The sequence below is a fragment of the Lysobacter antibioticus genome (genome assembly GCF_000731095.1).
GTDB lineage: Bacteria > Pseudomonadota > Gammaproteobacteria > Xanthomonadales > Xanthomonadaceae > Lysobacter > Lysobacter antibioticus_B.
Window position 1 is genome coordinate 1 of the sequence record NZ_JMTZ01000022.1, and the last position, 56,956, is coordinate 56,956.

The window sequence follows — 56,956 nt, forward strand, 5'->3', positions numbered from 1 at the left end:
CCTGTCCCGATGAAAAACGGCGCGCATCCTTGCGCGCCGCCCTCCGGGTCTTCTATCGCCTTCGCTAGTGCGAAGCTGCGCACAGCAACAGCAACAGCAACAGCAACAGCGACAGCGACAGCCAAGGCCGTGGCATCGAAATAGACTGTGCCGACTTGGAGCCCCGCGGTCGCGGCTCACGCCGCTCTACAGGGGCATTGGCGCTTATTGCTGCTGCGGCCGCACCCCGGGCGCATTCGGATTCGGGCAACGCGGCACGCCCGAGCCCACCACGCACTGCACGCAACAGCCCTGCGGGGTCGGCGCCGGCGGCGCCATCTGCGGGGCATACAAGGGAATCGCAGGCGCGAGCTGGGCCAGCGAGGCCTCGGGTTTGAGCTTCAGCAGCGCCGCCCAGTCCAACTTGTTCATGTCGCAGGCCGAAGCCGTGTCGGGCGAACACTCGACCTGGGTCTCGCTGCGACGCGGCAAGGGCCAGAATTCGCCGTTGCGGTTGACCGCCATGATCCGCATCGTCGCGCCCTGCTGGACGTTGCCGCCGATCAGATAGGCCTTGCCGTCGTTGTTGGGATTGACCGCGACGACGATGTCGCAATGCATGTTGAGCGCGCCGCTCGCGCCATCGAGCGCGGCGACCAGGCCTTCGTAACCGTAGACGCGACTGCCCGAACGCACCGCGCACAGCAGGTCGCCCGCCGCCGGACGCGCGGTGCTCGGGTCAAGGTATTGGAACGGGCTCTGGTCGGGCGTGCGGTAGGCATCGCGGACATAGTCGTAATGGCTGGCCGACGGCCGGAACCCAGGGACCGCGGCTTTCATCATCACGTAGGACACGAACGCCGCCGACCAGGGGTTGTCGACCAGGAAGGCGCGGCAGGCGACGGCCGGATAGCTGCCGCCGTAGGGATCGCTGCATTGGTTGGCGCCGGCGAAACCGGCCATGCGCTGCAGCAGGCCGGTGTCGCGCCAGTAACTGACGGTGCGGCGCCAAGTCTCGGTGGCGCCGTCCTCGAGCCGGCTGGTCTCGGCTTCGCTGAGGGTCGCGCTGGCCAGGCGCCCCTGCACGTCGATGAAGGGGCGAAACCACTGCAGGTTCTCGGTGCAGGCGGCCGCGGCGATGCGGGTCGCCGCATCCGGCGCCGTGGTCTGCCCACGCAACGCCGGACAGGCATCGGCGGCGACGGCGGCGCCCGCCGACAGCCACAGACAGGCGAACACGAGCGAACGGAACATCGGCACTTCTCCAAGGCGGTGCCGTGCGGCACGGCGAAACGACGGTACGGTCCGTCGAACGACGACGCCGCGTGGGGTGGCGGCATGATCGATCAATCGGCCGCCCTTGCCCAGCCTATGGATCGTCTGTGCAAGTCGTGTGATAGCGGCAGCGCTGGCGAGAAACCGACGCCGCGGGTTATCGTCGCCCGGATCGCACCGCGCGCGCGCAATCCAACGCCCGCGCTCCCTTGCCCGCCTTGGAAGGCCCCGCATCGATGGCTCGTAATCCGCGTCTGCTCCCATCCGTCACCATGCTCGCCGGCGTCGCCGCGGCCGGTTATCTCAGCGTCTGCGGCTGGCTCTACTTCAAGCAGCGCGATTTGCTGTATTTCCCGCAGAACACCCGTCTGGGCGTGGCGATGACCGACTACACGGTCAAGCACGGCAGCGTCGTCCTGCGCGGTTGGCGGCTCAATTCCGGCCAGGGCAAGGCACTGATCTATTTCGGCGGCAACGCCGAACGCATCGAGAACATGCGCGAGTCCCTGGCGCAGTGGTTTCCCGACCGCACCATTTACCTCATCTCGTACCGCGGTTTCGGCGCCAGCGACGGCCGTCCTGAGGAATCGGCGCTGTTCGCCGATGCCCTGGCAGTGTTCGACCAGGTCGCGCGCGAACACCCGGGGCAGCCGGTCGCCATCGTCGGCCGCAGCCTCGGCAGCGGCGTCGCCAGCTACGTGGCCGGCCATCGCCCGGTCGAACGGCTGGCGCTGGTGACGCCGTTCGACAGTCTGCGCGAGACCGCGCAGGCGCACTACCGCTGGCTGCCGACGCGTTGGCTGGTCAAGGACCGCTACGACTCGGTGACCCATCTGCGCAGCTATTTCGGCCCGGTCCTGGTGGTGCGCGCGACCGCCGACGACGTCATCCCGGCGCCGAACACCCAACGCCTGATCCACTCGCTGCAGACCCGGCCGCAAGGCGTCGACGTGGTGCAGCTGGAAGGCGCCGATCACCACAACATCGGCACCTACCCGGCCTACGGCGACTCGCTGCGCGAGTTCATGGACTGAGGACGCGGCCATGCAGCGACGCGCCATTCACCCGACCGCGGTCTCGTACGCGCAGGCGCACGAGATCGGCGACTTCAAGCGGATGCTGTTCGTCAGCGGCCAGATTCCGCAAAGCGACGACGGCGCGCTCGCCGACGATTTCGACGGCCAATGCCGCCAGGCCTGGGCCAATGTCGCGCGCCAATTGGCGGCCGCCGGCATGGATTACAGCCATCTGGTCAAGGTCACGACCTTTCTGACCGATCGCCGCCATCGCCAACGCAACTACGAGATTCGTCACGAGCTGCTCGGCGAACATTCGCCGGCGCTGACCGTGATCATCACCGGCCTGTACGAAGAAGGCTGGCTGGTCGAGATCGAGGCGATCGCAGCCGACTGAGCCTTACGGCATCCGGCACAGATCGCCGAAGGCCCGTACCAGCGCGGTGCGGTGCAAGGCATCCAGGCGATGACGCCGCGCCGCCAGCCGTTGCGCACGCTCGGCGTGCACCACACAGCCCTCGCCTTGCGCTTCGCGCACGGCCGGTGCGAGCGTATCCAACAGTTCGACGTTGATACGGTCCAGGCGCTCGCGCACCGGTCCCAGGTCGACCGCGGCGGACGCTCGACGCACGAAACGGGGCTCGGCCAGCAAGCGGTACTGGATCAGTTTGTTGGCTTCCATCTGCGCCTTGAAGAACGCCGTGGCCTGGGCCTGGGTCAGGCCATGCGCGGCGGCTTGCGCGCCCAGGCGTTCGAGTTGCTCGCTCTCGCGTGCGGCGTCCTCGACCGGCTTGCCGGACTGGCGCTTGCTCGCCGCCACCGTGTCGGCGAGCAGCAGGCGTTGGGCGCTGAGCTCGGCCAAGCGGGTCAAGGCCGGCAGGGTCGGCTGCTTCGCGCCGACCGCGCCCGAACACGCCGCCAGGACCAGGGCGATCGCGGCGACCTCAATGCGCACTGCAAAACGCCTGATAGTCGATGTAACCCGGGAACTCGCGACCCGCCGCGCACACCGGGCAATCCGGGTCGGGCGCCAGCCGGGTTTCGCGGAAGCGCATGCCCAGGGCGTCGAAATGCAGCAGACGGCCGGCCAGGGATTCGCCCAGCCCGAGGATCAACTTGATGACTTCGGTCGCCTGGACCAGCCCCACCACGCCCGGCAACACACCGAGCACGCCGGCCTCGGCGCAGTTCGGCGCCGCTTCCGGCGGCGGCGGCTCGGGGAACAAGCAGCGATAACAGGGACGCACGCCGCGCTGACGGCCGGCGTCGAACACGCTGACCTGCCCTTCGAAGCGATGGATCGCGCCGTAGACCAGAGGCTTGGCCAGTTTCACGCAGGCATCGTTGAGCAGATAGCGCACCGGAAAATTGTCGGCGCCGTCGAAGACCACGTCGGCCCCCTCGATCAGTCGCTCGACGTTGTCGGCGCCGATGCGCTCGGCAAAAGTTTCCACGCGCACACGCGGGTTCAAGGCCGCCAGCGCGATCCGCGCCGATTCGACCTTGGACACGCCGATGCGCTCCTCGGTGTGCAGGATCTGCCGCTGCAGGTTGCTGCGATCGACCACGTCGTCGTCGGCGAGCACCAAGGTGCCGATGCCGGCCGCGGCGAGATAGAACGCGGCCGGCGAGCCGAGGCCGCCGGCGCCGACCATCGCCACGCGCGCGGCCTGCAGCTTACGCTGCCCGGCCTCGCCGACTTCGGGCAAGCGCAGATGGCGCGAATAGCGGTCGTAGAAATCGCGTTCTTCGTCGGACTGCTCCAGCACCGCAAGCGGCAAGCGCTCGGCGATCCATCGCGAAGTGCCGCCCTCGACCGAGGCCACGCGCGCATAGCCGGCTTCGACCAAGGTTTGCGCGGCGCGCAGCGAACGCGCGCCGGATTGGCAGATCAGCAGGATCTCGGTGTCGCGGTCGGGCAAGAACGCGGCGGGGTCGGATTCGAGCGCGTCCTTGGCGATGCCGCGCGCGTGTTCGGCCTGACCGCCGGCACGTTCGTGGGCCTCGCGCACGTCGATCAGGACCGCGCCGGCCTGTTGCCGCCGACGCGCCTGCGCCGGGGAAATCTGTTCGATGCTCATGCGCGGATTATCCGCTTTCGGATGCTCATGCGCAGGTGGATCGGTCGCGCCTGCGGCGATGCTGTGTTGCGCCGGCCGTCAGTACGGCAGGACCTCCATCACCGCCCCCTCAGCCAGCGCCTGCGGCCCTTCGGCCACCACCATCAGGGCATCGGAATCGGCTGCGGCGCGCAAGCGGTGCGAACCGGTGGCCGGGTTCGGATCGACCCGCAGCACGCCCTCGTCGTCGCTGAACAACCGCGCGCGGATGAATTCGCGGCGCGGATGGGTCTTGTCGATCGAGCCGACCAGGCGCGCGCGGAAACGCGGGCGCGCCTCGCTGCGGCCTTGCAGGCCGTCGATGAGGGCGCGGCCGAAGGTCATGTAGGTCGCCATCACCGAGACCGGGTTGCCCGGCAGACCGAGCATGCGCGCCTGGTCCATGCTGCCGAATAGCAGCGGCATGCCCGGGCGCATCTTCACCTTCCACAGGTGGATGCGGCCGAACTCGCGCAGCACCGCCGGGATATGGTCTTTTTCGCCGGCCGACACCGCGCCGCAGGTGAACACCAGGTCGAAGGCGCAGGCGGCGTCGCGCAGGGCGATCTCGACCTGTTTCGGGTCGTCGGGCAGGCGCGGCCACGCAGTCGGCTCCAGGCCGTCGGCGCGCAACAGCCCCATCAACAGATCGCGGTTGCTGTCGTAGATCTGCCCCGGCTGCAGGCTCATGCCGGGCTCGACCAGCTCATCGCCGCTGGTGAACACCGCCACGGTCGGCTTGCGCCGCACCCGTAACGAGGACAGGCCGAGCGAGGCCGCCAGCGACACCCGCGCCGGGGTCAGCCACTGTCCAGCGTGCAGGACGCGTTCGCCTTCGCGCACGTCTTCGCCGGCGTAGCGCACGTTCTGGCCGAGTGCGGTACGCGGCACACTCACCCGCTCGCCGTCGACGGCGACGTTCTCCTTGATCGCCACGGTGTCGGCGCCGGCCGGCAGCGGCGCGCCGGTGGTGATGCGCACGCACTCGCCGGCAGCGAGCGACCAGCCGCCATCGAGGCCGGCGAACTGCTCGCCGATCAAGGTCAGTACGGTCTGCTCGCCGGTCAGATCGGCATGGCGAAAGGCGAAGCCGTCCATCGCGCTGTTGTCGAACGGCGGCAAGGACAGCGGCGCATCGACGTCGCTGGCGAGCACGCGTCCGTGGCAACGCGACAAGGCCACGGTTTCGGCTTCGAGCCGGTGCGCGGCGGCAACTTCGGCGACGATCGCCATCGCCTCGTCGAACAACAGGCCGCTCGGGAAATCGCTCATGGGGGCATCGCTCGCAGAGGTGGCGGATCAGCGGCCCGGCGCGTCGTCGGCGACGAAACCGTGGGCAAGCAGATCCTCGGGGCTGTTGAGGTTGCCGAAGCGTAGGCCATCCAGGCGCAGCGCCGCCATGCCGAGTCCGGCCTGCAACTCGCGCACCGCCAGGCGCCGTTGCGCCAAGGCCTGGGCCAAGGCCGTGCGCAGGGCCGCTACAGGCCACAAGGCGAACAAGGGCTGCACGCCTTCGTCGTCGACCGCATAGGCGCCCTGCCCGTCCTGCGCGTCGATCAGCGCCGACAACACTCGACCGTCGGGCGCGACCGCATCGACCGGCAGAGTGAACAACCAGGGCGTGGTACAGGCCGCAGCCAGGGCCGCGAGGCCACCGAGCGGCCCGAGGTCGGGCGTGGAATCACTCACCGCCCGCAGGCCATGGCGCCGGTAGCGCGCGAGGTCGCGATTGGCGCTGACCCACACCTGCACGACCTGCTCTCGATACACACGCGCCAGGCGCAGCACCTGCGCTTCGCCGTCGCGGCGTAGCCAGGCTTTGTCGAGGCCGCCCAGGCGCGAGGCGCGGCCGCCGGCGAGGATGCCCAGGCTGAGGTCGGCGCGTATGCACTGCATGGCCTCTCCTCGCGTGTCCTGGGCGCTCTCGCCGGCTGTGGACTTACTTGCCGCGCTTGACGTGGCGGATCAGGCGCTTCTTCTTCGCCACCTGGCGTTCGGTCAGCACGTTCTTCTTGCCTTCGTAAGGATTGCTGCTGTCCTTGAAGACGAAGCGGATCGGCGTGCCGACCAGCTTGAAGCGCTTGCGGAAGAAGTTTTCCAGATAGCGCTTGTAGGTATCGCCGAGCGTGCGCAGGCGCGTGCCGTGGACGACGAAGGTCGGCGGATTGAGGCCGGCCGGATGGGCGAAGCGCAGCTTGGCCACGTGCCCGCGCACCACCGGCGGCGGGTTGGTTTCGTAGGCCACTTCCATGGCCTTGGTGACTTCGCTGGTGCCGATTTCGGTGGTCGCCGAGGCGTGCGCGCGATGGATCGCGCTGAACAACTCGCGCAGGCCGGAACCGTGCTTGGCGCTGATCCGCACCTTCTCGGCCCATTCCACGAACGCCAGCTTGCGCATCAGCAGGTTTTCGGTCTGCTGACGCTGGTATTCGGTTTGCCCGTCCCACTTGTTGACCGCGACCACGAGGGCGCGGCCGGAGTCGAGCGCATAACCCAGCACGCTGGCGTCCTGGTCGGTGACGCCTTCGCCGGCGTCGAGCATGACCACCGCGACCTGGCAGTTCTCGATCGCCTGCAGGGTCTTGATGATCGAGAACTTCTCGACCGCTTCCTCGACCTTGGACTTGCGGCGCACGCCGGCAGTGTCGACCAGGCGATACAGACGGCCGTCGCGCTCCATGTCGACGGCGACCGAGTCGCGCGTGGTGCCCGGCACTTCCGAGGCGATCATGCGTTCTTCGCCGAGCAGGCGATTGACCAGGGTCGACTTGCCGACGTTCGGGCGGCCGATGAAGGCCACGCGCACGCGCGAGGGGTCGTTGTCGAGTTCGCTGGTGGTGCCCTCTTCCGGCAAGCGCGCGAACACTTCGGCGAGCAACTCGTCGATGCCCTGGCGGTGCGCCGAGGACACGGCGACCGCATCGCGGATGCCGTAGCGGGCGAAGTCGTTGACCGCGGCGCGCGCGTCGAGGCCGTCGGTCTTGTTGACCACCAGCAAGGTCGGGCGCGCGGTCTTGCGCAGCCAGGCCAGGATTTCGTCGTCGAGCGCCGAGGCGCCTTCGCGGCCGTCGACCAGGAACAGCACCAGATCGGCTTCCTCGGCGGCGGCGCGCGCCTGGCGCGCGGTCGCGCCGGCCAGGCCCTCGTCTTCGCCGGCGATGCCGCCGGTGTCCACGACCGCGAACGGGCGCTGGCCCTCGGGCCGGCACACACCGTAGTGACGATCGCGGGTGACGCCGGGCTCGTCGTGGACGAGCGCGTCGCGGCTGCGCGTGAGCGCATTGAAGAGGGTGGATTTTCCGACGTTGGGGCGGCCAACGAGGGCGACTAAGGGAAGCATGTGTTTGAAGCCGGGAATGGAGAATGGGGATTCGGGAATCGCAGGCAACGCAGCCGCCTGGTGCAGCGCCGGCCTGGAAACCCATCGGCGCGAGGCTGCCGAAACAGGCGCCATAGTGCCAGAGCGGGCGCGAAGACGCTTTCGCACGGCCGCCAACCGATGCCGCGAGGACGTCGCACGCAGGCATCTGAGGCCTGAATTCGGGCACCGTTCAAACAAACGGCCCGGGACGGCTGATCGCCACCCGGGCCGCGATAACTCAAGAAACGAGGGCCGGGAATCTAGCCGGAGGCACGGCAGCGGCAAACCGCGCGGAACCACCGATTCCCTGTTCCCGACTCCCTATTCCCGGTCTTATTGCAGCTTGAACGCGGTCAGCTCGCCTTCGACGTTCTGCACGATCAGCACGCCGTCGGCGACCACCGGAGCGGCGCGCAGCAGCTTGCCGCCGACGCGCGCACGCGCGGCGAACTCGCCGTTGTCGAGCTTAAGCCAGTGCACGTAGCCGTCGAAATCGCCGACCACCGCGTAATCGCCCTGCACCGCCGCGCCGGTCAGGCTGCGACGCGCCAGGCCGGGCTGCTGCCACAGCGCGCTGCCGCCCGACTTGTCGAGGCCGAACACCAGGCCGGTCGGGTCGCTGACGACCAGGCGGTCGCTGGCGACGCCGAGACGGCCCACGCTGCCGTGTTCGCTGACCCACATCGGCCGGCCGCTCGGGGCGTCGATGGCGATGGTCTGCTTCTTGAAGCTGCTGGCGTACAGGGTGGTGCCTTCCAGGATCGGCGTGCCGTCGACGTCGGCCATGCGGTCGAGTTCGCTGCGGCCTTCCGGCTGCGCGACCGGCAGGTCCCAGGTCGGGCGGCCGTCGGTCGCCGACAGGGCGCTGACGGTGCCGTCGTCGTTGCCGACGAAGACGAAGCCCGGGCCGAGGGTCGGCGAACCGTTGCCGCGCACCGTCAGCATCGGCACTTCATGCACCCAGAACCAGCGGCGCTCGCCGCTGGCGGCGTCGAAAGCGGTGACGCGGCCGTCGTTGGAACGCACGAACACCATGCCCAGGCCGATGGTCGGCGCGGCGATGACTTCGTTGGAGACCTTGGCGGTCCACTTCTGCGCGCCGGTGGCCGCGTCGAGCGCGATCACTTCGCCGTCCAGCCCGCCGACCACGACCAGGCCATCGCCCGCGCCCGGACCGCCGGACAGACGAATGTCTTTGTCCTTCTTGTCCTTGTCGGTGCGCATGGGCTGGAAGTGCCAGACCTGCTTGCCGGTCTGCAGGTCGTAGGCATGCACGCCGCCTTTGACTGCCGCGGCATAGACGCGGCCGTCGGCCACAGCCGGGCCCTGGCGAATGCCGATGCGCTCCTCGCCCTTGCCGGCGTTGGCCGACCAGATCTTGTCGACCTTGACGCTCGGGGTGATGTCGGTGAGCTCGGTCGGCTCGTTGGGCTTGCCGTCGTCCTTCTTGCCGCCGCCGAACCAACCCTTGATGGTCGTGCAACCGCTGAGCGCGAACGCGCACAGCACGATCGCGGCGGTGTTGCGGACGGCGGGGCGGCCGGAGAACCTGTTTTCAGCGGACTTCATCAAGACTTGGCCTCGGGCTTGGCCGGCGTGCCGCCGGCTTCGGTGAGCTTGAGTTCGAGCAGGCGACGACGCGGCGAGGCCTCGTCGAGCTTGGCGAGCGCGGTGCCGTAATCGGCCCGGGCGAGATCGGCCTTGCCGAGCGCGAGCTGAGCGTCGCCGCGCACTTCGATCGCCATCGGCGAGATCGACTTGTCGAGCAACTTGATCGCTTCGGCCGGCTGCTTGGCGTCGATCAGCAAGCGCGCCAGGCGCTGCTTGACGATCTCGGCGATGGCCGCGTCCTCGGTCTTGATCCCACGCAGGGTGGCGATCGCGGCGTCGCGCTGGTCGGCGTCGACCTGCGACTTGGCCAGATCGAGCGAGGCCAGGGTCTGGTACATGCCCGGGGGCAGCGCCTTGACCTTGGCCGCGGCGGCCTTGTCCTTCGCCTGGACCGCATCGACCGCGGCCTGGAACTCGGTGGCGGCCTTGCCGTGGGTTTCGAGCTGGTGGTTGCCCCACCACTTCCAGCCGCCGATCGCGGCCAGACCGAGGGCGATGCCGCCGATCAGGCCGGCACCGTTGGCGCGCAACCAGGCCAGTACCCGTTCGCTTTGTTCGTGTTCGTCGAGCAGATCGTCTATCGCCATGAGTACGCCGTAGGCCGCCGTGCTAGGTCCTCGCCCGCGAGGGCGAAGCCGAAGTCAATGAGGACCGGCCCGCAACGCGGGCCGGTGATGGTCGCGAACCCGCAGCGCGGATCAATTAGACGCTGGCGCGAGGGAACCGTCAGAGGATAGCGTAAAGCGGGCCACGCTTCCGCGGCTGAACGGCGCCAGATCGACCGACTCGCCGGTCTTGCGGACTTCCACGCCGGAGGCGTTGCCGAGCTTGACGTAGCCGACTTCGCCGAGGTTGTAGCTGCGCGTCTGGCCGGCCTGGACGGTGCCCTCGTCGAGCACCTGGCCGCCGGTTCCGCGTACTTGCATCCAGCTTTCGCCGGTGAAATTCAGGGTCAGGGTCTTGCTGGCCTGGATATGCGACAACGCCGGCGCCATCGAGGCGACCAGGGGCGTGCGCTGCGGCGGCGTGGCCGCGGCCGTGGCCGATCGCGCGGCGACCTGCGCCACAGCATGCTCGGCGCCGGCCAGATTGGCGGGCATTTCCAGCGATTGCACGTTGCCACTGTTGCTCAGGTGCGGCCGCGTCGCCAGGATCACCGGCACCGCGATCGCCGCGGTCATCACGATGTAGATGGCGCGGCGGGTGGTCTGTTCGAACACGCGGCGATAGCGCGGCGTGTGGGTATGGCTGATGAGTTCCGACGGTGCGGTCGATGCGAGCGGCGTGCCGCTGAGCTGATCTTCCAGGTCGATGCCGACCAGGCGCGCGTAGCTGCGCAATTGGCCGCGCACGAAGACCGGCGCACCGGCGCTGCCGGTGTCGTCGTTTTCCAGCGACAGCACAACCCGCGACGGCATTTTCAGCCGTGCCGCGACGTCTTCGATGGACAGCCCCGCTGCCTCGCGGGCCTGTTTCAGACGCGCGCCACAGCTTCCGCCGCCTTCAGGCGCGAATTCGTTCGACTGCATCTTCACCTACCGCCATCCCCCGTTCCGGAGCCCTGCGCGTCAGGGAACTCCGCCCTCATTCGCTGAACGTATCTTGCGGCGGCAGCCGTGTCGCCGAGTTTTTGTTCGATCTGTGACGCAATCATCAGCGCTTCAGCTGTGATTGGCTCAACGGCCAGCCGGCGTTCAGAAAAGGCCCTCGCCTCGAAGGCATTGCCCAAACGCAACTGCCGCTTGGCCATCGCGCCGAGCGCCATGGCATTGGTCGGATCGAGCGAGATCGCCAGACGCAGGTCGCGATCGGCGCGATCGCCCTGCCCCAGCGTGTCGGCGCAGGCGCCGCTGTTGGCCAGCACCACCGCCGGAGTCCCGTAGCGCGGATCCGCTAGGGCTTTGTCGAACCAGGTCAGGCCCTCGCTGGCGCGGTTGTTCGCGCACAGCCAGACCCCGTAGTTGTTGAGCGCGGCGCCGCGGTCGGGCGCCAGCTCGGCGGCCTTACGGTAATGGGCGCCGGCCTGGGCGTTGTTGCCGTCCTGCTCGGCCATCACCGCCAGCAGGCTGTAGGCCTCGGCCGATTTCGAATCGAACTGCAGGGCCTGCTTGATCTCGGAGCGGGCCTTGTCGCGGTCGCCGGCCATCAGATGGCTCTGCGCGGACTGGACGCGGCCCAGCGCGCTGGCTTCGCCGCCCGAACGGCCGCCGCGCTTGTCGCCGATGTCGTATTCCACCGCCGTCTGCTTGAAGCCTTTGCGCTCCATGTTCGGACGGATGAAGCTGAGCCGGTTGCAAGCGCTGGCCGCCAGGACGACGACGGTCAGCAGGGCGATGGTGCGTACGGCGCGGACGCGCAGCGCAGCGGGACGACGGTTCGATGCGGTGGAGCGCGGAAACTCAGGCAGCAGCATCGCCGACATCCTGGTCGAGGCCTTGGGCTTGCAGTTGTTTGCGGAACTCGGCCTGGCGCCGGGTCCGGTCCATGACCTGGCCCTTGAGCTGGCCGCAAGCCGCGTCGATGTCGTCGCCGCGGGTGCGGCGCACCGGCGCGATCATGCCGGCGTCGTTGAGCAGTTTCTGAAAGGCGCGGATCGCGGTCTCGTCCGGGCGTTCGAAGCGGGTGCCCGGGAACGGGTTGAACGGAATCAGGTTGACCTTGGCGGCGTCCTTCATCTGCACCGCGTTGTCGAACTGGCGCAGCAGGCGGACCAACTGGCGCGCATGCGTCGGCTGATCGTTGACGCCCTTCATCAGGGTGTACTCGAAGGTCACCGAGGTGCCGCGCTTGCGCAGCGCGTAGCGCACGCAGGCGTCCATCAGTTGCTCGATCGGGTATTTCTTGTTGAGCGGCACCAGCTCGGTGCGCAGCTCGTCGTTGGGCGCATGCAGCGACACCGCCAGCGAGACGTCGCTGACTTCGCCGAGCTTGTCGATCATCGGCACCATGCCGGCGGTCGACAGCGTCACCCGCTTGTTGGCCAGGCCGTAGCCGAGGTCGTCGCGCATGATGCTCATGGCGCGCACGACGTTGTCGAAATTCATCAGCGGCTCGCCCATGCCCATCATCACCACGTTGGTGAGCTTGCGCTGCTGGTGCGGGACGTTGCCGAGGTGACGCGCCGCCACCCAGACCTGGCCGATGATCTCGGCGGTCGACAGGTTGCGGTTGAAGCCCTGGGTCGCGGTGGAGCAGAACTGGCAGTTCAGCGCGCAGCCGACCTGCGAGGACACGCACAGCGTGCCGCGGCCCTTGTCGGGGATGTAGACCGCCTCGATGGCGTTCTTCGCGTCCATGCCGAGCAGCCACTTGTGGGTGCCGTCGGTGGAGGGCTTGTCGAAGATGACCATCGGCGCGCGCACTTGCGCATGCGCCTCGAGCTTGCCGCGCAGGGCCTTGCCCAGGTCGGTCATGTCGTTGAAGTCGGTGACGTAGCGGTGGTGGATCCACTTCATCACCTGGTGCGCGCGGTAGCGCTTTTCGCCCAGCGTCTGCTCGAAGAAATCCTCGAGTTGCACGCGGTCGAAATCGAACAGGTTGGTCTTGCCGTTGTCGGGAACGGCGGTGCCGGCCGAAGCCGGCGCCGCCGCGTTACCGATCAGCACGCTCGGGATCGCGCCCGGGGTGCCGCCGACATCCGCGCGCGCGGCCGCGGTTTCCGTCGCCTGCGCGGTGCCGGCAAGAGGAAGATCGTTGGCGTTGTCGCGAATGTCGTTCACTGTCGTGCTCTAAGGTTTCGCTTAGCGCGCGTAGACGTCGGTGGCCGGGAAGAAGTACGCGATTTCGATCGCGGCGTTCTCCAGGCTGTCCGAACCGTGCACGGCGTTGGCGTCGATGCTGTCGGCGAAGTCGGCGCGGATCGTGCCCGGCGCTGCGTCCTTCGGATTGGTGGCGCCCATCAGCTCGCGGTTCTTGAGCACGGCATTGTCGCCCTGCAGCGCCTGGATCATCACCGGACCGCTGATCATGAATTCGACCAGGGCGGCGAAGAACGGACGCTCGCGATGCACGGCGTAGAAACCTTCGGCTTCCTGCTTCGAGAGGTGCTTCATCTTGGCGGCGACGACCTTCAGGCCGGCCTTCTCGAAACGGGTGTAGATCTCGCCGACCACGTTCTTGGCAACGGCGTCGGGCTTGATGATGGACAGGGTGCGCTCCAGCGCCATGGAAAGTCTCCGGGTAGGCGGGCCGCTTTACGGTCGGCCCGAGAATAACAGAAAACCCGCGACGGGACGCGGGTTTAGCCGATATGGCTGCGGTAATTCTAACGGAATAATCACTTGGTTTACATCCTCCCGCCGGCCAGCCGACGGGTCTCGGCGGCGCCGAGATTGACGATTCCGGGGACCCGGACTAGCATCAAACAAGCGTTTGATTCAGGCCGTCGCAACGGTCGTCCAGGAGTAGCCCGCGCCCCATGACCACGACCGCCCATTTTTCGACCAAGGACCGCATCCTCGGCGCCGCCGAAGAGCTGTTCGCCCAGTTCGGCTTCACCGGCACCTCGTTGCGCCAGGTCACCAGCCGCGCCGACGTGAATATCGCCGCGGTCAATTACCACTTCGGCAGCAAGGAAAACCTCGTCAACGAGGTATTCCGCCGGCGCATGGACGAGATGACCGAGCAACGCATGGGCGCGCTCAAGACCGCGGTCGAACAGCACCCCGGCGAGCTCGAACCGATCCTGGCCGCCTTCGTCGAGCCCGCGCTGGCGCTGGCCCAGGACCGCAACGGCGGCGGCGCCTTCGTGCGGGTGATCGCCCGCGCCTACGCCGAGAAGAACGACAGCCTGCGCAAGTTCCTGTCCGACCACTACGGCCATGTCCTGCGCGAATTCGCCAAGGCCATCGCCGGCGCGGTGCCGAACCTGAGCAAGGAAGAGCTGTACTGGCGCCTCGACTTCCTGGCCGGTTCGCTGACCTATGCCATGGCCGATTTCGGCCTGATCAAGCGACCCGCCGGTGTCACCGAAGCAGCGCACCGTGAACGTGCCGCCCGCGAACTGATCCGTTTCGCCGCCGCCGGCTTCAAGAGCTGAGCGGCGCCAGATGCCGGTCCCGGCGGGGACCGGCATCGCCGGACGGCCCGCGCCGCCGGTCGTTCCTGGATTCCCCAGGATTTCCCTCTGGACCCCCGCCCTCTCCCTCGCTCACATCCAAGATTCTCGTTTTTCTTCAAGGAGTTGTAGACGATGTCTAAGCAATTGCTTGTCCGCCGTGCCGCGGTCCTCGGGGCCGGCGTCATGGGCGCCCAGATCGCCGCGCACCTCACCAATGCCGGTGTCGACACGGTGTTGTTCGACCTGGCCGCGAAGGAAGGCGACCCCAACGGTATCGTCAACAAGGCCATCGCCAACCTGGCCAAGCTGAGCCCGGCGCCGCTGGCCAGCAAGGCCCTGGCCGAGCGCCTGACCGCCGCCAACTACGACACCGGCCTGGAACAGCTGCGCGGTTGCGACCTGGTCATCGAGGCCATCGCCGAACGCATGGACTGGAAGCAGGACCTGTACAAGAAGATCGCCGACTACGTGCCCGATCACGCCGTGCTGGCCTCCAACACCTCCGGCCTGGGCATCAACAAGCTCGCCGAAGTGCTGCCAGAGCAATTGCGCCACCGCTTCCTCGGCGTGCATTTCTTCAACCCGCCGCGCTACATGCACCTGGCCGAGCTGATCCCGGCCAAGACCACCGACGCGGCGGTGCTGGAAGGTCTGGAAACCTTCCTGACCACCACCCTCGGCAAGGGCGTGGTGATCGCCAAGGACACCCCGAACTTCATCGGCAACCGCATCGGCGTGTTCTCGATGCTGGCCGCCATGCACCACACCGAGCAGTTCGGCTTGGGCTTCGACACCGTCGACGCGCTGACCGGCCCGGCCATCGGCCGGCCGAAGTCGGCGACCTTCCGCACCGCCGACGTGGTCGGCCTGGACACGATGGCCCACGTCATCAAGACCATGGCCGACACCCTGCCCGACGACCCGTGGCACTCGTACTTCCAGGCGCCGAAGTGGCTGTCGGCGCTGATCGGCAAGGGTGCGCTCGGCCAGAAGACCGGCGCCGGCGTCTACACCAAGCGCGGCAAGGACATCCTGGTGCTCGACCTGAAGGCGCAGGATTACCGCGCCTCGGCCGGCGAGCTCGATGCCGACATCGCCGCCCTGCTCAAGGAAAAGGACCCGGCCAAGAAGTTCGCCGCGCTGCGCTCCAGCGAGCATCCGCAGGCGCAGTTCCTGTGGGCGGTGTTCCGCGACAGCTTCCACTACAGCGCCTTCCACCTGGAAACCATCGCCGACACCGCGCGCGACGTCGATTTCGCCATGCGCTGGGGCTACGGCTGGTCGCTCGGCCCGTTCGAGACCTGGCAGGCCGCCGGCTGGAAGCAGGTCGCCGACTGGATCGCCGAGGACATCATCAAAGGCAAGGCCATGGCCAGCGCGCCGCTGCCGAACTGGGTGTTCGACGGCCGCGACGGCGTGCACGGCAAGGACGGCAGCTACAGCCCGGGCCGCAACGCCCAGGTGCCGCGCTCGTCCAACCCGGTGTACGCGCGCCAGCGCTTCCCCGACGCGCTGCTCGGCGAGCGTTTCTCGCAGGGCCAGACCGTGTTCGAGAACGACGGCATCCGCCTGTGGGCCGACGACGGCGACGACATCGCCGTGATCAGCTTCAAGACCAAGATGCACACGGTCAACGACCACGTGCTCAACGGCATCCAGGAAGCCATCGCCATCGCCGAGAAGAAGTTCAAGGGCGTGGTGATCTGGCAGCCGAAGGAGCCGTTCTCGGCCGGCGCCGACCTGTCCGGCGCGCTGGGCTTGCTGCAGGCCGGCGACCTCAAGGGCTTCGAGGCGATGGTCGCCAACTTCCAGGCCACCAGCCAGCGCATCAAGTACTCGCTGGTGCCGGTGGTCGCGGCGGTGCGCGGTCTCGCGCTCGGCGGCGGTTGCGAGTTCCAGATGCATTCCGCGCGTACGGTGTTCGCGCTGGAAAGCTACATCGGCCTGGTCGAGGCCGGCGTCGGCCTGCTGCCGGCCGGCGGCGGCCTGAAGGAGTTCGCGGTGCGCGCTTCCGACGCGGCCGGTCCGGGCGGCGATGTGTTCGCCGAACTCAAGACCGCGTTCGAGAGCGTGGCGATGGGCAAGGTCTCGGCCTCGGCCTTCGAAGCGCGCGAACTCAAGCTCGCCCGCGAAGGCGACCGCGTCGTCTTCAACGCCTTCGAGCTGCTGCACGTGGCCAAGGCGCAGGCGCGCGCGCTGGCCGAAAGCGGCTACCGCCCGCCCCTGCCCGGCCGCCGCATCCAGGTCGCCGGCGACGTCGGCATCGCCACCTTCAAGATGCTGCTGGTCAACATGCTCGAAGGCCGCTTCATCTCGCCGCACGACTACGAAATCGCCAGCCGCATCGCCACGGTGATCTGCGGCGGCGAAGTCGACCGCGGCGCCCTGGTCGACGAGGAATGGCTGCTCAAGCTCGAACGCGAGCATTTCGTCGCCCTGGCGCAGATGCCGAAGACGCAAGAGCGCATCGCGCACATGCTCAAGACCGGCAAGCCGCTGCGGAACTGAGAATCGGGAATGGGGAATCGGGAATCGAAGAAGCTCGGCTTCTTCTCCCGCCTCCCCTCTCCTGTCCCCATATTGAAAAAACCGGGAGCAAGAATCGAATCGGAATGCCGCCGGGCCTTTGCCTCGACGATTCCCGATTTTCGATTCCCGATTCCCGGCTTTCGGAGAAAGCCATGAAACAGATCCAGGAAGCCTACATCGTCGCCGCCACCCGTACTCCGGTCGGCAAGGCCCCGCGCGGCGTGTTCCGCAATACCCGTCCCGACGACATGCTCGCCCACGTGCTCCGGTCCGTGGTCGCGCAGGCGCCGGGCATCGACGTCAACCGCATCGACGATGCGATCATCGGCTGCGCCATGCCCGAGGGCGAGCAAGGCATGAACGTGGCGCGCATCGGCGTGCTGCTGGCCGGCCTGCCGAACACCATCGCCGCGCAGACCATCAACCGCTTCTGCTCGTCCGGCCTGCAGGCCGTGGCGCTGGCGGCCAACGAAATCCGCCTGGGCAACGCCGACCTGATGCTGGCCGGCGGCACCGAGTCGATGTCGATGGTGCCGATGATGGGCAACAAGGTCGCCCTGAGCCCCTCGGTGTTCAACGACGACCACGTCGCCATCGCCTACGGCATGGGCATCACCGCCGAGAAGGTCGCCGAGGAGTGGAAGATCTCGCGCGAAGACCAGGACGCGTTCGCGCTGGCCTCGCACCAGAAGGCCATCGCCGCGATCCAGGCCGGCGAGTTCAAGAACGAGATCAGCCCGCTCGAAGTCGTCTCGCACGTGCCCGACCTGTCGGGCAATACCATCAAACTGCGCAAGAGCCTGATCGAACTCGACGAGGGCCCGCGTCCGGACGCGTCGCTGGAGGCGTTGGCCAAGCTCAAGCCGGTGTTCCGCAACGGCCAGTTCGGCGGCAGCGTCACGGCCGGCACCAGCTCGCAGATGAGCGACGGCGCCGCCGCGGTGTTGCTCGCCTCCGGGCAGGCAGTCAAGGACTATGGCCTGACTCCGCTCGCCCGCTTCGTCAGCTTCTCGGTCGCCGGCGTGCGTCCGGAAGTGATGGGCATCGGCCCGATCGCCGCGATTCCGAAGGCGCTCAAGCAGGCCGGCCTGACCAAGGACCAGATCGACTGGATCGAACTCAACGAAGCCTTCGCCGCGCAGGCGTTGGCGGTGATCCGCGACAGCGATCTCGACCCGTCCAAGGTCAACCCGCTCGGCGGCGCGATCGCGCTCGGCCACCCGCTCGGCGCGACCGGTGCGGTGCGCACCGCGACCATCGTGCATGGCCTGCAGCGCCGTAAGCAGAAGTACGGCCTGGTGACGATGTGCATCGGCACCGGCATGGGCGCGGCCGGCGTGTTCGAAGCGCTGTAAGCGGCTGCGGCCCGCACGCGGGTCCTAGGCAAGAAGAACCCCGGAGCGATCCGGGGTTTTTCGTTTTAGATGCCGCACCTTTGCTTGAAGCCGGATTACTACGTGAGAACGCCGGCGTTTAAGCCAGCCGCGTACCGTTCGGCACCGGCCGCTCGAGGGCGGTGATGACCACGCCTTGCTCGGTCGGGAAACCGGTCAGCAGGAACTCGGACACGAACGGCCCGATCTGCTTCGGCGGGAAATTGATCACCCCGACGATCTGCCGCCCGACCAGTTCCTCGGCCGAATACAGGTCGCGGATCTGCGCGCTGGTCTTGCGCAGGCCGTGCGGGCCGAAATCGACCCACAGCTTCCAGGCCGGCTTGCGCGCCTGCGGAAATTCCTCGACCTGGGTGACGGTGCCGGCGCAGATCACGACTTTCTCGAAGTCGCTCCACGCGATCAGGCCCGTCTCGTTGCTGTTCGTATCGCTCATCCTGCCCTTCCTTCGCTGCGTTCTTTGTAGGCGTCCTTGAGTTGCGCCCAGGTATAGCTCAACTGCGCCGCCAACAGGCCGGCGGGCTTCATCGCCGAGACCAGGCCGTAGTCGGACAGCTCGCGCCAACGCTCGTCGCCTTGGGCGATCGCCGCGGCGACGGTTTCGCCGGCGAAGGTCGTCGGCGCAACGCCGTGACCGCCGAACGCCTGGGCCAGCCACAGGCCCTCGCCGATGCGGCCGATCTGCGGCATCTGATGGCGCGCATAACTCATCAGGCCCGACCAGGCGTAGTCGATCCGGGTCCCGGCCAATTGCGGAAATACCTTGAGCAGGTCGCGGTAGAGCAAGCGCTTGACCGCTTCAGGCGAGCGATCCAGCACCGAGATGCGCCCGCCCCAGAGCAGGCGTGTGTCCGGCAGCGGCCGATAGTAGTCGAAGGCGAAACGCGTGTCGTAGACCGCGGCACGCGTATGTAAAGCGCTATCGAGCCGATCGCCGAGCGGCTCGGTCACCATCACATAGGTCGCGATCGGCATCACCGCGGCATCGACCTCGCGGCGCAGACCGGCCAGGTAACCGCCGCAGGCCAACACGACTTGCTCGGCCTCGATCTCGCCGTGTTCGGTCTTGATCCGCCAGGTCGACCCGTGACGCTCCAACGCGAGCGCCGGACTGCGTTCGTGCACGGCGACACCGAGAACTTCGGCCAAGGCCGCCAAGCCGTGGGCGTACTTGAGCGGATGAAAATGCAAAGCCTGCGGTTCGAACAAGGCCTCGTGATAGCGCTCGCTGCGCACCTGCTCGCGCAGGCGTTCGCGCGACCACCATTGCCAGTCGACGCCGTAGTGGTCGGCCAATAAGGCCCGGCGCGAGCGCAGCACTTCAGTATCTCGAAACCAGTTGGCCCAGATCACCCCGGCCTCGGTGGCATCGCAGGCGATGCCGTGGCGATGGATGCGCGAACGGATCAGCTCGACCGCGTCGGTGGTGCCGGCGTACAGCGCGCGGGCGCGCTGCGGACCGAGCTCGCGCAACAAGGCATCCTCGCCGCGCGAGAAGCCGCCGAACACGAAGCCGCCGTTACGGCCCGAGGCCCCGTGGCCGATCTCCTGCGCTTCGATCAGGGTCACTTCGCTCAGGCCGCGCTCGGCCAAGCCCAAGGCGGTGTTGAGCCCGGCGAAACCGCCGCCGATCACGCACACCCGCGTTTGCCGCTTTTCTTCGAACACAGGCCACGAAGGCTGGCGTTCGAGACTGGCGCGGTAATAGCTTTCGGCGGGTATGGACATGAGCGGGCCGCAACGGGTTTGATGATGCCGGTCGGCCGTCGCGGCGACCGGTGCCTGACCGCGCCGCCACACCGAACGCCGAGACGCAGACGATGGACATCCACCGCGCCGACCTAGCCTACCGCAGACGCAGCCTGTGGCTGCTGGCCGCGCTCCTGGGCGTTTGCGCGATCGGGCTGTGGCTGTTGCACGGCTGGCTGCAGACGGTGCAGGCGCATGCGCTGGCGAGCGCGCCACAGGAAGCGCGGCGCTGGCTGCGCGGCGCGATCGCCGCGATGCTGATCATGCCGGCCTTGCCTAGTGCCCTGTGGGGGCACAGCCTGCGCCGGCTCGGCCGGGCCGCACGCGAGGAAGGCCGGTTTCCGCCGCGCGCCTGGAAGACTTACCGCGACGTGCGGGTGCTGCGCGAACAGGCCGCATTGCGATGGTCGCGGCGCAGCGAGCGCCTGGGCCGTATCGCGCAAGGCGCCGCCGGAGCATTCGCGGCGGCGGCCGTAGCGGCCTGGATCTGGCTCAGTTGATCCCAGCAATCCCATCCAGAAACGAACACGGGCCGCATTCGCGGCCCATGAATCGCACGGCTATGCCCTGCCCCGCTAATTACTCGAGGTCTTCGACACCGAGTTCGTTGAGCGCGTTCTGCATCAGTTGGCGCGCCGAGTCGCTGAGCTTTTCGTGGTCGAGGGCGTAACGGATCGTGGCCTCGATCAGGCCGAGGTGGGTACCGCAGTCGAAGCGCGTGCCCTGGAAACGGTAGGCGTTGACGGTCTCGCGTTCGAGCAGGGTCGCGATAGCGTCGGTGAGCTGGATCTCGCCGCCGGCGCCAGGCGTGGTGGTTTCGAGCAGTTCGAAGATGCCCGGATTGAGCACGTAACGGCCGACCACGGCGAGCGTGCTCGGCGCCACGTCCGGCTCGGGTTTCTCGACGATGGCGCGAATCCGGCCCTGTCGGGCCTGGAAGGCGTCGGTGGCGACGATGCCGTAGCTGGCGGTCTGTTCGCGAGGCACGTCCTGCACGGCGATGACGCTGGCGCCGCTGCTCTGCGCGGCGTCGGCCATCTGCTTGAGCGCGCCGGGGCCGCGGTTCCAGATCACGTCGTCGGGCAGCAGCACCGCGAAGGGTTCGTTGCCGATCACTTCCTTGGCGCACAGCACCGCATGGCCCAGGCCCAGCGCTTCGGCCTGGGTCACGAACACCGCACGCACGCCCTCGGGCAGCACGTTGCGGATCAGTTCGAGTTGTTCGGTCTTGCCGGAGCGTTCGAGCTTGTGTTCGAGCTCGTAGGCCTTGTCGAAGTAGTCGGCAACCGCGTGCTTGTAGCGGTTGGTGATGAATACCAGGGTGTCGCAACCGGCTTCGATCGCCTCATCCACGGCGTACTGGATCAGCGGCCGGTCGATGATCGGCAGCATCTCCTTCGGCACGGTCTTGGTCGCGGGGAGAAAACGGGTGCCGAGGCCGGCGACCGGAAAAACAGCCTTGCGAATACGTGTTTCCATTAAATCTTCCTGGCGTTGCGGGCGGGGAACGCCACCACCGTAGCCGACTCCTTGTAATCGGGATGTTCACCTACCGGGCGGAATTCCGGTACCGCGATGCGCAACAGCGTGCTGAGCGCCTCGCGGTCGTAGCGGATCGAAGCCTCGCGCAGTTGCTGCAAGGAGTTCTCCAGCGCCCCGGCCGACACGTCGCGCGGCTCGGCCTGGAGAATCTTCGGGTGCACCGTCGGGCGATAACGCTCGTCGGCGTGGAACAAGGTCTCGTGCAGCTTCTCGCCCGGACGCAGGCCGGTGTAGACGATGGCGACATCGCGGCCCGGCGTCTTGCCGGCCAGGCGGATCATCTGCTCGGCCAGCAGGCGGATCGGCACCGGTTCGCCCATGTCGAGGGTGTAGATCGCCTCGTGGGTGCCGATCGCCGAAGCCTGCAGGATCAACTGGCAGGCTTCCGGAATGGTCATGAAGAAACGCGTGACTTCCGGATCGGTGACAGTGACCGGACCGCCGCTGCGGATCTGTTCGCGGAACAGCGGCACCACGCTGCCGGCCGAGTCGAGCACGTTGCCGAAGCGCACGGTGACGAAACGGGTGGCGCGCTGATCGGCCAGCGACTGGCAGGTCATCTCGGCCAGGCGCTTGGTCGCGCCGAGCACGTTGACCGGGTCGACCGCCTTGTCCGTGGAGATCAGCACGAAGGTGCCGACGCCGGCCGCGCGGCAGGCGCGTGCCACCGTCTCGGTGGTCAGTACGTTGTTGCGCACCGCCTCGCGCAACTGCGCTTCCAGCAACGGCACCTGCTTGTAGGCGGCGGCGTGGAAGGCGGCGTCCGGCGCGGCGAGCTTGAGCGCGTACTCGATGAGCGCCTTGTCGCCGCAGTCGCCGAGGATCGGAATGAATTCGACGTCGGGGAAGTCGCGGCGCAGCGCGGTCTCGGTGGTGACCAGGGCCAGCTCGTCGATCTCGATCAGGGCGATGCGCCCGGCACCGTGGCGCGCGCACTGGCGGCACAACTCAGAACCGATCGAACCGCCAGCACCGGTCACCAGAACCGAACGCGCACCGAGCCAGGCGCGGATCGCCTTCCAGTCCGGCAGCACCGGCTTGCGGCCGAGCAAGTCCTCGATCGCGACTTCCTTGAGCTCGCCGGGCAGCGAGCGCCCTTCAAGCACGTCCTGCAGGCGCGGCACCATGCGGAACGGCACGCCGGTGCGTTCGCAGGCCATGACCACGCGCTGCATCGCATTGGCATCGGCCGAGGGCATGGCGATGACCAGCAGCTTGGCCGCGGTCTCGCGCGCGATCTCGGCGACGTCGTCGACGTTGCCGAGCACCGGCACGCCCTGGACCTTACTGCCGCGCAGGCGCGCGGCGTCGTCGAGGAAACCGACCGGGTGATAGGTGCCGAATCGGCGCAGGTCGCGGACCAGGGCCTCGCCGGCGCGGCCGGCGCCGAGGATCAAAATCCTCACCGAGACCGCATTGGCGCTATCGATGCGGCTATCCTTCCAGGCCCGGTACAGCAGGCGCGGCGCGCCCAGCATGCCCATCAGCACCAGCGGGTACAGCACCAGCACGGTGCGCGGCACGGCATCGACGCGGTTATAGAGGAACAGGCCCAGGACGATCGCGAACAGGCCCAGCATGCAGGCCTTGAAGATGTTCCACAGGTCGGGCACGCCGGCGAAACGCCACAGGCCGCGGTACAGGCCGACCTGCCAGAAGACCAGGCCTTGCGCGGCCAGAACCAGGGCGATCTCGGTCGACCACAGCGGCAGGGTCGGAGGGGTCGCGGTGATGCCGAAGCGCAACTTGTGCAGCGCCTGCCAGACCAGCCAAACCATCGCGAGATCGTGCGCAACCACCGCCAACCGGGGCAGGCCGCTTTTCAGACGATCGCGCAATGAACTCATTCCCTGCCCCTACTGAAGAAAATCAATCGGTTCGGCCCGCTCGGCCGCTCGGTTCGTCCTAGCTGATCGGGTCGCCGGTTTCGCGTCCGGTCTTCTGGATCAGCCACCAAAAAAAAGCGCCGGACATATACCACGCGGCTGCCATACATAAGATGAAACCGGTTCGGACTTCGGTCACATAGCGCACGCAGACTACGGACAGCAGCGTGAAAACCGCATAGGCGAGGGTCACCCGGGTGTGGCCGATGCGCCTGGCCCAGACCTGGTAAGCGTGCTGAGTATGCGGTGTCCACCAGCGTTCGCCGCGCCGGACCCGCCGTAGCAGGGTCAGGCCGGAGTCGACCATGAATGCGGCCAGCGGCAACAGCAACAGGCCTGAACGCAGGCCGAGCCCGCTCGCGGCGAGCACACATAATGCGGCGACGGCGTAGCCGATTGCGCCGCTGCCGACGTCGCCCATGAAGATGCGCGCGCGCGGGAAATTGAACGGCAGAAACCCGACGCAGGCCGCCAGCAAGGCCAGCGCCAGCCAGCTCCAGACCGGCCCTCCGAGCCAGACCAGGGCCAGCGCGACCAACGCCGCCTGCGAAGCGGCCATGCCGTTGATGCCGTCCATGAAATTCCAGACGTTGGTCAGTCCGACCGCCAGGGCGAACGCCGCCAGCGCCAGCCAGACATTGCCCAGGACGTACCAGACTGCGAACGCCAGCAAGGCCGCAGCGAAGGCATGCACCCCCAGGCGCAGCCACGGCGACAGCGGGCGATGGTCGTCGACCCAGCCGATACCGGCGATCGCCAACAGGCCGATGCCGAACGCCAATGCGAGCGGCGCATGCGAGGGGAAGCGAATGCCGAGCGCAGCCGTGGCGATCAACACCGCGGCGACGATGGCGATGCCGCCGCCGCGCGGCGTGGCGACGCTATGGCTGCGGCGTTCGCCGGGCTCGTCGATGAGCCGGCTGTGCAGCGCATAGACGCGCGCCAGCCAGGTACCGGCGGCGCCGAGCGCCGCGTAGATCGCGATCCATTGCCACATCGCTCAGACCACCGCGTAGTTCAGCAGCGGCTTGACCGAACCCCATTCCTTGCAGCTCGGGCATTGCCAGTGGTGACTACGGGCGCCGAAGCCGCAGCGGTTGCAGCGGTAACTCGGATTGCGCACCAGCAACTGGTCGGTAATGTGCTTGAGGTCGTGCAGGGTCGCCAGCGGGTCGGCGTTCTCGGCGATGGTCAGGTCGATCAGCGCCGCTTCGCCGCGTACCGAGGGCCGGTCCTTGAGCTGGCGCGCCAGATAGGCGCGCGCGGCCGGCACGCCGTCTTCGGCTTCGACCATGCGGGTCAGCGCCAGCACCGGGGCGATGCCGCGGTAGTGTTCGCACATCTCGGCCAGGAAGGCGCGCGCGCCGGTGGCGTCGCCGTCGCGTTCGTAGCAACTCAGCAACGCCGGCAATACTTCCGGCAGGTAATCGGGGTCGGCGCGGGCGACGCGCTCGAAGGCGCGGATCGCCGCGGCATCGTTGCCGGTTTCCACTTCGATGCGGCCTTCCAGCATGCCGGCGCGGACCGAATTGGCATCGGCCTCGTAGGCGCGCTTGACCGCCGCGCGCGCGGCATCGGTGTCGCCGGCGGCGCGGTAGCGGTCGGCCAGCTCGCACTCGAACTGGGCGATCAGCTTGCCCATCGGTTCGCCGGTCGCAGCCTCGTAGCGCTGGGCGTTCTCGATCGCCTTGTCCCAGTCGCGTTCGGACTGATAGATGCCGATCAGATGGCGCAGCGCCAGCGGCGCGCGCATGTCCAGCGCGACCAGATCGCTGAACACCGTCTCGGCGCGGTCGAGCAAGCCCGAACGCATGTAGTCCTCGCCGAGCGCGAGCAAGGCCTGGACCTTCTGCTGATCGCTCAGGCCCGGCCGTTGCACCAGGGCCTGGTGCAGGCGGATCGCGCGGTCGACTTCGCCGCGGCGGCGAAACAAGTGGCCGAGCGCGACCTGGGTCTCGAAGGTGTCCTTGTCGAGCTCGGCGATGTGCAGGAACAACTCGATCGCCTTGTCGGGCTGTTCGTTGAGCAGGTAGTTGAGGCCGCGGAAATAGGTGGTCGACAACCGGCTGACCTGGTTGTCGCTATGCCGCTCGCCCCCTCGCCGCCCGATCACCCAGCCGCTCACGGCCGCGACCGGCAGCAACAGGAAGAACCAGAACCACTGGCTGATGAATTCCATGCTCAGACCTCGGGGCCGGCGAGCGGGGGCGCCGGCGCGGCGCTCGCAGCGCGCTCGGCGCGACTGAGGCGGCGCCGCAACGGCAGGACCACGCTGGCGCTGATGGCCAGGCCGCCGATCAGGGCGCCGAGCAACAGCGCGACGATCAGGGCGATGCCGAGCGAGGTCGCCGGGACGAAACCGATACCGAGGTCGATGCTGACGATCTGGCGGTTCAAAGCGCCGAGGATCGCCCCTGCCGCGAGGCAGGCCAGGGCGATGAGGAGTCGGATCACGCGCATGGGAGAGTTCCGGAGGTCGTGCACGATCTCGTGCGTGTCGCGCCTAGCTTAACGGACAGGCGCGGCCACAGCGTAGACGCCGGGCGGGCTGGGATTAAGGGAAGGGACGAGGAAGGCCCGCCCTGAAGCCGGCCCGAAGGTCGGTGGTGCGGTCGGGACCTTATATAAGGCGGCATCGCGGGATGCCGGGACTAAACCTGGCCGAACGCGGGCGCTCAGGCCTCTTCGTCGAGCGGCGTTACGCCGCTGACGCGTTCGCGCAGTTCCTTGCCGGGCTTGAAATGCGGGACGTGCTTGCCGGGCAATGCGACCGACTCGCCGGTCTTCGGGTTGCGGCCCAGGCGTGGCGGACGGTAGTGCAGCGAGAAGCTGCCGAAGCCGCGGATTTCGATCCGCTCGCCGGCCGACAGGGCGCCGCCCATCATTTCCAGCAAAGCCTTCACCGCCAGATCCACATCGTCGCCCTTGAGATGGGCCTGACGCTGCGAAAGGATCTCGATGAGTTCGGACTTGGTCATGGACGAAGCGTGGCCTTGCCTTAGGAAGGTCGTGAGAGAGTCGTGCGGACGTCGCGATCAGCTGCGATCCCCTACCGCAGACCGAAGGCGACCCGGCCATGCCGGGCCGCCTCGGCGGATACTTCGGTGTTGCCGGCCCGGATCGACCGGGCCGTATTGCCTGTAGCGTGACGCGTGCAGCGATTACTCGGACTTGCCGCCCAGACGCTCGCGCAGCAACGCGCCGAGGCTGGTGGTGCCGCTGGCGGCTTCGGAGGTCTGGCGGTTGTAATCGGCCATCGCTTCCTGCTGCTCGTGCTCGTCCTTGGCCTTGATCGACAGCTGCATGCTGCGGCCCTTGCGGTCGGTGCCGATGATCTTGGCTTCGACTTCCTGGCCGACCTTGAGGTACTGCGAAGCGTCTTCGACGCGCTCCTTGGCGATGTCGCGCGCGGCGACGTAGCCTTCGATGCCGTCGGCCAGTTCGATCGTCGCACCCTTGGCGTCGACTTCCTTGACCGTGCCCTTGACGATCGAGCCCTTGGCGTTGGAAGCCACGTACTGACCCATCGGGTCCTGCTCGAGCTGCTTCACGCCGAGGCTGATGCGCTCGCGCTCCGGATCCACGGCCAGGACCACGGCTTCCAGCGTGTCGCCCTTCTTGTAGTTGCGGACCACGTCTTCGCCGGTGGTGTTCCAGCTGATGTCGGACAGGTGGACCAGGCCATCGATACCGCCGTCCAGGCCGATGAAGATGCCGAAGTCGGTGATCGACTTGATCTGGCCTTCGACCTTGTCGCCCTTCTTGTGGATGGCCGCGAAGGTCTCCCACGGGTTCGAGGTGACCTGCTTCATGCCCAGCGAGATACGACGACGCTCTTCATCGACGTCGAGGACCATGACCTGAACTTCGTCGCCGACCTGCACGATCTTGGACGGGTTGACGTTCTTGTTGGTCCAATCCATCTCGGACACGTGCACCAGGCCTTCGACGCCCGGCTCGATCTCGACGAACGCGCCGTAATCGGTGACGTTGCTGACCTTGCCGAACACGCGGGTGTTGGCCGGGTAGCGACGGGCGATGTTGTCCCACGGATCCTCGCCCAGCTGCTTGAGGCCGAGGCTGACGCGGTTGCGCTCGCGGTCGTACTTGAGCACGCGGACGTCGAGTTCCTGACCGACTTCCACGACTTCCGACGGGTGACGCACGCGCTTCCACGCCATGTCGGTGATGTGCAGCAGGCCATCGATGCCGCCGAGGTCGACGAACGCACCGTAATCGGTGAGGTTCTTGACGACGCCCTTGAGGATCGCGCCTTCCTGCAGCTTCTCCATCAGCTGTTCGCGCTCGACGCTGTACTCGCTCTCGACCACCGCACGGCGGGAGACGACGATGTTATTGCGCTTGCGGTCCAGCTTGATCAGCTTGAACTCGAGTTCCTTGCCTTCCAGGTAGGCGGAGTCGCGCACCGGGCGCACGTCCACCAGCGAACCCGGCAGGAAGCCGCGGACATCCTTGATGTCGACGGTGAAACCACCCTTGACCTTGCCGCTGATGCGGCCGGTGATGGTCTCGTTCTTTTCGAGCGCCTCTTCGAGCTCGTCCCACACCATTGCGCGCTTGGCTTTCTCGCGCGACAGCACGGTTTCGCCAAAGCCGTTCTCGATCGAGTCGAGTGCGACCTTGACCTCGTCGCCCACGGCAACGTCGATCTCGCCGGCGTCGTTACGGAACTGTTCGATCGGCACAATGCCTTCGGACTTCAGGCCGGCGTTGATCACCACCACGTCGCCGCGGACTTCCACGACGGTACCGGTGACGATGGCGCCGGGCTTCAGCTTGGCGAGGTATTGCTGACTCTGCTCGAACAGTTCGGCAAATGATTCGGTCATTGGATTGGATATCTCGGTTAAACACACGGGCCGCACCGTCTGACATCGTTGCCGGACTGGCAACGCAAGCAGTACGTGGTCGACCCACCCGTTATGTGGCGCGATGGAACTGCACCATGTGTTATTGGTTGATCCGGCGCAGGATTGCGACGGGGCTGTGGAACAACGTTTGCAACATGCGTAACGAAAACCAGCTGTAACGAAACCCTGTTACGACTGCATCTGCCACGGACGCATCGCGTGCGCTCGTGCCGTTCAGCGCGCAGGCAACAAAGCCAGCACCTGTTCGACTACCGTGTCGATGCCCAGACCGGTGGTATCGATGCGGACGGCATCTTCGGCCGGACGCAACGGCGCCACCGAACGCTGGGCGTCGCGGGCGTCGCGGGCAAGAATCTCCCGTAGCAGACCATCTAAAGTAACCGAAACCCCTTTGTCTTTCAACTGCTTATAGCGCCTTTCGGCCCTTTCGTCGGCGCTGGCGGTCAGGAACACCTTGAACGGGGCGTCCGGGAAGATCACCGTGCCCATGTCGCGGCCATCCGCGACCAGCCCCGGCGCCTGCCTGAACGCGCGTTGGCGGTCCTTGAGAGCGGCCCGGACTTCCGGGATGGCGGCGATCGCCGAGGCCGCGGCGCCGGCGGTTTCGGTGCGCAGCTCGTCGGTGGCGTCGACCTCGTTGACCAGGACCCTCAGCTCGCCGCGCTCGTCGTCGCGGAAGCCGATGTGGGTGTCGAAGGCGCAGCGGACCAGGGCCGCCGGGTCGGCCAGGTCGAGATCGGCCCAGCCCGCGGCCACGCCGACCGCACGGTAGAGGGCGCCGGAATCGAGGTAATGCCAGCCCAGGCGCTGCGCGACCAGGCGGCTGATGGTGCCCTTGCCCGAGCCCGAGGGCCCGTCGATGGTGAGGACGGGGATACTGCTGTTGTCTGAGGATGCGCTGTTCATGCGTATCATTATGCGACGGCAGCAGGGGTTTTCGGCTCGCGATCGCAGCCGATCGGCGCCAGGTGCCTCTGGGCGCAGGCCCCGGCTCGCCGCGCCCGACCCGCCGAATCGGGCCGCCAAACCCGAGCCCGGCCCCCGCGGCCACGGCTCTCGGCGCATCGTCGCCAGCGTGGCGATTTCGCCCCTCGTCGGCGCCGGCTGGATTTTTTCACGCAAGCACTTGATCGGACGAAGATTTGTCCGCTACAATCGCGGGCTAACTTTTCCACCCCGCTTCTTTCACCTAATTTTTGCCGAGGTCTCTCATGAAGGTCCTGTCCTCCCTGAAGTCGGCGAAGGCCCGTCACCGCGACTGCAAAGTCGTCCGCCGCCGCGGCAAGGTCTTCGTGATTTGCAAGTCGAACCCGCGTTTCAAAGCGCGCCAGCGCTGAAACGAACCAACCGGGTCAAAGCGCGTCAGCGCTGAAACCCGCCGGACGGCTCCTCGCCGTTCGAGGTTCGAAGCAGAAAGCCGCCGCAAGGCGGCTTTCTTCGTTATCCAGCCCGATCCTCCCTCGGCTTCGCCAAACCGTGACGGCCGCACGCTGCCGTTAAGCGTCAGCTTGTGACTAGAATCCCCGCGTCCTTTGACGAGGTGGCTCTTCCATGAAATCGCGTATCGCCGTTGCCCCGCTGTTGCTCGCCCTGCTCGCCTTTTCCGGCGCCGTCTCTGCCGAGACTCTGCTGATCCAGCGCGTGCAGGAGGAAGGCAAGGCTTTGCTGCCGACCCGTGGCCAGAGCATGGACCAGGTCAAGGCGCGCTACGGCGAGCCGACCCAGCGCATGGATCCGCGCGGCGGCCAGAAGCGCCAGTGGCCGCAGATCAACCGTTGGGTCTACCCGGCTTTCACCGTCTACTTCGAGAAGAGCCGGGTGATCGACGTGGTCGCCAACAAGGCCGACGCCGAGGAAATCGGGCCGAAACCGCCTATCCTTTGAGGCTATGAATAAAAACGTATTGCGCTTCCCCGCGGAGTGGGAACCCCAGTCCGCGGTTCTTATCGCTTGGCCGAACGCCGACACCGACTGGGCCGAGCGCCTGGGCGAGGTCGAGGAAACCTACATCGCCCTGGTCGCGGCCATCGTCCGCTACCAACCCGCGTTGATCTGCGTGGCCGACGACGACGTCCAGGCCTATGCCCGCGCGCGCCTGTCTTCGGCGCGCATCGACATGGCCCGGGTGCACTTCATCGAAGCGCCGTACGACGACACCTGGCTGCGCGACTCCGGTCCGATCAGCCTGCGCGACGGCGATGGCTTCCGACTGCTCGACTTCCGCTTCACCGGCTGGGGCGGCAAGTTCGACGCCAGCCAGGACGACCTGCTGGTCGAACGCCTCACCGAGATGGGAACCTTCTCGAACAGTGTTCGTCAAAGCATTGATTTTGCTTTGGAAGGCGGCGCCATTGAGACCGACGGCGCCGGCACCTTGCTGAGTACCTGGCAGTGCCTGCACGAGCGCCACCCGCAGGCCAGCCGCGAGGACATCACCGCCAAGCTGGCCGGCTGGCTGCAGCAGGACCGGGTGCTGTGGCTGGACCACGGTTATCTCGAGGGCGACGACACCGACGCCCACATCGACACCCTGGCCCGCTTCGCCGCGCCCGATGCCATCGTCTACCAGGGCTGCGACGACCCCGCCGATTCGCACTACGCCGAACTGCAGGCCATGGCGGCCGAACTGGCGGCGCTGCGCACCCGCGACGGCCAACCTTATCGCCTGTTCGCGTTGCCGTGGGCGCAGCCGGTGATCGATGAAAACCGAAGACTGGCGGCGAGTTACGCCAACTTCCTGATCATCAACGGCGCCGTGCTGATGCCGGCCTACGGCGATGCCGTCGACGCCGAAGCCCAGGCCGTGCTGGCCCAGGCCTTCCCTGGCCGCGACATCGTCCCGGTGCCCTGCCGCGCCCTGATCTGGCAGAACGGCAGCCTGCATTGCGTCACCATGCAGTTGCCGCAGGGGTTGGTGGCGGGCGACTGAGCCCGCTCCATGCAGGACATGCGCATCGCCTTGCTGATCGCCACCGCTGTGGCGATCAGCCTGTATTGCCTCGGCCTGATCGCGGCCGCATGGTGGGCGCCGTCATTGCGGCGGCTGATGCCGTTCCGTCCGCGTTGGCAGGACGGTGTGCGCACAGGCCCTTGGGGCATGACTGCGCAAGCGCTTAGCCTGCAATGCCTGGTACTGATGATCGCTACCAAATCGATCGGTTGGGACCATGCGTTCAAATGGACTTTTACCGGCTTTCTCATCAGCGGCGTAGCCACCTTCGCAATCTGGGCCTGCGAAGCCGCGATCGATCAGGAAAGAAATCGCGATTGAAGGCGATCGACGCCGCCACCGCGCGGACGTCCGACGCGTCCCGTCTACAATGACATCGCACCTCGTCTGGACCGCTTACCCATGAAGAAGACCACCCTGCCCGTCGCCCTGATCCAGGACCGCGACCACGGCTCGCGCGAGGCCAACCTGGCCAACATCGAAGCCCGCGTCGGCGAAGCGGCCAAGCGCGGCGCGCGCCTGGTGCTGCTGCAGGAACTGCATAACGGGCCGTACTTCTGCCAGCACGAGTCGGTCGCCGAGTTCGACTTGGCCGAGCCGATTCCCGGCCCGAGCACCGAGCGCCTGGCCGCCCTGGCCAAGCAACACGGTGTGGTCCTGGTCAGTTCGCTGTTCGAGCGTCGCGCGGCCGGGCTGTACCACAACACTGCGGTGGTCTATGAGGCCGACGGCTCGATCGCCGGCAAGTACCGCAAGATGCATATCCCCGACGATCCGGGCTTCTACGAGAAGTTCTACTTCACCCCGGGCGACATCGGTTTCGAGCCGATCGACACCTCGGTCGGCCGCCTCGGCGTGCTGGTGTGCTGGGACCAGTGGTATCCGGAAGGCGCACGCCTGATGGCGCTGGCCGGCGCCGAGCTGCTGCTGTATCCGACCGCCATCGGCTGGGACCCGGACGACCAGCAGGACGAGAAGGACCGCCAGCGCAACGCCTGGATCCTCAGCCATCGCGGCCATGCGGTCGCCAACGGCCTGCCGGTGCTCAGCGTCAACCGCGTCGGCCACGAACCCTCTCCGATCGGTGCCTCCGGCATCCAGTTCTGGGGTTCCAGCCATGTGCTCGGACCGCAGGGCGAGTTCCTGGCCGAGGCCAAGACCCAGGAGCCCGAAATCGTGATGGCCGAAGTCGACCTCGGCCGCAGCGAACACGTGCGACGGATCTGGCCGTTCCTGCGTGATCGCCGCATCGACGCCTACGCCGACCTGCTCAAGCGGTACCGCGATTGAACGCGGGCGCTCGTCCGTCGCCCTTGCTGCGTCCGGCGGTCGACGCCGACCTCGACGCAATCACCGTGCTGTATGCGCGGGAAGTGCGCGAGGGCCTGGCGACCTACGAGTACGACGAACCCGATGCCGTCGAAATGCGGCGACGCTGGCGCACGATCGTCGACGCCGGCTATCCCTACCTGGTCGCCGAGCACGACGGCGCTTTCGCCGGCTATGCCTATGCGACGGCCTACCGCAGCCGCATCGGCTATCGCTGGACGGTCGAGAACTCGGTCTACGTCGCCCCGGACTTCCACGGCCGCGGCATCGGCCGTGCCCTGATGCAGCGCTTGATCGAGGACTGCACCGCGCTCGGCTTCCGACAGATGGTCGCGGTGATCGGCGACGGCAGCAACCAGGCCTCGGTGGCTTTGCACGAACGCCTGGGTTTCAAGCCCGGCGGCGTATTCCCCGGCCTGGGCCGCAAGCACGGCCGCTGGCTCGACACCGTGCAGTTGGTACGCGCGCTCGGCGACGGCGACCAGGGCGAGCCCGACGAAGGCGTGCCGGGCCTGCGCTGATCGCCATCCGGCGACAGCTTCGAAGCATCGCGACGTCCATCGAAGCGTCGGCCTCCCCTGCGTTGAACACTCCGCGCCCGGTGTCCCATACCGAGCGCCCGACCGTGGCCGCGGATGGCCGCGGTCCGAGTTCTCATTACAGGCAGTCGCACAACCCTCGGGACCGCACTGCGACCCAGGCCCGTGGCAAGGCCGGCGTGGTCCGGTAAGCTGAACGGCGATTGCCGACGAACGGTCGCAATAAAACGAACGGACGTGCTATTTTGAATTCATGTCGATGCTGACCGCCACCGTCAAAGGCGCCGCCACCCGCGACGCGATCCTCGAACAGGCCTACGGCATCGCCTCGTCGGCCGGCCTGGAAGGCTTGTCGATCGGCCCGCTCGCGGCCGCGGTCGGCATGTCCAAGAGCGGCGTGTTCGCCCACTTCGGTTCGCGCGAAGACTTGCAACTGGCGGTGCTGGACATGGCCAGCCAGCGTTTCGTCGAATATGTGCTGTTGCCGGCATTGCAACACCCGCGCGGCCTGCCGCGCCTGCGCGCGATCGTCGATGCCTGGTTCGATTGGGCGCGCCACACCGAAGGCGGCTGCGTGCTGCTCGGCGCGGTCAGCGAGTACGACGACCGCCCCGGCACGCTGCGCGATGCCGTGGTCGACCAGCAAAAGCGCTGGCACCAGGTGCTGGGCAAGGCCGTGCAACTGGCCATCGACACCGGCGAGCTCGGCGCCGACACCGACACCGCGCAACTGGCTTTCGAGATCTACGGCGTGGCCCTGGTCGTGCACCACGACTCCGGCCTGTTCGGCTACGACTCCGCGACCGAACGCGGGCGCCGCGCCTACGAACGCCTGATCGGTTCCTACGCTTCTTCCCCCACCGCCTGAGCGACCGACGAGGTTCGTCATGTATCCGCTTATCGCCAAAATTAGCACGACCGTTCGTAACATGTTGAAACTATACGGCCTGCGCCTGGGTTTCCTGGTCGGCGCCTGGTTCGCGCCCGACGCCACCATGCACCGGGTGGCGACCTTGTTCTGCACGCCGTTCGCCTCGACCCGCACTCGCGCGCTCGCCGCGCCGACCCACGGCGCCCGCGAGGAGTCGCTGGAGGTCGACGGCCAGCGCATCGCCACCTATGTCTGGGGCAACCCGCAGCGCCAGCCTTATGTGTTGTTCGCCCACGGCTGGTCGAGCCACGGCACCCGCATCGCCAAATGGTTGCCGGCGCTGTCCGCTGCCGGCTATGCGGTGGTGGCGTTCGACCAACCCGCTCACGGCAAGAGCGCCGGCCGCCTCGCCACCCTGCCCGACTTCACCCGCCATCTGTTCGCCGTCGGCCAGCACTACGGCCCGGCGGCGGTGGTGATCGGCCATTCGCTCGGCGGCGCCGCGGCGTTGCTGGCGATGGCGCGCGGCATGCGCGCCGAACGCGCGGTGCTGATCGCGCCCGCGGCCGACCCGGTCGCGGCGGTGAAGCGTTTCGCCCGCTTTTTGTGGGTCGGCGAAGACATCTGCCGGCGCCTGTTCGCCTATTACGAGGCGCATATCGGCATCAGCTTCGATTCGCAGCAGGCGCATCGCAACGCGCCCGGCATCGCCAGCCCGGCCCTGATCGTGCACGACCTGGACGACCGCGAAGTGCCTTGGGCCGAGGGCGAGCGTTATGCACGCTACTGGCCCGATTCGCGTCTGCTCAGCACCCAGGGACTGGGCCACAACCGCATCGCCGACGACGGCAGCGTGATCCTCGCCGCCTTGCGTTTCCTGCACGGCGAACAGGTCGGCGACAAAGTGGTGTCCAGCGAGAACCTGCCCTACGGCTTCGCCTGAACCCGGCCCCGCAGCGGCCGCCAAAACCGGCCGCCGCGGTTCGATGGGAGATCGCTCGTGGGGAGAGCCACCGTGGCGGGCGCGCTGCAATGCCCTCCCGGCCGTTTCGTGAACGCGACCGCGTTCATTGCCGGCCCCGGTTGCAGGCTCTAAGCTCTGCCCCCATACGGTAGGAGTCGCCGTCCGGCAACGGAGCGGCTTTACCCCATCGATTCCACCCGCTTCGGCACAAGACGGCGCCCTTGGGCGCCGTTGTGTTTGCCGGGGCCGCCACCGGGCCGCTGCATGCATCCGTTCTCGAGTTCGTCCCTCCGTCGACTGCGCGGGCTGCGCGCATGAGCGAGTCGTTGTTGGCGCAGGCGGGCACCGGCCTGCAGGACGTGCTCGCCACGCAACCGCACGCAGTGGTCGAACGCGACGGCGTGCGCTACACCTTGCTAGGCACCGCCCACGTATCGCAGGCCAGCGTCGACGCGGTGCGCGATGCGGTCGGCAGCGGCGCCTTCGATGCGGTCGCGGTCGAACTCGATCCGCAGCGCCTGCAGGCCCTGACCGATCCGGACGCGCTGGCCAAGCTCGACCTGATCCAGGTGATCCGTTCCGGCAAGACCGCACTGTTCGCCGCCAACCTGGCCTTGGCCGCATACCAGCGCCGGCTCGCCGAACAGCTCGGCATCGAACCCGGCGCCGAGCTCAAGCGTGCGGTGCTGGAGGCGCGGCAGCGCGACCTGCCGGTGCACCTGATCGATCGCGAAGTCGGCCTGACCTTCAAACGCGCCTCCTCCAAGCTCGGTTTCTGGGGCCGGGCCAAGCTCGGTGTCGGCCTGATCAGCGGCCTGTTCGCCGCCGACGAGGTCGGCGAGGAAGAGATCGAGAAACTCAAGCAAGGCGACATGCTCGAATCGAGCTTCGGCGAATTCGCCGCCGAAAGCCCGGAGCTGTACGAGACCGTGATCGCCGAACGCGACCGCTACATGGCCGCACGCCTGCGCGAGACCCACGGCGATGCGCGCGAAGTGCTGGCCGTGGTCGGCGCCGGCCACCTGCAAGGTCTGGCCCGGCATCTGCGCGAAGACACCGAAGACCCGGTCGCCCAACGCACCGCGCTCGAACAGGTCACCACCAAGAGCAAGGTGCCGTGGGTGATGATCGTGATCACCTCGCTGATCATCGCCGGCATCGCCTGGGGCTTCTGGAAGGGCGGCGCGGCGATGGGCGCCGACCTGCTGCTGCAATGGGTGCTGTTCACCGGCGGCCTGGCCGCGCTGGGCTGCCTGCTCGCCGGCGGCCATCCCTTCAGCATCATCACCGCCGCGGTGGTCGCCCCGTTGAAACCGTTCCGCCCCGGCGTGCCGACCGGCGCGCTCAGCGCCCTGGTCGAAGTGCATCGGCGCAAGCCGGCCTACGGCGACTTCATGGCGCTGCGCGACGACGCGCAGACGCTCAAAGGCTGGTACCGCAACCGCGTCGCCCGCGTGGTGCTGAACTTCATGCTGACCAACATCGGCACCGGCATCGGCGTGTGGCTGGCTGGGTTCCGCATCGCGAGCAAGCTGGTCGGTTAAGGGGCGGGTTTAAGCGGCACAGCTTCGCCGTCACGCCCTATTGCCCCTTTTGTGAGGGGCAAGTGCCCGACGCGGGATTCGTTGCAGACGAGCAAACGGAGCGCGGAGGTTGCCTTCGTGCCGATGACGTTGCGTGGAAGTGCAAGAGCAAATCCCCCTTGCCCCCTCACAAAGGGGGAGGACTGTTACGCGGTGTGACTACAGTTGGAGCCACTGAACTCCTGTACCGCGAACGCCCTCGCGCAGAGCGAACCAGCAGTTTCATGCGCCGTACCTGTTGCCCCCTTTGGAAAGGGGGCAAGCGCCCGGCGCAGGATTCGTTGCAGACGAGAAAACGTAGCGCCGGGGATTTGCCTTCGTGCCGATTACGCTGCGCAGAAGCGGCTATCGGAGACGGAGCTTCCGTATCGCCAAGGCTCAACGAATCGGCAGTTTCAGGCGCCGTCCGTTCCAGTCCAGGACCACACCGTCGGTCCTGATCGCGACCAGCACGGCATCGCCGATGCGGCCGCCTTCGGACAGGCGCTGGCCGTCGATGATCACGAACCGCTGCGCCGGTGCGTCGTTCCACATGTGCATGCTCAGTTTGAGCGGCGGCAGCTGTTTGCGCTCGGCGGCCGGAAGGTCGGCGAGTAGCAGCAGGCCTTCGTTGCGTTCGACGGCCACCGGCGCCGGCGGCGCGGGCGGTGCTACCTGCAACGGTTCCGGCACCGCGATGGGCGGCGCCGGCCGAGGTTCCGGCGCCGGCGGCGCGCGCGGCGCGACCGCGACGGTCTCTTTATTTGTCTCTCTCTCCGGCTTCGTATCCGCAGGCGCCGGGGGCGCTGGCGCCGCGACGACGGCCGGGCTCGCCGGCACCGGTGCGGGTGCTGCCGGCCTCTGCTCTGGTTCCGATTCTGATTCTGGCACCGGTTTGACCGGAGCAGCAGGCGACTCGGCGATCGCGGGCGCTTCGATCCGAGGCGGCCCGGCATCGGCGATCCGATCGCGCTGGCCGACTTCGCCCGTGCTATCGGCGAGAGGTTCGACGGGCGGGCTCTGCCGGCTGCCGAACCACCAGGCAAGCGCAGCGACGACGACCGCAGCGAGCACCAGCCACCACCCGATCGGCGTGGATTGACGCTGCACGCGGGCGACCGGCGGCAGTTCCGCATACAGGTCGGGCGACTCGCCGCGGCGGCGTTCGGCCTCGGATTTGCGCAGGGCTTCGAGAATCAACGACATCCTTTACTCCAGCACCGACTGCAGACGCGGGCCTGCGTCGCCGGACGACAGCGCCAGCATGGTCTCCGGACCGACGACGCCGTCGCTGAGCAAACCGCGTGCGGTCTGGAAACGACGCACGTCCTCGATGCTCGCGCCACCGGCCGCGGTCGCGCCGAGCCGCGTGCGCAACCACTCGCCGCGTACACCGCCGGCGCGCGGCGACAACGACGACGCCAAGCCCTCCGGGCCGCGCCATACAGCGGCATACTCGCCAGTCCATAAACGTTCGAGTGCGGCGCGCTCAGTGTCGAATGAAGTCCCGTCCAGCGACAAACGCACCTTGCTCGCATCTACCCCGCTCAGCAGCACCCAGGGGTCGCGGACGCCGAGGCGCAGATGCAGCAGCACCGGACGGCCGAACTGGACCAGTTTTTCCAGACTCGCCTCGCCGCGCAGGCAATAGACTCCAGGAGCGATAGGAGGGACACATCGCGATGCTGCGGCAACGGCCGCCTCATCCGTCGGCAGCTGCCACGCGCTCAGCAACTGCCGCCATGCCGGTAGCGAAGCGACCTCGGCCGCAGCGACACGCTGCGCGAAAGCGGTCTCGTCCAAATGCGGCGTTGCAGTCGGGTCCTTCGCTACAGCCGCCCGTTCCGTACTCGCTTCGGTCTTCGCTGCCGATGGCGTCTTATCCGCATCCGTGGTTCCGGCCTGGCCGCGCGGCTTGGCCGAGGTCTTCGCGATGAGCGCGCTGTTCCCCGCCCCGGCCTGGCCCGTCGATGCGTTCGCCGTGGCCGGTGGCGGCTGTGTCCACCACCACAGCGCGCCGAGCGCCAACGCCACTATGGCCGCGGCAGAAAGAATGGCGAGGCGTTGATGCGAAACGCCTCGCTGGCTCGGCGCCAGCGCTTCGGCAGCGGCCCGGTTCACGGTGCTCTCGTCGACCTGGATGTTGTCGTGAGCGTAACCGCCGAGCAAAGCGCGCTCGGCGATCACGTTGATCAGTCTCGGCACGCCGCCGGAATGCGCGTGAATGCGCTTGATCGCGCCGGGCGTGAACGGCAAGCGCTGACCGCCCGCGATGCGGTAGCGATGGCGCAGGAAGGCCGTGGTTTCGTCCGCGCTCAACGGGGTCAAGTGGAAACGCGCGGTGATGCGCTGCGAGAGTTGGCGCATGTCGGGGCGCGCGAGCATGACGCGCAGCTCCGGCTGGCCGAGCAGGATGATCTGCAGCAGCTTCTGGGTATCGGTTTCCAGGTTGGTCAGCAACCGCACCTGCTCCAGCGCTTCCAGCGAGAGGTTTTGCGCCTCGTCGATGATCAACACCACCCGCAGGCCCTGCGCATAGGCGCCGAGCAGGTAGGCATTGAGCGCGTCGACCAAGGCCTTGACGCTGCCGCGCTTGCCGGCCAGATCGAGGTGCAGTTCCTCGCAGATCGTTTCCAGCAGCTCGACCGGGGTCAGGCGCGGGTTCAGCACCAGGGCGACGTGGGTCTTCTCCGGCAGTTGTTCGAGCAGCAACCGGCACAGGGTGGTCTTGCCGGTGCCGACTTCGCCGGTGAGCTGGACGAAACCGCCGCCCCCACCCTGGCCGATGCCGAACAGCAGGTGCGCGAGCGCATCCCGGTGACGCTCGCTGAGAAACACGAAGCGCGGGTCGGGGGTGATCGAGAACGGCGGCTCCTTCAGGCCATAGTGCTCGAGGTACATGCGCGTCGTCGTGGCTTCGAGGCGCTTAGCCTGCCACGAATCGGGGGCATCGTCGCTGCGAGGCAGCGCACGGATTCGGCGGTCGCGCCTCGCGAACGGGGTGCCGCAATGCCCAGGTCCGAGCGGGCCTCTCGGCCGGGGTGGCCGGCCGCGCCCCTCGTACAGGGGCACGGCCATGCGCTCAGGCCGCACTTCGCAGGTGGGTCGGCGGCTCAGGCCTATGGGCGAATCTGCCGCTCAAACCGGCAATCCAGCGCCCTCGCCCGCCTGCGCATCCGACGCTGCGGACTTGCCGCGCGCCCGGCCTACGATCCGGGCGGTGCCGGCACGCATATCGTCGAGGATGCTGTAGATCGTCGGCAGGAACAGCAGGCTGACCACGGTCGAGAACGCCAGGCCGCCGGCCACCGCGCGCGCCATCGGCGAATAGGCCAGGCCGCCCAGCACCACGGTGTCGCTCAACGAAATCGGCACCATCGCCAGGATCGCCGTGCCCATGGTCATCATGATCGGGCGCAGGCGCTCGCGGCTGCCTTCGACCAGGGCCTCGTTGCGCGACAGGCCGCGTCTGCGCAGGTTGTTGATGTGCTCGACCATGACGATGCCGTTGTTCACCACCACGCCCATCAGCACCAGGATGCCGATGAAGGCCATGACCGTGAACGAACTGCCGGTCAGCCAGAACAACCAGAACACGCCGAAGATCGAGAACACCACGCAGCTCATGATCGCCGCCGGGAACAGCAGCGACTCGAACACCGCCGCCATCACCACGTAGATCATCACCAGGGCGATGATGAGGTTGAACATCATCTGCTTGCCCGCGTCGTCGTCGCGCTCGAACGAGCTGCCGTCGAAGCTGTAGCTGTAGCCGGCCGGGAAGGCGATCTTCTTCAGCGCTTCCTCCATTGCCTTGCGCGCGTCCGGCGTGGTCGCCTTGCCGTTGAGGCTGGCCAGGATGGTCAGCGTGGTCTGCCGGTCGTTGCGGTTGATCTGGCTCGCGGTCGGGCGCAGGTTGACGTCGACCATCGCCAGCAGCGGCACGCTGCGACCGTCGCTGGAACGCACGGTGAACTCGGCCAGATTCTCGATGCCGTACTTTTCCGCGCCGGCGAAACGCGCCCACACCGGCACTTCGGTTTCCCCGCGCTGGAAGTCGCGCAACTGCGCGCCGCGCAGCGCCAAGCCGACGAAGCGCGAGACCTCCTCGACGCTGAAACCGAACGACGCCGCGCGTTCGCGGTCTACCTTCACGTTGAGCTCGGTATTGCGGTCGCCGACGTCCACGCGCACATCGCGCAGCTCGGGGCGGCGCGCGAGCATCGGGATGATGTCGCGGGCCAGTTCGGTCAGCGTCTCGGTCGAGTCGCCGACCAACTGGACCTGGACGTTCTTGCCCCCGCCCTGACCACCGTCCTGATCCTGGCCCACGCTGATCTCGGCCTTGGCCGATTTCGGCAGCGCCTTGGCGATCGCGTCGACCAGCGGCTTGTTGTTTTCGACTTCGTTCTCGTTGAACTGCAAACGCGTGCCGCCCTCGCGCCCTTGCTCGCTGAAGAACGAATAGATCTGCTTGATGTGGTACTGCTTGCGCCGCGCCTCCAGGAATTGCTCGACCTTGAGGATCTCCTGCGACATCTGTTCGCGGGTGTAGCTGCCCTTCCATTGGTATCCGATGAAGGCTTCCTTGCCGCCGTCGTTGCCGAACATGTCGAACTTGGTCTGGGTCGCCGGAAACAGGCTGATAAGCACCACCAGCGCGATGCCGATCACGCTGAGGCCGCGATGCTCCAGGGTCCAGCGCAGGAACCGCGCATACGAGCGCTGCAGCCACGGGATCAGCCCGGTGGTGGTGTTGACCGCGGGCGGCGTCTTCATCCGCGCCGAGATCATCGGAATCAGACTCACCGCGACCAGCCACGACGCCAGCAGCGAGACCGAAATCGTGATGGCGATCTGCGACATGAAGATGCTGATGTCGTTGGTTTCGCCGATCAGGTTGGGCAGGAACACGATGCAGTGGCACAAGGTGCCGGCCGACAGCGCGATGGCGACGTGGCGCGTGCCCAGGATCGAGGCCAGCTGCGGCTGCTCGGGCATCTTCTCGCGTTCCTGGTAGATGCTCTCGACCACGACCACGGCGTTGTCGACCAGCATGCCCACCGCAAGCAGCAAGCCCATCAGCGACAACACGTTGAGGGTCACGCCGATGAAGTGCATGAAGCCCAAGGTCATCACGAAGCAGATCGGGATCGCCAGGGTCACCATCAGGGTGGAGGGCCAGTGGCGCAGGAAGAAGAACAGCACCGCGATCGACAGCAGCAGGCCGATCGCGCCGGCTTCGCCCAGCTCCAGCAGGGAGCTGGTCACGTCCTCGCCCTGGTTCTGCACCACCTTGATCTCGATGTTGCTGAGCGCCGGCTGGGCGCGGATCGCCTCGACTTCGGCCAAGGCCAGTTTCGACACCTCCACCAGATTGGCGCTGCGTTCCTTGAAGATGTCCAGGCCGATCGCCGGGCGGCCGTCGAGACGCCGGCCGGTCTCCAGACGCGCGGGCTTGAGCCGCACGTCGGCGATGTCGCGCAGCTTGAGGCCGCTGGTGTTGATGACCAGGTTGCGGAACTGCTCCAGGTCGGCGACCTGCCCGATCGGCTGCACCCGCAGCCGTCGTCCGCCGTCCTCGATCTGGCCGGCGGAAATCGAGAAGTTGAGCGCCTGCAGGCTCTTGGTCAGGGTATTGAGATCGACGCCGTGCGCGACCATGCGGTCGGGCAGGATCGCGATCTCGACCTCGTTGGGCGATGCGCCGCCGATTTCGACCTTGGCCACGCCGGGAATGCGCTCCAGGCGACGCTTGAACTCGCGGTCGATCAGGTCGTACTCGCGGCTGAGGTCCATGTCGCCGGCCAGCCGCACTTGCAGGATCGCCTGGTCGGCGCTCGACCACTTGAACACGAAGTAGCGCTGAAAGCCCTCGGGCAGATCGTCGACGATAGCGTCGATGCGTTCGCGCGCCTCCGAGGCCGCGATGGCGATATCGCGGTCCCAGTCCTTGAACTCCATCTGGATGGTCGCGGAGTCCGAGGTAGCGCTGCCGCGCATGGTCTTGATGCCGGTCATCGTCGCCAGCGCCTCTTCGGCGGGGCGCAGGATGGTGCGCTCGACTTCTTCCGGGGTGGACCCGTCGTAAGGCAGTTGCACCACCAGGAACGGCGCGGTGATGTCCGGCAGCGACTCCAGCGGCAGGCGCACCGCCGCGATCAGGCCGATCACGAACATCGACACGAACAACATGATGGTCGTGATCGGCCGCTTGATGCTGATCTCGGCAACGCTCATGTCAATGCGCCTCTGCCAGCGGATCGTTGTCGTGGCCGATCTTGTCGGCGGCCACTCTGGCTTCGCGCTCGGCCTTGCGCACGCGGTTGCGGTAATACTCGTCGCCGCGGCGGTCGAGCAGGTCGTAGACCACCGGGATCACCACCAGGGTCAACAGGGTCGATACCAGCAGGCCGCCGATCACCGTGATCGCCATCGGCGAGCGCACTTCGGCGCCCTCGCCGGTGGCGATCGCCAGCGGCAGGAAACCGAACAAGGTGCACAGGGTGGTCATGATGATGGGGCGCAGTCGCGAGCGCGCGCCCTCGATCAGGGCCTCGCGCTTGGGCATGCCGTGCTCGCGCAACTGGTTGACCTTGTCGATCAGGATGATCGCGTTCTTCACCACCAGGCCGACCAGCAGGATCAAGCCGATGAACACCACCACCGACACCGCCGAACGGGTCAGCAGCAGCGCCAGCACGGCGCCGACCAGGGCCAGCGGGATGGTGAACAAGATCACGAACGGATGCAGCAGCGACTCGAACTGCGACGCCATGACCAGATACACCAGGAAGATCGCCAGACCGAACGCGAACAACAGCGAGTTGATCGACTGCTGCAGTTCCTCGCCCTGGCCGCCGATGTGCATGCGCACTTCCGCGCTCAGCGGTTGCTCGCGGACCAGCTTCTGTACTTCGGCAATGGCGCCGCCGAGGTCGATATCGCGCAGGTTCGAGGACACGATCGCCACGCGCACCTGATCGGCACGGTGGATCTCGCTGGGACCGCTGGTGGCGACGACGTCGGCCACCGACTCCAGGGTCACCGGGCGGTTGCTGCCGGGATTGACGATCAGGCGCCGGATGCTATCGATCGAGGCGCGGTCGGACTCGCGGGCGCGCACCAGCACGTCGATCTTGCGGTCGCGGAAGCTGTAGCGCGTGGCGACGTCGCCGCGCACTTTCTTCACCACCACGTCGGCGATATCGCGGGTGGCCAGGCCGAACGCGCCGGCGCGGTCCTGGTCGAAACGGATCTGGATCTCCGGGAAGCCCTGTTCGACCGTAGATTTGACGTCGGCGAAATGCGGGCTGCCGCGCAACAACTTGGCCATGTGCTGGCCGGCGCGCTGAATGGTTTCCAGGTCCTGGCCGCGCAACTCGATTTCCAGCGGCGTGGAGAAGCTGAAGAGCTGCGGCCGTGCGAAGTCGACCTGCGCGCCGGGATGGCCCTGCATGGTGCGGCGCAGGCGCTCGGTTTCTTCGGCTTCGATCTCCTTGCTGCCGCCGTCGGCCATCACCACGGTGATCTTGCCGATGTTCTCGCCGCTCTCGGTCGGGTTGGCGTCCAGGCGCGTACCGCTGCCGCTGACGCCGAACCAGGCGTGGATACCCGGGTCCTTGGCGTGCTTCTCCTGGATTTCGCGCACCAGCCGGTCGGTCTCGCGCAAGGGCGTGCCCGGCGGCAGCTTGACGGTCATGTCGAAGCGGTCCTGGGCCAACTGCGGAATCAGGTCGGCGCCGAGCAGCGGCACCGCCGCCAGAGTCGCCACGAAGGCCGCGCCGGCCAGGCCGAGCACCAGCACCCGATGGCCCATCGCCGCCGGCAACAGCTTCAGATAGCCGCGTTCGGCGCGCTCGTAAGGCGCCATCGCCAGATCGCTGGCCTTGCCCATGACCGGCCCGACCACCGCACCGAGGACGCGCCAAACGCGCGTCACCGCCCAGGCGATGCCGAAGAAGGTCCCGCGCACCGCCGTAGCGATCGCATAAGGCGGCCACGCCAGCACCTTCAGCAACCGGTTGCGCGGCTGCCAGCGCGGATGCGGCGCTTCTTCCTGGAAGCCTAGCGTCGGCCGGCCACGCAATGCACTCAGCATCGGGATCAGGGTCATCGATACGATCAACGAGATGCCGATCGCCAAAGCCACGGTCAAGGCCTGGTCGCGGAACAACTGGCCGGCGATGCCTTCGACGAACACCAGCGGCAGGAACACCGCGATCGTGGTCAGGGTCGAGGCGACCACCGCCATGCTGACCTCGCGGGTACCGGTGACGGCCGCTTCGAGAATGCCGAGCCCGCGTTCGCGCGCCTTGGCGATGCTCTCCAATACGACGATCGAATCGTCCACCACCAGGCCGGTGGCCAACGCCAGGCCGCCCAGCGACATCACGTTGAGGCTCAGCCCCAGGCGATCCATGAAGAAGAACGTGGCGATGATCGAGACCGGCAGCGACAGGCCGATCACGAAGGTGCTCCAGCCGTCGCGCAGGAACAGAAAGATGATCAAGACCGCCAGGAAACCGCCGATCACCGCATCTTTCTTGACGTCGGCGATGGCGTGGCGGATGAACTGCGACTGGTCGTCGATCGTGGTCAGTTCCACGTCCGGCGGAATCTGCTCCTTGATCTGCTTCAGGCGTTCCTGGATCGCGTCGGCGGTGGCGACGGTGTTGGCGTCGCCTTCCTTGTAGATCGCCAGTTCGACCGCTTCGGTGCCTCCCAGGCGGATGATCGCCTCGCGCTCCTTGAAGCTCTGGCGGACCTCGGCGATGTCCTTCAGACGCACCGGCTTGCCGCCGGCCGCGGTGCTCTGCTCGCCCGAGGACGCGCTCTGCACCGAAGCCGCCGCTGCCATCGCGTCGGCCGAACCGGAAGCCGCGGCCACGCGCGCCATTTCCGCGGCGGCGTCGGCCGCGGCATTGCCGCCGGCCTTCTGCGTGGTCACCAGCATCTCGCGGATTTCCGGCACGCTGGCGAATTCGTTGACGGTGCGCACCAGATAGCGCTGCGCGCCCTCTTCCAGGCGCCCGCCGGAAATGTTGATGTTTTCCTGCTTCAGGCGCTGGATGACGGTGTCGATCGGCAGGTTGAGCTGGGAAATCTTCTGCTGGTCGATATCGACCTGGATCTCGTCCTCGAGACCGCCGCCGACCTTGACCGCGGCGACACCGTCGACCGGTTCGAGCTTTTTCTTCAGGTCGTCGTCGGCGTAGCGGCGCAGTGCCGTCAGCTGACGGATCGCCTCGCTGTCGCCGGCCTTGGCGCCATTCTTATTGGACAGCGCGATGCGCAGGATCGGCTCGGTCGAGGGATTGAAACGCAGCAGCACCGGCTTCTTGGCTTCCAGCGGCAACTGCACGATTTCCATCTTGTCGCGCACCTCCAGGCTGGCCTGGTCCATGTCGGTGCCCCAGGCGAACTCGAGCACGACGTCGCTCTGGCCGGTGCGCGAGACCGACTTGAGCTTGCGCAAGCCCTTGACCACGCCGACCGCCTCTTCCAGCGGTTCGGAGATCAGGGTTTCGATTTCGGTCGGCGCCGCGCCGGTGTACTCGGTGCGCACGGTCAAGGTCGGATAACTCAGATCCGGCAGCAGGTTGACCTTGAGGCTGTTCAGCGCAATCAGGCCGAACAGCAGGAAAGTGATCGTCACCATCGCCACGGTGACGCGGCGGCGGGTGGAAAACTCCACCAAGTTGAAGGACGTCGTGTCCGAAGGCTGAGCCACAGTCAGTCCCCACGTTCATAAAGGTTGCGAACGACGCGACCGCAGCGGTCGCGTCGGGCTGCGGCCGCGCCGGCTTACTGCTTGGCAGCGGGGCCGGTGGCGGCGCTGGCGACGGCCTTGGGCTGGGCCGTATTGATCAACTGCACCTCGGTGCCTTCGCGCAACGCGGTCTTGCCCGCGACCACGACCTGGTCGCCGAGCTTGAGGCCGTTGCGGACCTCGGCCCAGGCGCCGTCGAGATAGCCCAGCTTGACCGGGACGCGCGCGACCTTCTTGCCGCGCACCACGAACACCGCCGGGTCGCCCTCGTCGTCGAGCAGCGCCGCACGCGGCACGACCAGCGCGTCGGCACGATTGTCGTAATCGATGCGCAGGCGGCCGAACATGCCGGGCTGCAGCGTGCCGCCGCCTTCGAAGGCGCAGATCACCCGGAACGTGCCACTGCCGGAATCGACCACCGGGGCGACGCGGTCGACCGTGCCGGTGAAGACCTTGCCGGGCATGGCATCGACCTGCATCTGCACCGGCAAGCCCGCTTTCAGCGTGGCCAGCTCGCGCTCGGGCACGTTGAGCGTGGCCTCCAGGCGCGAGGTGTCGACGATGCGGATGATCGGCGAGTTGATCTGGACGAAGTTGCCGGTCTTGATCGAACGCGAGGCGACGATGCCCGAGATCGGCGCTTCGACCTTGGCGTAGGACAACTCCAGGTTCGCCATGCGATTGGCGGCGCGGGCGTTCTCCAGGTCGTAGCGCAGTTGGTCGTTGTCGTTGGCGCTGAGCAGGCGTTGTTCGGCCAGTTGCTTGGAGCGGGCGTAGTTGGCCTCGAGCTTGCGCATGGTGGCGTTGGTCTGGGCGGCCTGCAGCTCGGCGCGCGCCGAGTCGAGCCGGACCAGGATTTGGCCGGCCTGCACGTGCTGGCCTTCCTCGACCATCACCGCGAGCGCCACGCCCGAGGTCTTGGCCACCACCTGTGATTCGGCCCGCGCCTCCAGCGGCGCAGTACCGGTGTAGCTGGCCGCGATCGCGCGCCGCGTCGCCTGGGCGACCTCGACCGGAACCGCTTCCGATGCTTTGTCCTTGGCTTCCTTGGCCTGCGCTTCCGCAGCGCCGGCGCCGCCCTTGCAGGCCGACAGGCCGAGCACACAGGCCAGGGCCAGGGCGGCGACTGCCACCGTGCCGCCCATTGCCGGACCGCTCTTGCGGATATTGGTGAGTTGACGCATTCGAGACGACCCCAAGCTCTAGTTTTTTCGTCGGTTACCGGTCGTATGCCGGTGTTGTATATAGGTATATCACCGGCCCTGAAAACCACCATCCGCCGAAGGTAATGGTGACTGGAGCCATGCATTTATTCTGAGGCACGGTTAGCGCGAGCGATGCCGATCGCGCGCCTGCGGCGGCCTCGGGCGGCGCGCCAGCGCCACCCGCCGAGTATGGATGCGCTCAAGGACGACTTCGTTGCAGTCGCATGGCCGGCTATACTCGCCGACTTATGCGCGGCTCCGGCCCTGCACAGCCAGCCACCACCTTTCGCTAGCCATTCGAGATTGCGGACTAGACATGATGCGACCGCTGATGACCGCCGCCTGCTTTGCCCTGACCCTGGCCGCCATGACGGCGCACGCCGAGGAACCCGCCAAGGCGCCGGCCCCCACCGCCGCCGCCGCCATTCCGGCGCCCTCGGCCACTCCGGCCGCCGCGCCGGCCATCAAGGGCAGTGCCGAGACCGGCCGCCAACTGACCTATACCTGCCAGGGCTGCCACGGCGTCACCGGCTACAAGAACGCGTACCCGAACTATCACGTTCCCAAGATCGTCGGGCAGTCGCCGGAATACCTGACGAATGCGCTGACCGAATACAAGAAAGGCACGCGCAAGCACCCGACGATGCAGGCCCAGGCTCAGAGCTTCTCTGACCAGGACATCGCCGATATCGCCGCCTTCCTTTCCAGCGCCAAGTGAGCCGCCCCATGACGAACTCCAGCTTCTTCAAGAGCGGCCTCGCCATCGCCCTGTTCTCGGTCCTGACCCTCGCCGCCTGCTCGCAGGGCGGTGAAGTCCCGGCCGGCCATTCTTCGGCCGACCGCGACGCCGGCCATACTTCGTCGTCGGCGGGCCTGCCGGCCGGCAACGTCGCCGCGGGCGAGAAGCTCGCCAGCGTCAAGGGCAAGGCCACCGGCCAGTCCTGCGTCGACTGCCACGGCGCCGAAGGCAATGCGCCGATCGACCCGACCTACCCGAAGCTCGCCGGCCAGTACCACGATTACATCGCGCACTCGCTGCAGATGTACCGCGATGGCGACCGCGAGCACCCGCTGATGTCGAGCCAGGCCAAGGATCTGAACGATCAACAGATCGCCGATCTCTCCGCCTACTTCGGTTCGCGCCAGAAAAGCCAACTGCGCGACCTGCACGGCATCCACTGAGCCGTCGCGCGGCCTCGCCGCGCAGTCGATCAGACACAAACGGCCCGCATCAGCGGGCCGTTTTCGTTTGCGGCGGCATTTGCGAAAGAGCCGCTGCGGCCCGCAGCCCTGGCGAACTGCGCTACCGCGACAACTAGCGCAGCCCAGCCCTCTGGAACCAGGCATCCAATCCAGCGACCGCCTTCACCCGCCCGGCGGCGGCCGCACGCTGCCGTTGTCTTCCTGCAGATGCGGCTTGAACGGGATATCCGGCGGCGGGCGCGCGGTGGCCGGTTGTTCGTTGAGGTTCGGGTCGTTGATCCCGCAACTGCCGCCGAGCATCAGCAGGGCGACCGAACACTGGATGCTTTTGCCCTTGCTGCCCGGGATCGGAATCATCACCGTCTGCACGCTGCGCCGGACCCACTCGGCCAGCAGGGTCTCGTTCGGGCGCCAGTACTTGTCGAGCGCGGTCGGCTCGTAATCGGTGGGCTTGCGCCGCAACCAGGTGCCGGCGCGGTCGAGGTCCTTGATCTCGGCGGTGATCGTGCCCGGCGGTTTGCCCGGCGAAGCCGAGCCCGGCGCATCGGCCAGACGCACGCTGCCGTCGCTGTTGTACAGGCCCGGCGTGTCGCCGCGCTGACCGCCGGGCTGGTTGCGGGTGGAATCGCCCCAATCGTCGCCGCGCTTCGGCGACGACCAGGTCCCGGGCGCGGGCGTCGGTTTCGGGCCGGCGCCGGCGGTCGCCGCCGGCGGGCTCGAACTCGCGGCCGGGGCCGAACTCGAGGCGGCGGGCTTGGAACTGGACACGTTGGAGCTGGACGCGCTTGCCGGCGCGCTGGTGGCGGTCGCAGCAGAGGCCGGAAACGGCGGCGCAGCCGGCGCGGTGCTCGGCGACGGCGCGGTCGAGGCGGCCGCGGACGGCGTGGGGATGTCGGCGATGCGCACCTGCGGCGCGGTCGAACGCAGCTGCGGCGCCGCGATCGATGGCGTCGGCAACTCGCGCACCGGCACCCGCGACAGCGGCGCAGGCACGTCGCGCACGCTCACTTCGCGCGGCTGCACCGCGATGCTCGGCGCGGCGATCTCGCGCTGCGGCAATTCGCGCGCGATCGGCTGCACCGGCGCCGGCACGTCGAGCGACGGCACCGGCTGGGTCTTGGCTTCGAGTTGCGGCACGCGCGGGATGTCGTCGAGGCGGCGACGCGTCGGCGGCAACACGAAGATCTGCGGCGAATCCGGCACTTCCTTGCTGACCATCACCGGTTGCTCGACGGTCGGCGCCGGCAGTTGCGGTTCGGGCACGTCGCGCTGCGGCACCTCGGGCAAGGTCGCCTGCAGTTCCGGGGTCGGCAAGGGCGCATCCGCCGCCAGTTGCGGCGGCGAAGGCTCGGCCGGGGCCGGCTGTTGCTGGGTGGGCTGTTGCGCTTGCGGTGTCTCGGCCTGCGGCTGGTCGCTCGGCTGCTGCGAGCCGCCGCCGGGTTCCTTCGGCGTGCCCTCGCCGATGTATTCGATCATGGTGACGTTCTCGCCTTCCGGCGGCGGCCGGGTGGCGAAGAACTGCAGATACATCAGCCAGATCAGCAGGCCGGCGACGAAGATATGCCAGACCAGCGAGAACGCGCCGGCGATCCAGCGCAGCCAGCGCTCCTCGCGCTCCGGCGGTTGCCATTGCTGACGCCACAGAGTCGCGAAGGCCTGCCAACGGTTGAGCATGGCCGCGCGCGGCGGCGGTTGCGCCAAGGGCCGCTGCGCGATCACCGCGACCAACGCGTCCGAAGTCGCGCCGGTTACCGCGCCGCTGCATTCCTGCAACGACTCCAGCCAGCTTTGCCAGCCCGCCGGGAATTCGCCCGGCGGGGGCGAATCGCGCCGCATGGAAAGCCGCAACCGGCGTTGCAGTGCTTCGATGACGGAGGCGGCGGTGGGCATAGGCTGCGCCGCGCCGGAATCAGGCGGCGGTGTCTCGAGGGATGTACGGCGCGTCACCGGTCTCGTGATCGGTGGCGTCGCGTACCGCGGTCACGCCCGGCACCTTGGTCATCAAGGTGGTTTCGATGCCCTGCTTGAGGGTCACGTCGGCCATGCCGCAACCGTGGCAGCCGCCGCCGAAGCGCAGCACGACCACGCCGTCGGCGGTCACTTCCTGCACCGAGACATGGCCGCGGTGCTGGGCGAGCTGCGGGTTGACCTCGTGTTCGACCACCCAGCGCACCCGCTCGACCAGCGAGGCCGAATCGGTCGGCGCCTCGCCCTTGATCTTGGGCGCGCGGATCTGCAACTGGCCGCCGGTGGCCTTGACCTCGTAATCGATCTCCGCGCCGTCCAGGTACTGCACGCTGTCGGCGCGCAGCCACAGGGTGAAGCCCTCGCAATCCACCGCCCATTCGTCGCCGGCCAGATCGGCCGGTTCGGCGAACTCCAGGCGCACGTCGGCGCGCGGCGTGCCCGGATGCACCGCCGACAGCCGCACTCCGAGCCCCGGCAGGGCCTCGCGCTCGAGGAGTTTGCGGAAGTGGGTTTGCGCGGATTCGGAAATATTGATCATCGGGCTATTCTAACGGGGTCAGCACGGCATGAAGCCGTGCATGCATCCTACGACCGTCGGCGATACGATTCCGTTCATGGAAGGCGGTCGCGGCGCAGAAACAACGCCGCGGCGCCATCGCCGGGCCGCCAGGAGTCCGCAGCATGAACGATCTCATCCCGCTTTCTCAGGCTCATTGCATCGCCCGCCGCGGCAGCGAGCACCGGCTCAGCGAAGCCCGGGTCCGCGAACTGCTGCCCGAGGTGCCGGGCTGGGAGCTCGCCGAAGACGGACATGCCCTCACCCGGACCTTCCGTTTCGACGACTATTATCGAACGATGGCTTTCGTGAACGCCCTGGCCTTCATGGCCAATCGCGAAGACCATCATCCCGATCTCGGCGTCCACTACGACCGTTGTGTGGTGCGGTATTCGACCCACGATGTCGGTGGCCTGAGCGAGAACGACTTCATCTGCGCGGCCAAGGCCGACGCTCTGACCGGTTGATCCCGCCATGAACCCAATCCGCAGCAACTCCCGCCTCTCGCCGCGTCTGCTCCCGGTAATCGGCGCCGCTCTGCTCGCTCTGGTCGCCGCCGGCTGCGGCGAACGCGCCGCGGATGCGCCGATCATTCCATCCACGCCGCTGCGCGCGGTCGACACGCCGCCGCCGGATTACCCGCAGGAGATCGGTTGCGACCAGATCGGCGGCAAGGTCGTGCTGCAGCTCAGCGTCGGCCCGGACGGCAAGCCGAAGAAAGTCGACGTGCTCGAAAGCAGCCGCACCCCGGCGCTGGACCAGGCCGCGATCAAGGGCGTGCAGCGTTGGCGCTTCGAAGCCGCGACCCGCAACGGCAAGCCGGTGTCCACCGACATCCAGGTTCCGGTGACCTTCCACTCGCCGGCGACACGCCCGGAGCATTGCGGCTGAGGCCACTGGCGCAGTAAATCCAGCCAGACGACAACGCCGGCCTGAGCCGGCGTTGTTCGTTCGGAGCCGCCGCATCAGGCCGGAGCGCCCGGTACCGAAGCCTGATCCCCGTACCGCTCCCCGCAGGCAGCGACTGCGCGGGGACTTCGGCTCAGCCCAGGCGATCCAGCACTTCGACCAGCTCCGGAGCCAGCGGCGCGTTGAGCAGATACGGCTCGCGGCCGCCGTCGAGGGCGAACTCCAGGGTCGAGGCGTGCAGGAACAGGCGCTTGAGACCGGCCTGCTCGCGCAGGCGCTTGTTGGCCTCGACTTCGCCGTACTTGTCGTCGCCGGCGACCGGATGGCCGATGTGCTGGGCATGCACGCGGATCTGGTGGGTGCGGCCGGTTTCGATCCGCACCTCGCAATACGATTGCCCGCCGCGCCGTTCCAGCACTTTGAAGTGGCTCAGCGACGGCTTTCCGTCGCGGTGCACCTGGACATGGCGCTCGCCGCCCTGGCGCAGGCCGATGTGCAGGGCCGCGTCCACGCTCATCACGCCCTCGGGCATGCGCCCGGTCAGCAGCGCCAGATAGCGCTTGGCGATCCCGCCCTCTTCGCGCATCAAGGCCTGCATCTCGGTCAGCGCCGAACGCTTCTTGGCCACGATCAGCAGCCCGGAGGTGTCGCGGTCGAGCCGGTGCACCAGCTCCAGGGTCTGACCCGGGCGCAGCGCGCGCAGGGTCTCGATGGCGCCGAAACTGATCCCGCTGCCGCCGTGGCTGGCGACCCCGGAGGGCTTGTTCAGGGCGAGCAGGCGCGCGTCCTCGAACACGATCGCCGCGTCGAGGGCGTCCATGAACCCCTTCGGCGGGGTCGGCTTGTCGCCCTGTTCGCTGAGACGAACCGGCGGAATGCGCACCTCGTCGCCGGCCTCGAGCTTGCGCTCGGCCTTGGCGCGGCCGCCGTTCACGCGCACCTGGCCGGAGCGCACGAGCTTGTAGATCAAGGACCTGGGCGCACCTTTGAGTTGGCCCAGGAGGAAATTGTCGAGCCGTTGACCTTCACGATCTTCGGGTACACGCACCGTCCGTGCGCCGGTGTTACCGGAGTTTGCTGTCTGGGTCATCCCGAAGCGTTATCTGTTACACTCGCGACGCGAGATAAGGTTTTGATTTCGCTGGGAGTTGTACCCGACCGCGTCGCCTGACAAGCGTGCGGTTCGGTACGGGGCCGAAAGCCCCTCCCGCGATTCCGGTCCGCGTCTAACCACTGCCCACGGGGTAGCCATGTTAGCAGCGACGGACCGGCGGAACCGGCCAGCGCCCGATGGGTCAAACCGTCGAGATGAACACCCGTGCGGCGCCCAAGCACTCCGCTTGACGCGCCGCCGCCCGCCCCGAGCGACGTTCGCGTCGCCGGCCCCGAAAGAACCGAGTAGGTAAGAAGCGCTCCCGCGGCGTGCCGTGGTGATGTAGCGCTGGTAGTGGAGACCTCGCCGGCGCGCGGGCGGCCCGCATTCGCTGCGGCCGACGATCGCGACGGCGAAGTCTCAGTTCCCAGATAGCGAAACGCCATGGCGTTCCGCGCGGTAGAGCGCGCGAGGAACGCAACAATGAAGCGCATGCTGATCAATGCGACGCAGGCGGAAGAACTGCGCGTCGCCATCGTCGACGGCCAATCCCTGTACGACATCGATATCGAACAGCCGTCGAAGGAACAGAAGAAGTCCAACATTTACAAGGGCCGCATCACTCGGCTCGAACCTTCGCTGGAAGCGGCGTTCGTCGACTACGGCGCCGACCGCCACGGCTTCCTGCCGCTGAAGGAAATCTCCCGCGACTATTTCCAGCCCGGGGTCGACCATAACAAGGCCGGCTTGCGCGAGCTGTTGCGCGAAGGCCAGGAAATCGTCGTCCAGGTCGACAAGGAAGAGCGCGGCAACAAGGGCGCCGCCCTGACCAGCTTCATCTCCCTGGCCGGCCGCTACATGGTGCTGATGCCCAACTCCCCGACCGCCGGCGGCGTCTCGCGCCGGATCGAAGGCGAGGACCGCGCCGCGCTCAAGGACGCGATGGACAAGCTGACCATCCCCGACGACATGGGGGTGATCATCCGCACCGCCGGCGTCGGCCGCGATGCCGAAGAACTGCAGTGGGACCTGGATTACCTGGTCAGCGTCTGGAAGGCCGTCACCGACGCCGCCCTGAGCAAGCAGGCCCCGTTCCTGATCTACCAGGAATCGCGCCTGATCATCCGCGCCCTGCGCGACTACATGCGTCCGGACATCGGCGAGATCCTGGTCGATACCGACGAGATGTACGCCGAAGCGCGCGAGTTCGTCGAGCAGGTCATGCCGCACAACCTGCGCAAGCTGAAGAAGTACGCCGACGACACCCCGCTGTTCAACCGCTTCCAGATCGAGTCGCAGATCGAGAACGCCTACGAGCGCACCGTCCGCCTGCCCTCCGGCGGCGCCCTGGTGATCGACCAGACCGAAGCCCTGACCGCGATCGACGTCAACTCGGCGCGCGCGACCAAGGGCGGCGACATCGAGGAAACCGCGTTCAACACCAACCTGGAAGCGGCCGAGGAAGTCGCGCGCCAGATGCGCCTGCGCGACCTCGGCGGCCTGGTGGTCATCGACTTCATCGACATGGCCTCCAACCGCCATCAGCGCGACGTTGAGAACCGCCTGCAGAACGCCCTCAAGCAGGACCGCGCCCGCGTTCAGATCGGCCGCATCTCGCGCTTCGGCCTGCTCGAACTGAGCCGCCAGCGCCTGCGTCCGTCGCTCGGCGAGTCCAGCCAGTTGGTCTGCCCGCGTTGCGACGGCCACGGCCGTATGCGCAGCGTCGAGTCGATGTCGCTGTCGATCCTGCGCATCGCCGAAGAGCATGCGATGAAGGAGAACACCGGACAGGTGCTGGTGCAGGCCCCGACCGAGATCGCCAATTACCTGCTCAACGAGAAGCGCCGCGCGCTGACCGAGATCGAACAGCGCCACGGCGCGCCGATCGTGATCGTCGCCGACGAGCAGCTCGAGACCCCGCATTACGAAGTCACCCGTGTGCGCGAAAACGAGATCGGCGAAGAGTCCTCCAAGCCCAGCTACCAGCGCGGCACCCAGCGCAAGCTGCCGCTGCATGCGCTGACCAAGGCCCATCTGAACATTCCGGATGCGCCGATCGTCACCAACGTCAAGCCGCTGCAACCGGCGCCGCTGCGCGAACCCCGCGAGCCCGCCGTGGCCGCGGCTCCCGCCCCGGCACCGGCGCCGGTCGCCGCGCCGACCCATTCGGTCGGTCTGGTCGAGCGCATCCTGCGCATCTTCCGCGGCCCCTCGCAGCCCGCTCCGGCCCCGGCCGAACCGGCCGCGCGCAGTTCGGAAGGCCGCGGCCGCAACGACCGCAACGGCCAGCGCCGTGGCGAGAACCGCAACAACGCCGGCAAGGGAGGACGCGACGGCGGTCGCCGCGACGAGCAGCAGCGCCGCGATGAACCGCGTCGCGACGAGCAGCGTCGCGACAAGCCGGCGCAGAACGCCCAGCCGCAGGCCGCCCAGCACGCGACGAGCAGCGTCGCGACAAGCCGGCGCAGAACGCCCAGCCGCAGGCCGCCCAGCAGCCGCCCAAGCAGAAGCAGCCGCAAGCGCAGCAGCAGCCCAAGCCGCAGCAACCGCAGCAGGCGCAACAGCCCAAGCCGCCCAAGCCGCAGAACGACGAGCGCGCCGCCCAGGCCGCCGGCGGGACCCCGCGTCCGCCGCGCGAACCCAGGCCGCCGCGCCAGGACGCTCCGGCTCCGGCTGAAGCCGTCAGCGCCGCGGCGATCGTGCCGGCCGCCGTGGCCGCCGCATCGGCCAGCGCCGGCGCTCCCATCGCCGTGCCGGCCGTGCCGAGCGTCAGCGACGAGACCGCACTGAAGACCGAAGTCGCTGTCGCGGCCGTCGCCGTCGACAATGCCGGCAGCGAGCCGCGCGACACCGACGAAGCCGCAGGCGAAGGCGGCGGCCGTCGCCGTCGTGGCCGCCGCGGTGGCCGTCGCCGTCGTCGTGGCAACGGTGAAGCCGCTGCCGGTGGCGAAGGTCAGGGCCAGGACGAGAACGCATTCGACGACGAAGACGAGATCGGCGGCGAACCCGCAGCGGCCCCGGCCGCGGCGAACCGTTCGCAGCCCGAGTTCGACTTCGACGACGAAGGCAGCGCACCGGCGCCGCGCGCCCAATCCACGGCACCCGCTGCTGCCGCAGTCGCTGCACCCGCAGCGGTTGCCGCCGTCGCCGCCAGCCGCGTCTACAGCCCGGCCCCGGAAACGGCGGCCGAGCCGAAGGCTTCGTTCGCGAACCTCGGCCACGAAGCCCAGCCTGCGGTCGGCGAGCCCGCCGCCAGCGAGCCGTCGTCCACGCAGCCGCAGATCGAGTCGGTCCGGGTCGAGCCCTCGCGCAACGCCTATGTCGCCGCCGAGCCGGTCGTGAACGAACACGTCGCTGAGCCCGTGCTGGAAGCGGCGATGCCGGTCATCACCCGCCTGCCCGAGGAAGCGGTGGCGGTGCCTGCCGAAATCGTCACGCCTGCGCAGAGCGCCGTCGCCGCGATCGAACAGGCGCAGCCTGCCCTGCAACAGCCCGCCCTGCAGGCTGCGGCGCCGCGCAACGAGGACGTCGAACCGGTCGTCGAGCCGACTTCGGCCCTGGTCGAAGAGACCCGCGTCGAGGACACCCTCGTCGAACAGGCCGTGATCGAGCAGACCCCGGTCGAATCGACCGTGATCGAGCC

49 protein-coding genes and 1 pseudogene (1 of these 50 cut by a window edge) are annotated in these 56,956 nt (G+C 67.6%); 20 read left to right on the top strand and 30 right to left on the bottom strand.

Going from position 1 to position 56,956, the window contains the following annotated elements:
- Positions 1-204 precede the first annotated feature (204 nt).
- Positions 205-1,233 (bottom strand): DUF2272 domain-containing protein, encoded by a 1,029-nt coding sequence (locus EX88_RS0108845; protein WP_051884786.1) that lies wholly within the window; start codon positions 1,231-1,233, stop codon positions 205-207.
- A gap of 257 nt (positions 1,234-1,490) precedes the next feature.
- Between EX88_RS0108845 and EX88_RS0108850 the strand changes: the two genes are divergently transcribed.
- Positions 1,491-2,288: an alpha/beta hydrolase gene (locus tag EX88_RS0108850; protein WP_031371642.1), complete on the top strand. Its 798-nt coding sequence runs from the start codon at positions 1,491-1,493 to the stop codon at positions 2,286-2,288.
- Positions 2,289-2,298: 10 nt separating this feature from the next.
- Positions 2,299-2,667, top strand: coding sequence for a RidA family protein (locus tag EX88_RS0108855; protein ID WP_031371643.1), 369 nt, complete (start codon positions 2,299-2,301; stop codon positions 2,665-2,667).
- Between the two features lie 3 nt (positions 2,668-2,670).
- On the opposite strand, the gene aroQ is transcribed toward EX88_RS0108855, so the two are convergent.
- The 11 genes from aroQ to ndk all read right to left on the bottom strand — a co-directional run bounded on the left by aroQ (position 2,671) and on the right by ndk (position 13,507).
- Positions 2,671-3,225, bottom strand: a complete 555-nt coding sequence (aroQ, locus tag EX88_RS0108860; RefSeq protein ID WP_051884787.1) for a gamma subclass chorismate mutase AroQ — start codon at positions 3,223-3,225, stop codon at positions 2,671-2,673.
- Positions 3,215-4,351, bottom strand: a complete 1,137-nt coding sequence (gene moeB / locus EX88_RS0108865) for a molybdopterin-synthase adenylyltransferase MoeB (RefSeq protein ID WP_031371645.1) — start codon at positions 4,349-4,351, stop codon at positions 3,215-3,217. The genes aroQ and moeB overlap by 11 nt, the downstream gene beginning before the upstream one ends.
- A 78-nt stretch (positions 4,352-4,429) precedes the next feature.
- Positions 4,430-5,641: a molybdopterin molybdotransferase MoeA gene (locus tag EX88_RS0108870; RefSeq protein WP_031371646.1), complete on the bottom strand. Its 1,212-nt coding sequence runs from the start codon at positions 5,639-5,641 to the stop codon at positions 4,430-4,432.
- Positions 5,642-5,668: 27 nt separating this feature from the next.
- The gene (gene mobA, locus EX88_RS0108875; RefSeq protein ID WP_031371647.1) at positions 5,669-6,265 is read right to left on the bottom strand and encodes a molybdenum cofactor guanylyltransferase; all 597 of its coding nucleotides are present in this window, start codon (positions 6,263-6,265) and stop codon (positions 5,669-5,671) included.
- Positions 6,266-6,308: 43 nt separating this feature from the next.
- Entirely contained in the window at positions 6,309-7,709 is a 1,401-nt protein-coding gene (gene der / locus EX88_RS0108880; protein ID WP_031371648.1) for a ribosome biogenesis GTPase Der, read from the bottom strand.
- A 354-nt stretch (positions 7,710-8,063) separates the two neighbouring features.
- Positions 8,064-9,299 carry an outer membrane protein assembly factor BamB gene (bamB, locus tag EX88_RS0108885; RefSeq protein WP_081930775.1) on the bottom strand — a complete coding sequence of 412 codons (1,236 nt, stop codon included), beginning with the start codon at positions 9,297-9,299 and terminating at the stop codon, positions 8,064-8,066.
- Complete coding sequence (locus EX88_RS0108890) at positions 9,299-9,928, bottom strand: YfgM family protein (protein ID WP_031371650.1); 630 nt, start codon at positions 9,926-9,928, stop codon at positions 9,299-9,301. Before EX88_RS0108890 ends, bamB begins: the two co-directional genes overlap by 1 nt.
- A 111-nt stretch (positions 9,929-10,039) precedes the next feature.
- Entirely contained in the window at positions 10,040-10,870 is an 831-nt protein-coding gene (locus tag EX88_RS0108895; RefSeq protein ID WP_031371651.1) for a RodZ domain-containing protein, read from the bottom strand.
- Between the two features lie 2 nt (positions 10,871-10,872).
- The gene (gene pilW, locus EX88_RS0108900; RefSeq protein WP_161786092.1) at positions 10,873-11,754 is read right to left on the bottom strand and encodes a type IV pilus biogenesis/stability protein PilW; all 882 of its coding nucleotides are present in this window, start codon (positions 11,752-11,754) and stop codon (positions 10,873-10,875) included.
- Positions 11,741-12,946, bottom strand: coding sequence for a 23S rRNA (adenine(2503)-C(2))-methyltransferase RlmN (gene rlmN / locus EX88_RS0108905; protein ID WP_051884819.1), 1,206 nt, complete (start codon positions 12,944-12,946; stop codon positions 11,741-11,743). The genes pilW and rlmN overlap by 14 nt, the downstream gene beginning before the upstream one ends.
- Before the next feature lie 135 nt (positions 12,947-13,081).
- Complete coding sequence (gene ndk / locus EX88_RS0108910; RefSeq protein ID WP_031371654.1) at positions 13,082-13,507, bottom strand: nucleoside-diphosphate kinase; 426 nt, start codon at positions 13,505-13,507, stop codon at positions 13,082-13,084.
- 251 nt (positions 13,508-13,758) lie between these two features.
- On the opposite strand from ndk, the gene EX88_RS0108915 reads away from it, so the two are divergent.
- From EX88_RS0108915 to EX88_RS0108925, 3 genes are all read left to right on the top strand, one after another.
- Positions 13,759-14,379 carry a TetR/AcrR family transcriptional regulator gene (locus EX88_RS0108915; protein WP_031371655.1) on the top strand — a complete coding sequence of 207 codons (621 nt, stop codon included), beginning with the start codon at positions 13,759-13,761 and terminating at the stop codon, positions 14,377-14,379.
- A 153-nt stretch (positions 14,380-14,532) separates the two neighbouring features.
- Positions 14,533-16,908: a 3-hydroxyacyl-CoA dehydrogenase/enoyl-CoA hydratase family protein gene (locus EX88_RS0108920; protein ID WP_031371656.1), complete on the top strand. Its 2,376-nt coding sequence runs from the start codon at positions 14,533-14,535 to the stop codon at positions 16,906-16,908.
- Positions 16,909-17,081: 173 nt separating this feature from the next.
- A complete protein-coding gene (locus EX88_RS0108925; RefSeq protein WP_031371657.1) occupies positions 17,082-18,284 on the top strand; it encodes an acetyl-CoA C-acyltransferase in 1,203 nt (400 codons plus the stop codon).
- Between the two features lie 118 nt (positions 18,285-18,402).
- Here EX88_RS0108925 and EX88_RS0108930 read toward each other — a convergent pair whose 3' ends face one another.
- A complete protein-coding gene (locus tag EX88_RS0108930) occupies positions 18,403-18,759 on the bottom strand; it encodes a tRNA-binding protein (protein ID WP_031371658.1) in 357 nt (118 codons plus the stop codon).
- Positions 18,756-20,051 (bottom strand): NAD(P)/FAD-dependent oxidoreductase, encoded by a 1,296-nt coding sequence (locus EX88_RS0108935; protein ID WP_031371659.1) that lies wholly within the window; start codon positions 20,049-20,051, stop codon positions 18,756-18,758. The genes EX88_RS0108930 and EX88_RS0108935 overlap by 4 nt, the downstream gene beginning before the upstream one ends.
- A gap of 92 nt (positions 20,052-20,143) precedes the next feature.
- Here EX88_RS0108935 and EX88_RS0108940 point away from each other — a divergent pair, with 92 nt between their 5' ends.
- The gene (locus EX88_RS0108940; RefSeq protein ID WP_031371660.1) at positions 20,144-20,572 is read left to right on the top strand and encodes a hypothetical protein; all 429 of its coding nucleotides are present in this window, start codon (positions 20,144-20,146) and stop codon (positions 20,570-20,572) included.
- A 79-nt stretch (positions 20,573-20,651) separates the two neighbouring features.
- On the opposite strand, the gene galU is transcribed toward EX88_RS0108940, so the two are convergent.
- The 8 genes from galU to cmk form a co-directional block, all read right to left on the bottom strand.
- Complete coding sequence (gene galU, locus EX88_RS0108945; protein ID WP_031371661.1) at positions 20,652-21,551, bottom strand: UTP--glucose-1-phosphate uridylyltransferase GalU; 900 nt, start codon at positions 21,549-21,551, stop codon at positions 20,652-20,654.
- Entirely contained in the window at positions 21,551-23,461 is a 1,911-nt protein-coding gene (locus EX88_RS0108950; RefSeq protein ID WP_031371662.1) for a polysaccharide biosynthesis protein, read from the bottom strand. Before EX88_RS0108950 ends, galU begins: the two co-directional genes overlap by 1 nt.
- 58 nt (positions 23,462-23,519) lie before the next feature.
- On the bottom strand, positions 23,520-24,497 hold the full coding sequence (locus EX88_RS0108955) for an MraY family glycosyltransferase (protein WP_036148404.1): 978 nt from the start codon (positions 24,495-24,497) through the stop codon (positions 23,520-23,522).
- A gap of 3 nt (positions 24,498-24,500) precedes the next feature.
- Positions 24,501-25,679 (bottom strand): lipopolysaccharide assembly protein LapB, encoded by a 1,179-nt coding sequence (lapB, locus tag EX88_RS0108960; RefSeq protein WP_031371664.1) that lies wholly within the window; start codon positions 25,677-25,679, stop codon positions 24,501-24,503.
- A 2-nt stretch (positions 25,680-25,681) separates the two neighbouring features.
- A complete protein-coding gene (locus EX88_RS0108965) occupies positions 25,682-25,960 on the bottom strand; it encodes a lipopolysaccharide assembly protein LapA domain-containing protein (protein WP_031371665.1) in 279 nt (92 codons plus the stop codon).
- Positions 25,961-26,175: 215 nt separating this feature from the next.
- Positions 26,176-26,478: an integration host factor subunit beta gene (locus tag EX88_RS0108970; RefSeq protein ID WP_031371666.1), complete on the bottom strand. Its 303-nt coding sequence runs from the start codon at positions 26,476-26,478 to the stop codon at positions 26,176-26,178.
- Between the two features lie 183 nt (positions 26,479-26,661).
- Positions 26,662-28,350 carry a 30S ribosomal protein S1 gene (gene rpsA / locus EX88_RS0108975; RefSeq protein ID WP_031371667.1) on the bottom strand — a complete coding sequence of 563 codons (1,689 nt, stop codon included), beginning with the start codon at positions 28,348-28,350 and terminating at the stop codon, positions 26,662-26,664.
- A gap of 255 nt (positions 28,351-28,605) precedes the next feature.
- The gene (gene cmk, locus EX88_RS0108980; protein ID WP_031371668.1) at positions 28,606-29,298 is read right to left on the bottom strand and encodes a (d)CMP kinase; all 693 of its coding nucleotides are present in this window, start codon (positions 29,296-29,298) and stop codon (positions 28,606-28,608) included.
- A gap of 305 nt (positions 29,299-29,603) precedes the next feature.
- On the opposite strand from cmk, the gene ykgO reads away from it, so the two are divergent.
- From ykgO to EX88_RS0109025, 9 genes are all read left to right on the top strand, one after another.
- Positions 29,604-29,729, top strand: a complete 126-nt coding sequence (gene ykgO, locus EX88_RS0108985) for a type B 50S ribosomal protein L36 (protein ID WP_010342887.1) — start codon at positions 29,604-29,606, stop codon at positions 29,727-29,729.
- A 214-nt stretch (positions 29,730-29,943) separates the two neighbouring features.
- Positions 29,944-30,276 carry a hypothetical protein gene (locus EX88_RS0108990; protein WP_031371669.1) on the top strand — a complete coding sequence of 111 codons (333 nt, stop codon included), beginning with the start codon at positions 29,944-29,946 and terminating at the stop codon, positions 30,274-30,276.
- A 4-nt stretch (positions 30,277-30,280) separates the two neighbouring features.
- Positions 30,281-31,321: an agmatine deiminase family protein gene (locus EX88_RS0108995; RefSeq protein ID WP_031371670.1), complete on the top strand. Its 1,041-nt coding sequence runs from the start codon at positions 30,281-30,283 to the stop codon at positions 31,319-31,321.
- 9 nt (positions 31,322-31,330) lie between these two features.
- On the top strand, positions 31,331-31,663 hold the full coding sequence (locus EX88_RS0109000) for a hypothetical protein (RefSeq protein ID WP_031371671.1): 333 nt from the start codon (positions 31,331-31,333) through the stop codon (positions 31,661-31,663).
- An 81-nt stretch (positions 31,664-31,744) separates the two neighbouring features.
- Positions 31,745-32,632, top strand: coding sequence for a carbon-nitrogen hydrolase (locus tag EX88_RS0109005; RefSeq protein ID WP_031371672.1), 888 nt, complete (start codon positions 31,745-31,747; stop codon positions 32,630-32,632).
- Positions 32,629-33,192: a GNAT family N-acetyltransferase gene (locus tag EX88_RS0109010; RefSeq protein WP_031371673.1), complete on the top strand. Its 564-nt coding sequence runs from the start codon at positions 32,629-32,631 to the stop codon at positions 33,190-33,192. Before EX88_RS0109005 ends, EX88_RS0109010 begins: the two co-directional genes overlap by 4 nt.
- 277 nt (positions 33,193-33,469) lie before the next feature.
- The gene (locus EX88_RS0109015) at positions 33,470-34,078 is read left to right on the top strand and encodes a TetR/AcrR family transcriptional regulator (protein WP_318025854.1); all 609 of its coding nucleotides are present in this window, start codon (positions 33,470-33,472) and stop codon (positions 34,076-34,078) included.
- A 61-nt stretch (positions 34,079-34,139) separates the two neighbouring features.
- On the top strand, positions 34,140-35,024 hold the full coding sequence (locus EX88_RS0109020; RefSeq protein ID WP_031371675.1) for an alpha/beta hydrolase: 885 nt from the start codon (positions 34,140-34,142) through the stop codon (positions 35,022-35,024).
- A gap of 335 nt (positions 35,025-35,359) precedes the next feature.
- Positions 35,360-36,589 carry a TraB/GumN family protein gene (locus EX88_RS0109025; RefSeq protein ID WP_036148409.1) on the top strand — a complete coding sequence of 410 codons (1,230 nt, stop codon included), beginning with the start codon at positions 35,360-35,362 and terminating at the stop codon, positions 36,587-36,589.
- Between the two features lie 417 nt (positions 36,590-37,006).
- Here EX88_RS0109025 and EX88_RS27325 read toward each other — a convergent pair whose 3' ends face one another.
- The 5 genes from EX88_RS27325 to EX88_RS0109050 all read right to left on the bottom strand — a co-directional run bounded on the left by EX88_RS27325 (position 37,007) and on the right by EX88_RS0109050 (position 47,563).
- The gene (locus tag EX88_RS27325; RefSeq protein WP_152566177.1) at positions 37,007-37,717 is read right to left on the bottom strand and encodes a general secretion pathway protein GspB; all 711 of its coding nucleotides are present in this window, start codon (positions 37,715-37,717) and stop codon (positions 37,007-37,009) included.
- A gap of 99 nt (positions 37,718-37,816) precedes the next feature.
- Positions 37,817-39,508 (bottom strand): AAA family ATPase, encoded by a 1,692-nt coding sequence (locus tag EX88_RS0109035; protein ID WP_031371678.1) that lies wholly within the window; start codon positions 39,506-39,508, stop codon positions 37,817-37,819.
- A 237-nt stretch (positions 39,509-39,745) separates the two neighbouring features.
- Positions 39,746-42,847 carry an efflux RND transporter permease subunit gene (locus EX88_RS0109040; RefSeq protein ID WP_036148412.1) on the bottom strand — a complete coding sequence of 1,034 codons (3,102 nt, stop codon included), beginning with the start codon at positions 42,845-42,847 and terminating at the stop codon, positions 39,746-39,748.
- Between the two features lies 1 nt (position 42,848).
- The gene (locus EX88_RS0109045; RefSeq protein WP_051884793.1) at positions 42,849-46,346 is read right to left on the bottom strand and encodes an efflux RND transporter permease subunit; all 3,498 of its coding nucleotides are present in this window, start codon (positions 46,344-46,346) and stop codon (positions 42,849-42,851) included.
- A 68-nt stretch (positions 46,347-46,414) separates the two neighbouring features.
- Complete coding sequence (locus tag EX88_RS0109050; protein ID WP_031371681.1) at positions 46,415-47,563, bottom strand: efflux RND transporter periplasmic adaptor subunit; 1,149 nt, start codon at positions 47,561-47,563, stop codon at positions 46,415-46,417.
- Between the two features lie 340 nt (positions 47,564-47,903).
- Here EX88_RS0109050 and EX88_RS0109055 point away from each other — a divergent pair, with 340 nt between their 5' ends.
- Together EX88_RS0109055 and EX88_RS0109060 are read left to right on the top strand one after the other, a co-directional pair.
- Positions 47,904-48,302 carry a c-type cytochrome gene (locus EX88_RS0109055; protein ID WP_031371682.1) on the top strand — a complete coding sequence of 133 codons (399 nt, stop codon included), beginning with the start codon at positions 47,904-47,906 and terminating at the stop codon, positions 48,300-48,302.
- Between the two features lie 8 nt (positions 48,303-48,310).
- Positions 48,311-48,766 (top strand): c-type cytochrome, encoded by a 456-nt coding sequence (locus tag EX88_RS0109060; RefSeq protein ID WP_031371683.1) that lies wholly within the window; start codon positions 48,311-48,313, stop codon positions 48,764-48,766.
- Between the two features lie 183 nt (positions 48,767-48,949).
- On the opposite strand, the gene EX88_RS0109065 is transcribed toward EX88_RS0109060, so the two are convergent.
- Together EX88_RS0109065 and EX88_RS0109070 are read right to left on the bottom strand one after the other, a co-directional pair.
- Positions 48,950-50,677 (bottom strand): hypothetical protein, encoded by a 1,728-nt coding sequence (locus EX88_RS0109065; protein WP_031371684.1) that lies wholly within the window; start codon positions 50,675-50,677, stop codon positions 48,950-48,952.
- A gap of 19 nt (positions 50,678-50,696) precedes the next feature.
- On the bottom strand, positions 50,697-51,293 hold the full coding sequence (locus EX88_RS0109070) for an NfuA family Fe-S biogenesis protein (RefSeq protein WP_031371685.1): 597 nt from the start codon (positions 51,291-51,293) through the stop codon (positions 50,697-50,699).
- Between the two features lie 143 nt (positions 51,294-51,436).
- On the opposite strand from EX88_RS0109070, the gene EX88_RS0109075 reads away from it, so the two are divergent.
- Together EX88_RS0109075 and EX88_RS0109080 are read left to right on the top strand one after the other, a co-directional pair.
- The gene (locus EX88_RS0109075) at positions 51,437-51,778 is read left to right on the top strand and encodes a 4a-hydroxytetrahydrobiopterin dehydratase (RefSeq protein WP_031371686.1); all 342 of its coding nucleotides are present in this window, start codon (positions 51,437-51,439) and stop codon (positions 51,776-51,778) included.
- Positions 51,779-51,785: 7 nt separating this feature from the next.
- Complete coding sequence (locus EX88_RS0109080) at positions 51,786-52,202, top strand: energy transducer TonB (protein WP_051884795.1); 417 nt, start codon at positions 51,786-51,788, stop codon at positions 52,200-52,202.
- 151 nt (positions 52,203-52,353) lie between these two features.
- Here EX88_RS0109080 and EX88_RS0109085 read toward each other — a convergent pair whose 3' ends face one another.
- Positions 52,354-53,310, bottom strand: a complete 957-nt coding sequence (locus EX88_RS0109085; RefSeq protein ID WP_031371688.1) for an RluA family pseudouridine synthase — start codon at positions 53,308-53,310, stop codon at positions 52,354-52,356.
- A 495-nt stretch (positions 53,311-53,805) separates the two neighbouring features.
- Between EX88_RS0109085 and EX88_RS25855 the strand changes: the two are divergent.
- Positions 53,806-56,956 (top strand): annotated as a pseudogene (locus EX88_RS25855) (Rne/Rng family ribonuclease); it runs 280 nt beyond the window's last position.

Excerpts from the sequence above, each read along its gene's own strand:
- EX88_RS0108845 (WP_051884786.1), bottom strand. The coding sequence starts at position 1,233 with ATGTTCCGTTCGCTCGTGTTCGCCTGTCTGTGGCTGTCGGCGGGCGCC.
- EX88_RS0108850 (WP_031371642.1), top strand. The coding sequence starts at position 1,491 with ATGGCTCGTAATCCGCGTCTGCTCCCATCCGTCACCATGCTCGCCGGC.
- EX88_RS0108855 (WP_031371643.1), top strand. The coding sequence starts at position 2,299 with ATGCAGCGACGCGCCATTCACCCGACCGCGGTCTCGTACGCGCAGGCG.
- moeB (WP_031371645.1), bottom strand. The coding sequence starts at position 4,351 with ATGAGCATCGAACAGATTTCCCCGGCGCAGGCGCGTCGGCGGCAACAG.
- EX88_RS0108870 (WP_031371646.1), bottom strand. The coding sequence starts at position 5,641 with ATGAGCGATTTCCCGAGCGGCCTGTTGTTCGACGAGGCGATGGCGATC.
- mobA (WP_031371647.1), bottom strand. The coding sequence starts at position 6,265 with ATGCAGTGCATACGCGCCGACCTCAGCCTGGGCATCCTCGCCGGCGGC.
- der (WP_031371648.1), bottom strand. The coding sequence starts at position 7,709 with ATGCTTCCCTTAGTCGCCCTCGTTGGCCGCCCCAACGTCGGAAAATCC.
- bamB (WP_081930775.1), bottom strand. The coding sequence starts at position 9,299 with ATGAAGTCCGCTGAAAACAGGTTCTCCGGCCGCCCCGCCGTCCGCAAC.
- EX88_RS0108890 (WP_031371650.1), bottom strand. The coding sequence starts at position 9,928 with ATGGCGATAGACGATCTGCTCGACGAACACGAACAAAGCGAACGGGTA.
- EX88_RS0108895 (WP_031371651.1), bottom strand. The coding sequence starts at position 10,870 with ATGCAGTCGAACGAATTCGCGCCTGAAGGCGGCGGAAGCTGTGGCGCG.
- pilW (WP_161786092.1), bottom strand. The coding sequence starts at position 11,754 with ATGCTGCTGCCTGAGTTTCCGCGCTCCACCGCATCGAACCGTCGTCCC.
- ndk (WP_031371654.1), bottom strand. The coding sequence starts at position 13,507 with ATGGCGCTGGAGCGCACCCTGTCCATCATCAAGCCCGACGCCGTTGCC.
- EX88_RS0108915 (WP_031371655.1), top strand. The coding sequence starts at position 13,759 with ATGACCACGACCGCCCATTTTTCGACCAAGGACCGCATCCTCGGCGCC.
- EX88_RS0108920 (WP_031371656.1), top strand. The coding sequence starts at position 14,533 with ATGTCTAAGCAATTGCTTGTCCGCCGTGCCGCGGTCCTCGGGGCCGGC.
- EX88_RS0108925 (WP_031371657.1), top strand. The coding sequence starts at position 17,082 with ATGAAACAGATCCAGGAAGCCTACATCGTCGCCGCCACCCGTACTCCG.
- EX88_RS0108930 (WP_031371658.1), bottom strand. The coding sequence starts at position 18,759 with ATGAGCGATACGAACAGCAACGAGACGGGCCTGATCGCGTGGAGCGAC.
- EX88_RS0108935 (WP_031371659.1), bottom strand. The coding sequence starts at position 20,051 with ATGTCCATACCCGCCGAAAGCTATTACCGCGCCAGTCTCGAACGCCAG.
- EX88_RS0108940 (WP_031371660.1), top strand. The coding sequence starts at position 20,144 with ATGGACATCCACCGCGCCGACCTAGCCTACCGCAGACGCAGCCTGTGG.
- galU (WP_031371661.1), bottom strand. The coding sequence starts at position 21,551 with ATGGAAACACGTATTCGCAAGGCTGTTTTTCCGGTCGCCGGCCTCGGC.
- EX88_RS0108950 (WP_031371662.1), bottom strand. The coding sequence starts at position 23,461 with ATGAGTTCATTGCGCGATCGTCTGAAAAGCGGCCTGCCCCGGTTGGCG.
- EX88_RS0108955 (WP_036148404.1), bottom strand. The coding sequence starts at position 24,497 with ATGTGGCAATGGATCGCGATCTACGCGGCGCTCGGCGCCGCCGGTACC.
- lapB (WP_031371664.1), bottom strand. The coding sequence starts at position 25,679 with ATGGAATTCATCAGCCAGTGGTTCTGGTTCTTCCTGTTGCTGCCGGTC.
- EX88_RS0108965 (WP_031371665.1), bottom strand. The coding sequence starts at position 25,960 with ATGCGCGTGATCCGACTCCTCATCGCCCTGGCCTGCCTCGCGGCAGGG.
- EX88_RS0108970 (WP_031371666.1), bottom strand. The coding sequence starts at position 26,478 with ATGACCAAGTCCGAACTCATCGAGATCCTTTCGCAGCGTCAGGCCCAT.
- rpsA (WP_031371667.1), bottom strand. The coding sequence starts at position 28,350 with ATGACCGAATCATTTGCCGAACTGTTCGAGCAGAGTCAGCAATACCTC.
- cmk (WP_031371668.1), bottom strand. The coding sequence starts at position 29,298 with ATGAACAGCGCATCCTCAGACAACAGCAGTATCCCCGTCCTCACCATC.
- ykgO (WP_010342887.1), top strand. The coding sequence starts at position 29,604 with ATGAAGGTCCTGTCCTCCCTGAAGTCGGCGAAGGCCCGTCACCGCGAC.
- EX88_RS0108990 (WP_031371669.1), top strand. The coding sequence starts at position 29,944 with ATGAAATCGCGTATCGCCGTTGCCCCGCTGTTGCTCGCCCTGCTCGCC.
- EX88_RS0108995 (WP_031371670.1), top strand. The coding sequence starts at position 30,281 with ATGAATAAAAACGTATTGCGCTTCCCCGCGGAGTGGGAACCCCAGTCC.
- EX88_RS0109000 (WP_031371671.1), top strand. The coding sequence starts at position 31,331 with ATGCAGGACATGCGCATCGCCTTGCTGATCGCCACCGCTGTGGCGATC.
- EX88_RS0109005 (WP_031371672.1), top strand. The coding sequence starts at position 31,745 with ATGAAGAAGACCACCCTGCCCGTCGCCCTGATCCAGGACCGCGACCAC.
- EX88_RS0109015 (WP_318025854.1), top strand. The coding sequence starts at position 33,470 with ATGCTGACCGCCACCGTCAAAGGCGCCGCCACCCGCGACGCGATCCTC.
- EX88_RS0109020 (WP_031371675.1), top strand. The coding sequence starts at position 34,140 with ATGTTGAAACTATACGGCCTGCGCCTGGGTTTCCTGGTCGGCGCCTGG.
- EX88_RS0109025 (WP_036148409.1), top strand. The coding sequence starts at position 35,360 with ATGAGCGAGTCGTTGTTGGCGCAGGCGGGCACCGGCCTGCAGGACGTG.
- EX88_RS0109035 (WP_031371678.1), bottom strand. The coding sequence starts at position 39,508 with ATGTACCTCGAGCACTATGGCCTGAAGGAGCCGCCGTTCTCGATCACC.
- EX88_RS0109040 (WP_036148412.1), bottom strand. The coding sequence starts at position 42,847 with ATGAGCGTTGCCGAGATCAGCATCAAGCGGCCGATCACGACCATCATG.
- EX88_RS0109050 (WP_031371681.1), bottom strand. The coding sequence starts at position 47,563 with ATGCGTCAACTCACCAATATCCGCAAGAGCGGTCCGGCAATGGGCGGC.
- EX88_RS0109055 (WP_031371682.1), top strand. The coding sequence starts at position 47,904 with ATGCGACCGCTGATGACCGCCGCCTGCTTTGCCCTGACCCTGGCCGCC.
- EX88_RS0109060 (WP_031371683.1), top strand. The coding sequence starts at position 48,311 with ATGACGAACTCCAGCTTCTTCAAGAGCGGCCTCGCCATCGCCCTGTTC.
- EX88_RS0109065 (WP_031371684.1), bottom strand. The coding sequence starts at position 50,677 with ATGCCCACCGCCGCCTCCGTCATCGAAGCACTGCAACGCCGGTTGCGG.
- EX88_RS0109070 (WP_031371685.1), bottom strand. The coding sequence starts at position 51,293 with ATGATCAATATTTCCGAATCCGCGCAAACCCACTTCCGCAAACTCCTC.
- EX88_RS0109075 (WP_031371686.1), top strand. The coding sequence starts at position 51,437 with ATGAACGATCTCATCCCGCTTTCTCAGGCTCATTGCATCGCCCGCCGC.
- EX88_RS0109080 (WP_051884795.1), top strand. The coding sequence starts at position 51,786 with ATGAACCCAATCCGCAGCAACTCCCGCCTCTCGCCGCGTCTGCTCCCG.
- EX88_RS0109085 (WP_031371688.1), bottom strand. The coding sequence starts at position 53,310 with ATGACCCAGACAGCAAACTCCGGTAACACCGGCGCACGGACGGTGCGT.